This window comes from Allobosea sp. 67-29, from assembly GCF_001898115.1.
In the GTDB taxonomy this organism is placed as follows: Bacteria; Pseudomonadota; Alphaproteobacteria; order Rhizobiales; family Beijerinckiaceae; genus Allobosea.
On the sequence record NZ_MKSQ01000005.1, the window covers coordinates 1 to 55758 of the forward strand.

53 protein-coding genes (1 of these 53 only partly in view) are annotated in these 55758 nt (G+C 68.9%); 38 read left to right on the forward strand and 15 right to left on the reverse strand.

The window, feature by feature from the left end; genetic code table 11:
* A partial coding sequence (locus BGO20_RS00535; protein WP_299856282.1) for a HAMP domain-containing protein occupies nucleotides 1-999 on the reverse strand: 999 nt, incomplete at its 3' end.
* A gap of 359 nt (nucleotides 1000-1358) precedes the next feature.
* Here BGO20_RS00535 and hslV point away from each other — a divergent pair.
* From hslV to trmB, 18 genes are all read left to right on the forward strand, one after another.
* On the forward strand, nucleotides 1359-1928 hold the full coding sequence (hslV, locus tag BGO20_RS00540) for an ATP-dependent protease subunit HslV (protein WP_291662631.1): 570 nt from the start codon (nucleotides 1359-1361) through the stop codon (nucleotides 1926-1928).
* Entirely contained in the window at nucleotides 1925-2458 is a 534-nt protein-coding gene (locus BGO20_RS00545) for a GNAT family N-acetyltransferase (protein ID WP_291662632.1), read from the forward strand. Before hslV ends, BGO20_RS00545 begins: the two co-directional genes overlap by 4 nt.
* Nucleotides 2455-3765, forward strand: a complete 1311-nt coding sequence (gene hslU, locus BGO20_RS00550; protein ID WP_291662634.1) for an ATP-dependent protease ATPase subunit HslU — start codon at nucleotides 2455-2457, stop codon at nucleotides 3763-3765. The genes BGO20_RS00545 and hslU overlap by 4 nt, the downstream gene beginning before the upstream one ends.
* Nucleotides 3765-5339 carry a murein biosynthesis integral membrane protein MurJ gene (gene murJ, locus BGO20_RS00555; protein ID WP_291662636.1) on the forward strand — a complete coding sequence of 525 codons (1575 nt, stop codon included), beginning with the start codon at nucleotides 3765-3767 and terminating at the stop codon, nucleotides 5337-5339. The genes hslU and murJ overlap by 1 nt, the downstream gene beginning before the upstream one ends.
* Nucleotides 5340-5385: 46 nt before the next feature.
* Nucleotides 5386-6432, forward strand: a complete 1047-nt coding sequence (gene trpS / locus BGO20_RS00560) for a tryptophan--tRNA ligase (protein ID WP_291662637.1) — start codon at nucleotides 5386-5388, stop codon at nucleotides 6430-6432.
* Nucleotides 6433-6517: 85 nt separating this feature from the next.
* Nucleotides 6518-7012 carry a universal stress protein gene (locus BGO20_RS00565; protein ID WP_291662640.1) on the forward strand — a complete coding sequence of 165 codons (495 nt, stop codon included), beginning with the start codon at nucleotides 6518-6520 and terminating at the stop codon, nucleotides 7010-7012.
* A gap of 106 nt (nucleotides 7013-7118) precedes the next feature.
* Nucleotides 7119-7679: a NifU family protein gene (locus tag BGO20_RS00570; RefSeq protein WP_291662641.1), complete on the forward strand. Its 561-nt coding sequence runs from the start codon at nucleotides 7119-7121 to the stop codon at nucleotides 7677-7679.
* A gap of 39 nt (nucleotides 7680-7718) precedes the next feature.
* On the forward strand, nucleotides 7719-8402 hold the full coding sequence (tsaB, locus tag BGO20_RS00575) for a tRNA (adenosine(37)-N6)-threonylcarbamoyltransferase complex dimerization subunit type 1 TsaB (protein ID WP_291662643.1): 684 nt from the start codon (nucleotides 7719-7721) through the stop codon (nucleotides 8400-8402).
* Between the two features lie 43 nt (nucleotides 8403-8445).
* Nucleotides 8446-8958: a GNAT family N-acetyltransferase gene (locus tag BGO20_RS00580; protein ID WP_291662645.1), complete on the forward strand. Its 513-nt coding sequence runs from the start codon at nucleotides 8446-8448 to the stop codon at nucleotides 8956-8958.
* 82 nt (nucleotides 8959-9040) lie between these two features.
* The gene (locus BGO20_RS00585; protein ID WP_291662647.1) at nucleotides 9041-9841 is read left to right on the forward strand and encodes a lysophospholipid acyltransferase family protein; all 801 of its coding nucleotides are present in this window, start codon (nucleotides 9041-9043) and stop codon (nucleotides 9839-9841) included.
* Between the two features lie 107 nt (nucleotides 9842-9948).
* On the forward strand, nucleotides 9949-11319 hold the full coding sequence (gene miaB / locus BGO20_RS00590; protein ID WP_291662648.1) for a tRNA (N6-isopentenyl adenosine(37)-C2)-methylthiotransferase MiaB: 1371 nt from the start codon (nucleotides 9949-9951) through the stop codon (nucleotides 11317-11319).
* A 156-nt stretch (nucleotides 11320-11475) separates the two neighbouring features.
* Complete coding sequence (locus tag BGO20_RS00595; RefSeq protein ID WP_291662649.1) at nucleotides 11476-12630, forward strand: PhoH family protein; 1155 nt, start codon at nucleotides 11476-11478, stop codon at nucleotides 12628-12630.
* Nucleotides 12627-13211, forward strand: coding sequence for an rRNA maturation RNase YbeY (ybeY, locus tag BGO20_RS00600; protein WP_291662651.1), 585 nt, complete (start codon nucleotides 12627-12629; stop codon nucleotides 13209-13211). Before BGO20_RS00595 ends, ybeY begins: the two co-directional genes overlap by 4 nt.
* Nucleotides 13208-14200, forward strand: coding sequence for a hemolysin family protein (locus BGO20_RS00605; RefSeq protein ID WP_291662652.1), 993 nt, complete (start codon nucleotides 13208-13210; stop codon nucleotides 14198-14200). The genes ybeY and BGO20_RS00605 overlap by 4 nt, the downstream gene beginning before the upstream one ends.
* The gene (lnt, locus tag BGO20_RS00610) at nucleotides 14200-15792 is read left to right on the forward strand and encodes an apolipoprotein N-acyltransferase (protein WP_291662653.1); all 1593 of its coding nucleotides are present in this window, start codon (nucleotides 14200-14202) and stop codon (nucleotides 15790-15792) included. The genes BGO20_RS00605 and lnt overlap by 1 nt, the downstream gene beginning before the upstream one ends.
* A 126-nt stretch (nucleotides 15793-15918) precedes the next feature.
* Nucleotides 15919-16332 carry a helix-turn-helix domain-containing protein gene (locus BGO20_RS00615; RefSeq protein ID WP_291662655.1) on the forward strand — a complete coding sequence of 138 codons (414 nt, stop codon included), beginning with the start codon at nucleotides 15919-15921 and terminating at the stop codon, nucleotides 16330-16332.
* Between the two features lie 162 nt (nucleotides 16333-16494).
* Nucleotides 16495-17700: a methionine adenosyltransferase gene (gene metK / locus BGO20_RS00620; protein ID WP_440142624.1), complete on the forward strand. Its 1206-nt coding sequence runs from the start codon at nucleotides 16495-16497 to the stop codon at nucleotides 17698-17700.
* A gap of 109 nt (nucleotides 17701-17809) precedes the next feature.
* Nucleotides 17810-18505, forward strand: a complete 696-nt coding sequence (gene trmB / locus BGO20_RS00625) for a tRNA (guanine(46)-N(7))-methyltransferase TrmB (RefSeq protein ID WP_291662659.1) — start codon at nucleotides 17810-17812, stop codon at nucleotides 18503-18505.
* Here trmB and BGO20_RS00630 read toward each other — a convergent pair.
* Complete coding sequence (locus BGO20_RS00630) at nucleotides 18480-19568, reverse strand: DUF2336 domain-containing protein (RefSeq protein ID WP_291662661.1); 1089 nt, start codon at nucleotides 19566-19568, stop codon at nucleotides 18480-18482. The two genes, trmB and BGO20_RS00630, sit on opposite strands and share 26 nt — an antisense overlap.
* 351 nt (nucleotides 19569-19919) lie before the next feature.
* On the opposite strand from BGO20_RS00630, the gene rimP reads away from it, so the two are divergent.
* From rimP to BGO20_RS00665, 7 genes are all read left to right on the forward strand, one after another.
* Nucleotides 19920-20603 carry a ribosome maturation factor RimP gene (gene rimP, locus BGO20_RS00635; RefSeq protein WP_291662663.1) on the forward strand — a complete coding sequence of 228 codons (684 nt, stop codon included), beginning with the start codon at nucleotides 19920-19922 and terminating at the stop codon, nucleotides 20601-20603.
* Between the two features lie 5 nt (nucleotides 20604-20608).
* Entirely contained in the window at nucleotides 20609-22201 is a 1593-nt protein-coding gene (nusA, locus tag BGO20_RS00640; protein ID WP_291662665.1) for a transcription termination factor NusA, read from the forward strand.
* Nucleotides 22202-22215: 14 nt separating this feature from the next.
* Nucleotides 22216-22905, forward strand: coding sequence for an RNA-binding protein (locus BGO20_RS00645; protein WP_291662667.1), 690 nt, complete (start codon nucleotides 22216-22218; stop codon nucleotides 22903-22905).
* The gene (gene infB, locus BGO20_RS00650) at nucleotides 22902-25739 is read left to right on the forward strand and encodes a translation initiation factor IF-2 (RefSeq protein WP_291662669.1); all 2838 of its coding nucleotides are present in this window, start codon (nucleotides 22902-22904) and stop codon (nucleotides 25737-25739) included. The genes BGO20_RS00645 and infB overlap by 4 nt, the downstream gene beginning before the upstream one ends.
* A gap of 152 nt (nucleotides 25740-25891) precedes the next feature.
* Entirely contained in the window at nucleotides 25892-26350 is a 459-nt protein-coding gene (gene rbfA, locus BGO20_RS00655) for a 30S ribosome-binding factor RbfA (RefSeq protein ID WP_291662671.1), read from the forward strand.
* Nucleotides 26337-27287 (forward strand): tRNA pseudouridine(55) synthase TruB, encoded by a 951-nt coding sequence (truB, locus tag BGO20_RS00660; protein WP_291663480.1) that lies wholly within the window; start codon nucleotides 26337-26339, stop codon nucleotides 27285-27287. Before rbfA ends, truB begins: the two co-directional genes overlap by 14 nt.
* A gap of 18 nt (nucleotides 27288-27305) precedes the next feature.
* Complete coding sequence (locus BGO20_RS00665) at nucleotides 27306-27776, forward strand: DUF3592 domain-containing protein (RefSeq protein ID WP_291662673.1); 471 nt, start codon at nucleotides 27306-27308, stop codon at nucleotides 27774-27776.
* Between the two features lie 16 nt (nucleotides 27777-27792).
* Here the strand turns inward: BGO20_RS00665 and hemA are convergent, their stop codons facing one another.
* From hemA to BGO20_RS00685, 4 genes are all read right to left on the reverse strand, one after another.
* Nucleotides 27793-29004, reverse strand: a complete 1212-nt coding sequence (gene hemA / locus BGO20_RS00670) for a 5-aminolevulinate synthase (RefSeq protein WP_291662675.1) — start codon at nucleotides 29002-29004, stop codon at nucleotides 27793-27795.
* A gap of 81 nt (nucleotides 29005-29085) precedes the next feature.
* On the reverse strand, nucleotides 29086-30345 hold the full coding sequence (locus BGO20_RS00675; protein ID WP_291662677.1) for an allantoate amidohydrolase: 1260 nt from the start codon (nucleotides 30343-30345) through the stop codon (nucleotides 29086-29088).
* A gap of 61 nt (nucleotides 30346-30406) precedes the next feature.
* Nucleotides 30407-30922 (reverse strand): invasion associated locus B family protein, encoded by a 516-nt coding sequence (locus BGO20_RS00680; RefSeq protein WP_291662679.1) that lies wholly within the window; start codon nucleotides 30920-30922, stop codon nucleotides 30407-30409.
* A gap of 154 nt (nucleotides 30923-31076) precedes the next feature.
* Complete coding sequence (locus BGO20_RS00685) at nucleotides 31077-31823, reverse strand: SDR family NAD(P)-dependent oxidoreductase (protein ID WP_291662681.1); 747 nt, start codon at nucleotides 31821-31823, stop codon at nucleotides 31077-31079.
* 420 nt (nucleotides 31824-32243) lie between these two features.
* On the opposite strand from BGO20_RS00685, the gene BGO20_RS00690 reads away from it, so the two are divergent.
* Together BGO20_RS00690 and BGO20_RS00695 are read left to right on the forward strand one after the other, a co-directional pair.
* Nucleotides 32244-33041 carry a WecB/TagA/CpsF family glycosyltransferase gene (locus tag BGO20_RS00690; protein WP_291662683.1) on the forward strand — a complete coding sequence of 266 codons (798 nt, stop codon included), beginning with the start codon at nucleotides 32244-32246 and terminating at the stop codon, nucleotides 33039-33041.
* 14 nt (nucleotides 33042-33055) lie between these two features.
* Nucleotides 33056-33979, forward strand: a complete 924-nt coding sequence (locus BGO20_RS00695; RefSeq protein WP_291662684.1) for a DUF6492 family protein — start codon at nucleotides 33056-33058, stop codon at nucleotides 33977-33979.
* On the opposite strand, the gene BGO20_RS00700 is transcribed toward BGO20_RS00695, so the two are convergent.
* Nucleotides 33924-35174, reverse strand: coding sequence for a lipopolysaccharide biosynthesis protein (locus tag BGO20_RS00700; RefSeq protein ID WP_291662686.1), 1251 nt, complete (start codon nucleotides 35172-35174; stop codon nucleotides 33924-33926). The two genes, BGO20_RS00695 and BGO20_RS00700, sit on opposite strands and share 56 nt — an antisense overlap.
* 114 nt (nucleotides 35175-35288) lie before the next feature.
* Between BGO20_RS00700 and BGO20_RS00705 the strand changes: the two genes are divergently transcribed.
* Nucleotides 35289-36371 (forward strand): endo-1,4-beta-xylanase, encoded by a 1083-nt coding sequence (locus tag BGO20_RS00705; protein WP_291662687.1) that lies wholly within the window; start codon nucleotides 35289-35291, stop codon nucleotides 36369-36371.
* A 9-nt stretch (nucleotides 36372-36380) separates the two neighbouring features.
* Nucleotides 36381-38954, forward strand: coding sequence for an exopolysaccharide transport family protein (locus tag BGO20_RS00710; protein WP_291662689.1), 2574 nt, complete (start codon nucleotides 36381-36383; stop codon nucleotides 38952-38954).
* Nucleotides 38955-38972: 18 nt separating this feature from the next.
* On the opposite strand, the gene BGO20_RS00715 is transcribed toward BGO20_RS00710, so the two are convergent.
* Entirely contained in the window at nucleotides 38973-40025 is a 1053-nt protein-coding gene (locus tag BGO20_RS00715) for a glycosyltransferase family 2 protein (protein WP_291662691.1), read from the reverse strand.
* A gap of 157 nt (nucleotides 40026-40182) precedes the next feature.
* Between BGO20_RS00715 and BGO20_RS00720 the strand changes: the two genes are divergently transcribed.
* Both BGO20_RS00720 and BGO20_RS00725 read left to right on the forward strand, forming a co-directional pair.
* On the forward strand, nucleotides 40183-41352 hold the full coding sequence (locus BGO20_RS00720) for a glycosyltransferase (RefSeq protein WP_291662692.1): 1170 nt from the start codon (nucleotides 40183-40185) through the stop codon (nucleotides 41350-41352).
* Between the two features lie 102 nt (nucleotides 41353-41454).
* Nucleotides 41455-42498: a GMP reductase gene (locus tag BGO20_RS00725; RefSeq protein ID WP_291662694.1), complete on the forward strand. Its 1044-nt coding sequence runs from the start codon at nucleotides 41455-41457 to the stop codon at nucleotides 42496-42498.
* An 83-nt stretch (nucleotides 42499-42581) separates the two neighbouring features.
* Here BGO20_RS00725 and BGO20_RS00730 read toward each other — a convergent pair whose 3' ends face one another.
* Nucleotides 42582-43127: a GcrA family cell cycle regulator gene (locus BGO20_RS00730; RefSeq protein ID WP_291662697.1), complete on the reverse strand. Its 546-nt coding sequence runs from the start codon at nucleotides 43125-43127 to the stop codon at nucleotides 42582-42584.
* 557 nt (nucleotides 43128-43684) lie between these two features.
* Between BGO20_RS00730 and BGO20_RS00735 the strand changes: the two genes are divergently transcribed.
* The 3 genes from BGO20_RS00735 to BGO20_RS00745 are packed head-to-tail and all read left to right on the forward strand — an operon-like array spanning nucleotide 43685 to nucleotide 46868.
* Nucleotides 43685-44905, forward strand: coding sequence for an aspartate aminotransferase family protein (locus tag BGO20_RS00735; RefSeq protein ID WP_291662698.1), 1221 nt, complete (start codon nucleotides 43685-43687; stop codon nucleotides 44903-44905).
* A 38-nt stretch (nucleotides 44906-44943) separates the two neighbouring features.
* Complete coding sequence (gene argF / locus BGO20_RS00740; protein WP_291662700.1) at nucleotides 44944-45864, forward strand: ornithine carbamoyltransferase; 921 nt, start codon at nucleotides 44944-44946, stop codon at nucleotides 45862-45864.
* Nucleotides 45864-46868 carry an Hsp33 family molecular chaperone gene (locus BGO20_RS00745; RefSeq protein ID WP_291662701.1) on the forward strand — a complete coding sequence of 335 codons (1005 nt, stop codon included), beginning with the start codon at nucleotides 45864-45866 and terminating at the stop codon, nucleotides 46866-46868. Before argF ends, BGO20_RS00745 begins: the two co-directional genes overlap by 1 nt.
* Before the next feature lie 101 nt (nucleotides 46869-46969).
* Here BGO20_RS00745 and argE read toward each other — a convergent pair whose 3' ends face one another.
* A complete protein-coding gene (argE, locus tag BGO20_RS00750) occupies nucleotides 46970-48148 on the reverse strand; it encodes an acetylornithine deacetylase (RefSeq protein WP_291662703.1) in 1179 nt (392 codons plus the stop codon).
* Nucleotides 48145-48537: a Co2+/Mg2+ efflux protein ApaG gene (gene apaG, locus BGO20_RS00755; RefSeq protein WP_291662704.1), complete on the reverse strand. Its 393-nt coding sequence runs from the start codon at nucleotides 48535-48537 to the stop codon at nucleotides 48145-48147. Before apaG ends, argE begins: the two co-directional genes overlap by 4 nt.
* 174 nt (nucleotides 48538-48711) lie before the next feature.
* On the opposite strand from apaG, the gene BGO20_RS00760 reads away from it, so the two are divergent.
* Both BGO20_RS00760 and BGO20_RS00765 read left to right on the forward strand, forming a co-directional pair.
* Nucleotides 48712-49800 carry a 2'-deoxycytidine 5'-triphosphate deaminase gene (locus BGO20_RS00760; RefSeq protein WP_291662705.1) on the forward strand — a complete coding sequence of 363 codons (1089 nt, stop codon included), beginning with the start codon at nucleotides 48712-48714 and terminating at the stop codon, nucleotides 49798-49800.
* Between the two features lie 157 nt (nucleotides 49801-49957).
* A complete protein-coding gene (locus tag BGO20_RS00765) occupies nucleotides 49958-50677 on the forward strand; it encodes a ribonuclease activity regulator RraA (RefSeq protein ID WP_291662706.1) in 720 nt (239 codons plus the stop codon).
* A gap of 1 nt (nucleotide 50678) precedes the next feature.
* Here BGO20_RS00765 and BGO20_RS00770 read toward each other — a convergent pair whose 3' ends face one another.
* The 4 genes from BGO20_RS00770 to BGO20_RS00785 all read right to left on the reverse strand — a co-directional run bounded on the left by BGO20_RS00770 (nucleotide 50679) and on the right by BGO20_RS00785 (nucleotide 54690).
* Entirely contained in the window at nucleotides 50679-51611 is a 933-nt protein-coding gene (locus BGO20_RS00770; RefSeq protein ID WP_291662707.1) for a glutaminase, read from the reverse strand.
* A gap of 86 nt (nucleotides 51612-51697) precedes the next feature.
* Nucleotides 51698-52888, reverse strand: a complete 1191-nt coding sequence (locus BGO20_RS00775; protein WP_291662708.1) for a GGDEF domain-containing protein — start codon at nucleotides 52886-52888, stop codon at nucleotides 51698-51700.
* Between the two features lie 132 nt (nucleotides 52889-53020).
* Nucleotides 53021-53815: a class I SAM-dependent methyltransferase gene (locus BGO20_RS00780; RefSeq protein WP_362888529.1), complete on the reverse strand. Its 795-nt coding sequence runs from the start codon at nucleotides 53813-53815 to the stop codon at nucleotides 53021-53023.
* Nucleotides 53816-53934: 119 nt separating this feature from the next.
* On the reverse strand, nucleotides 53935-54690 hold the full coding sequence (locus tag BGO20_RS00785; RefSeq protein ID WP_291662709.1) for a Crp/Fnr family transcriptional regulator: 756 nt from the start codon (nucleotides 54688-54690) through the stop codon (nucleotides 53935-53937).
* Nucleotides 54691-54897: 207 nt separating this feature from the next.
* Between BGO20_RS00785 and BGO20_RS00790 the strand changes: the two genes are divergently transcribed.
* Complete coding sequence (locus BGO20_RS00790; protein ID WP_291662710.1) at nucleotides 54898-55170, forward strand: hypothetical protein; 273 nt, start codon at nucleotides 54898-54900, stop codon at nucleotides 55168-55170.
* A 113-nt stretch (nucleotides 55171-55283) separates the two neighbouring features.
* Nucleotides 55284-55758: the 5' portion of a transglutaminase family protein gene (locus tag BGO20_RS00795; protein WP_291662711.1), read on the forward strand. The gene runs 419 nt beyond the window's last position; only the first 475 of its 894 coding nucleotides appear in the window; it begins with the start codon at nucleotides 55284-55286; its stop codon lies beyond the right edge, outside the window.

Genomic DNA, 55758 nt, shown 5'->3' on the forward strand with positions numbered 1-55758 from the left:
AGACAGCGCACCCGCAAACTCCGTCGTCGCCGAGTCCACCACCGCGTTGATCTCGTTGATGCCGGCCACCAGCCGCTGCATCTGCTCGTCGGCATCCTCGATCTGCAGGCGCGCCGAGAAATCGCCGGCTGCCGCCGCGGCGACGACCTCGCCGACATCCGAGACCACCGCCTCCATCGACTGCGCCCGGGCGAGGCGGGCCGCCGCGGCCTCGCGCTCCTGCTCCTGCAGCAAGGCGACCTGTTCCGTGCTCTGCCGCAGCACCGCCACCGCCCGCGCCATGGCGCCGATCTCGTCCGGCCGCCCGGTATGGGGCACGTCGACGCGGATGTCGCCGGCGGTCAGCTTTTCCATGACCTTGCCGAGATCCAGGATCGGGCGGGTGATCGAGCGCTGGGCAAAGACGAGCGCGACGCCGATCGAGATGACCAGGGTCGCCAGCAGCACCAGCGGCATCAGCCACTGCACCTGGCGGGTGAAGGCGGTGGCTTCCTCCCCGACGATCGCGCCGGCCTTTTCGATGCGCTGGCTGAAGCCGATCAGGAGGTCGTTCAGGGCCTTGCGGTTCGCGCGGTTGGCCTCGTTGTTGCCCTGGACGTTGGCGGCCTCGGGCGAAACCTCGCGGCCGAGGCGCGCCGTCTCGCTCCGGAAGGCGATGAAGTCGTCGACGGCCTTGGCGATCCGGCCGACGGTCTCGCGTTCCTCGGCCGGCGTGATCTTCTGGAGCTCGTCGCTGAATTTGCGCAGGGTCGGGAAACGATCTTCCACGCCCTTGACGAAGGGTGCGGCGTCCTTGCTCGTCTTCGACATGTAGATGCCGCGGGAATCCATCACCACGGCCGTGACGAGGCCGTTGATCCGTTGCGTCAGCAGTGCGACCTGGCCCTGGATTTCCGAGCGCGTGTTGAGGTCGTCGGCCCTGTGCAAGCCGTAAAGGCTGATAAAGGCGGAAATAATGGCCCCGCCCGCCAGGATGGCGAGCATGGAGAGAATCTTCATGCGGATGGATTTCATGGTGACGTGCCCCAGACGACCTCCCGAACGGGGAGCTCGTTTCAACGGAACGACCATTCGCGGTTAGTGATAAATATCTGTTTAATGAAACGGAACCGGGCTGACGCAGGATTCAGGGCGGTATCGAATCACATAGCGCAGGATTATGATTTAGAAATACAATCGGTAGTTGTAGAAAAGTCGGTTTAGACTTGAACGATCTACTGCAAGGCCGCCCGCAAGCCGCCGCCCCGCGCCGGGACGCTGCGGGCGAGTCGACCCGCTCGGTGCGGCAGCCCCTTGATACGGTGGCCTCGCCTGAACATGTTGCGTCTTTCGCAGTCCAGCTTCGGTTGCCGTCTCTCATGTCCGACACCAGCAATGTTCCCGTGATGCACGCCACCACCATCCTGATGGTGCGCAAGGGAGGGCGCGTCGTCATCGGCGGCGACGGCCAGGTCTCGCTCGGCCAGACGATCATGAAGGGCAACGCCAGGAAGGTGCGGCGGCTGGCGAAGGGCCAGGTCATCGCCGGCTTCGCCGGCGCCACTGCCGACGCCTTCACTTTGTTCGAGCGGCTGGAGAGCAAGCTGGAGCAGTATCCGACGCAGCTCCTGCGCGCTTGCGTCGAACTCGCCAAGGACTGGCGCACCGACCGCTATCTGCGCCGCCTGGAGGCGATGCTCCTCGTCGCCGACAAGGAGGTTTCCCTGCTCATCTCCGGCACCGGAGACGTGCTCGAGCCCGAGGCGAGCGAGCATGGCGCGGTGATGGCGATCGGCTCCGGCGGCAATTACGCCCTGTCGGCGGCGCGTGCCCTGATCGATGTCGAGCCCGATGCCGAGGCGATCGTGCGCAAGGCGATGAAGATTGCCGGCGACATCTGCGTCTATACCAATCACAGCCTCGTCATCGAGACCCTGGAGGCGGCGTGACGCCGGGCGAGATCGGTTTCCGGCCCGTCGAGCGGGACGATTATGCGCTGTTGGCCGATTGGCTGCAGCGCGCGCATTGGCGCGAATGGTGGGGCGAGCCGGAGACCGAGCTAGGCTATATCCGCGACATGGTCGAAGGGCGCGACCTGACCTGCCGGCCGTTTCTGTTCACCTTGGCCGGCAGCCCTGCCGGCTATATCCAGTTCTGGCACGTCGCGCCGCATCAGCGTCCCGAATGGGCGGATGGCAATCCCTGGCTGATGCAGGTGCCGGCCACGGCGGTCGGAGTGGATCTGTCGCTGGCTGATGGCGAAAGGCTCGGTCGGGGCATCGGCTCGGCCGTGCTGCGTCGCTTCTGCGAGCTGTTGTCCGCTCAGGGCTATCGCTCCATCGTCATCGATCCGGATCCCGGCAACGGACGCGCGGTCGCCGCCTACCGAAAGGCCGGCTTCCGGCCGATGCCGGACGTCACGAGCGGTGCCGACACCGCTCTCATCATGCAGTTTCATTCGGACAAGCCAGCATCATGACCTCTTTTTCCCCCCGCGAGATCGTCTCGGAGCTCGACCGCTTCATCGTCGGCCAGAAGGATGCCAAGCGTGCCGTCGCCATCGCGCTGCGCAATCGCTGGCGCCGCCAGCAGCTCGAAGGACCGCTGCGCGAGGAGGTCTCGCCCAAGAACATCCTGATGATCGGCCCCACCGGCTGCGGCAAGACCGAGATCGCGCGCCGCCTCGCCAAGCTGGCCAACGCGCCCTTCCTCAAGGTCGAGGCGACGAAGTTCACCGAGGTCGGCTATGTCGGCCGCGACGTCGAATCGATCGTGCGCGACCTGCTCGAGGTCGCGATCGCGCTGGTGCGCGAGAGCCGGCGCAAGGACGTCGAGGCCAAGGCCCAGCTCGCCGCCGAGGAACGCGTGCTCGACGCCCTCGTCGGAGCCGGCTCCAGCCAGGCGACCCGCGATTCCTTCCGCCGCAAGCTGCGCGCCAACGAGCTCGACGACAAGGAGATCGAGATCGAGGTGGCGGCCGGTTCCGGCGCCGCCGCGCCGATGTTCGAGGTGCCGGGGATGCCGGGCGCCTCGATCGGCGCGATCAACCTCTCCGACATGTTCGGCAAGGCCTTCGGCCAGAAGGGCAAGCCCCGGCGCATGCTGGTCAGGGACGCGCATGGCCCGCTGCTCGCCGAGGAGAGCGACAAGCTGATCGACCAGGAGGCGATCGTCCAGGCCGCGATCCGCGAGGTCGAGGAGAACGGGATCGTCTTCCTCGACGAGATCGACAAGATCTGCGCCCGCGAGGGCAAGGGCGGCGCCGATGTGTCGCGCGAGGGCGTGCAGCGCGACCTGCTGCCGCTGATCGAGGGCACGACGGTCGCGACCAAGCACGGGGCGGTGAAGAGCGACCACATCCTCTTCATCGCCTCCGGCGCCTTCCACGTCTCGCGGCCCTCCGACCTGCTGCCGGAACTGCAGGGCCGCCTGCCGATCCGTGTCGAGCTCAACCCGCTCGACATCGAGGATTTCAAGCGCATCCTGACGGAGACGGAAGCCAGCTTGATCAAGCAGTCGGTGGCGCTGATGGCGACGGAGGATGTCTCGGTCGACTTCCGGCCGGATGCGATCGACGCGATCGCCCGCATCGCGGTGGAGGTGAATTCGACTGTCGAGAACATCGGCGCCCGCCGGCTCCAGACGGTGATCGAGCGCATTCTCGACGAGGTCTCCTTCACTGCGCCGGACCGGTCCGGCGAGACGGTCACGATCGACGCGGCCTATGTCGAGGCCCGGGTCGGCGACCTGGCGAAGAACGCCGATCTGAGCCGGTTCATCCTCTGATGACCGGCCGGGGGGCGCAGGTCTCGGAACCGCACTCCCGCCTCGCCCGTGATTCGGCCGTGGTCGGCGCCGCGACCATGGCCTCGCGCCTGCTCGGCTTCGCGCGCGACGTCCTGGTCGCGCGGCTTCTGGGAGGAGGGCCGGTAGCCGACGCCTATCTGGCGGCGCTGCGCCTGCCCAATCTGATCCGGCGCGTGCTGGGCGAGGGCGGTCTCAACGCCCCGTTCGTGCCGCTCTATCTTGGCATCACCCGCGAGCGCGGCCCGGAGGAGGCGCGCCGCTTCGCGGCGGAGGCCGCCGGCAATCTTGCCGTCCTCCTCCTGCTCCTCGTCGCGGCGGGCGAACTCTTAGCGCCCTGGCTGGTTCTCGGCCTCGCCGGCGGCTTTGCCGACGAGCCGGCGACGCTGGCCTTCGCGGCCTACTACACGCGGCTGATGCTGCCCTTCCTGCTGCTGACGACGCTGGCGGCGCTGCTGGCCGCGCTGCTCAATGCGGAGCGGCGCTTCGCCGTCGCGGCGCTGGCGCCGGCGCTGATGAATGCGGTCCTGCTCGGGTTGCTGCTGGTCTTGCATCTCCATGGCGCGGCGCCCGAGAAGGCGGCGCAATGGCTCGCGGCCGGCGTCAGCCTCACCGGCCTGGCGCATCTGGCGCTGATCCTGCTGGCGCTCCGCGGTCTCGGGCTGCCGCGCCCGGTGCTGCGCTGGTCGCCCGACATGACGCGCCTTCTGCGTACCGGCGGCGCGACCCTGCTCGCGGCCTCGGCGGGCCAGCTCGTCCTCTTGGTCGCGACGCAGATCGCCTCGACCGAGCCCGGTGCCGTTTCGGCGCTGTACTATGCCGACCGCGTCTTCCAGCTCCCGCTCGGCTTCGTCGGCGTGGCGATGGGGACGGTCGTGCTCTCCGACATGGCGGGTGCCGCCGGGCGGGACGGGCCCGATGCGATGCTGGGACGGTCGCTGGCGCTGGGGCTGGCGCTGGCACTGCCGGCCGGCGCTGCGCTGGTCGCGCTGGCAGACCCGATCGTCTCGGTGCTGTTCGAGCATGGCCGCTTCGAGGCCGCCGACCGCATGCGGACCGCTGGCGCGCTTGCCGCCTTCGGCTACGGCCTGCCGTTCGCCATCGTGGCGAAGGTCTTTGGCCAGGTCTATTTCGCGCGCCGCCTGCCGCGCCTGCCGCTGCTGTCCGGGATCCTCGCGGTGCTCGTCGCTGCGCTAGCCGGGCTTGGGCTGGCGGCCGGCGGCAATGCCGCGCAGATGGCGGCCCTGGCAGCGACCTTCGCCTTCGCGACCCAGGCGGCGGTGCTGGGCGCGATGCTGGTCAGGGACGGCATCTGGCGGCCGAGCATCGGCAATCTGCGGCCGATCGCGGCCAGCCTCGCCGCGAGCATGCTGATGCTGGCGTCGCTGCCCGTTCTGCTGGCGGTCCTGTCCGGCCCGCTCGCTCCCGACCGGCCGTTCCTGCATCGCGCCGCTGCCCTGGCATCGATCTGCACGAGCGGCGTCGTCGTCTACGCTGTCGCGGCTTGGCTTCTGGGTGCCTTCGGCGCTCTCCCCTTGCGCAAGCGGCGGGCTTGAGCCAGAAGCGCCCCTTCCTCCCTCCATCGTGACGACGGAGTGCCCCATGTCGGGTTTTCACCAGCGCGTATTCTCAGGCATGCAGCCGACCTCGACGCTGCATCTCGGCAACTATCTGGGCGCGCTGACCAATTGGGTGGCGATGCAGGACACGCACGAGTGCATCTATTGCGTCGTCGACATGCATGCGATCACGATGTGGCAGGACCCCGCCGACCTGAAGCGCGCCATCCGCGAGGTCACGGCGGCCTACATCGCGGCCGGCGTCGATCCCGCCAAGAGCATCATCTTTAACCAGAGCCAGGTCTCCGGCCATGCCGAGCTTGCCTGGATCTGCAACTGCATCGCGCGGCTGGGCTGGATGAACCGCATGACCCAGTTCAAGGAGAAGGCCGGCAAGGACCGCGAGAACGCCTCGCTTGGCCTTTACGCCTATCCGAGCCTGATGGCGGCTGACATCCTGCTCTACAAGGCGACGCATGTGCCGGTGGGCGAGGACCAGAAGCAGCATCTGGAGCTGACCCGCGACATCGCCCAGAAGTTCAACAACGACTTCGCGCCGCAGATCGCCGAGCGCGGCCTCGGCACCGGCGAGCTCGGCTTCTTCCCGTTGCCCGAGCCGATGATCATGGGGCCGGCCCAGCGCGTCATGAGCCTGCGCGACGGCACCAAGAAGATGTCGAAGTCCGACGCGTCGGATTATTCGCGCATCAACCTGACCGACGATGCGGAGGCGATCGCCCAGAAGATCCGCAAGGCCAAGACCGATCCCGAGGCGCTGCCCTCCGAGGAGAAGGGGCTGGAGGGTCGTCCGGAGGCGGAGAATCTCGTCGGCATCTATGCCGGCCTCTCCGGCCTGGCGAAGGGCGAGGTGCTGCGGGAATTCGGCGGCAGCCAGTTCTCCGGCTTCAAGGCGGCGCTGGTCGATCTCGCCGTCGAAAAGCTCGCTCCCATCGCCGGTGAGATGCGCCGCCTGCTCGCCGATCCCAAGCATATCGACGCGATCCTCGGCGAGGGTGCGCAGCGGGCCGACGCCATCGCCGCGCCAATCCTGCGCGACGTCAAGGACATCGTCGGCTTCGTCCGCAGCTGAGGCGCGGGCCTCGCCCCGGGGGCTTGCGCCGGGTCGCCGGCGCAGGCCACCATGCCGCTTCCTGAAGCGGCGGCAGGATTGATCCATGGTCAAGAGACGACGGTCCTACGAGACGGGCCATCGCCCGAAATTCCTCGCGGTGGTCGATGACAGCGAGGAATGCGCCAAGGCCCTGCGCTTCGCGGCGCGCCGCTGCGCCCGTGTCGGCGCGGCCATCGTGCTGCTCGGCGTCGCCATGCCGCCGGAGCACGAGACCTGGCTCGGCGTCGGCGAGGTGATGCGGGCGGAAGCGGAGGCCGAGGCCGAGAAGCGTCTCGATGCCGCCGCCGCCGTCGTTCGCGCGCTCGCCGGCCTCGAGCCGGAGAAGGTCGTGCGCACCGGCAACAGGGCCGCCGAGCTGGTGAAGCTGATCGAGGAGGACGAGGACATCTCGCTGCTGGTGCTCGCCGCGGGCACCGGCCGCGAAGGCCCTGGCCCGCTCGTCAGCGCGCTCGCCGGCAAGTCCTCCGCGAACTTCCCGATTCCCGTCGCCATCGTGCCCGGGCATCTGGAGGACGAGGAGATCGACGCGCTGGCCTGAGGCCCGGCGGGGCGGCCAGCCACCCTTCCGGCTGGAATGATTCCATCCGCCGGCCTATATCGGAGCCAGGAACGGCGACCTTGAACCGCCGGTACCGGAGGTATCCATGTTCATCCAGACAGAAGCGACGCCGAATCCGGCGACCCTGAAGTTCCTGCCCGGGCGCATCGTCATGGGCAGCGGCACACTCGACATGCGCGAGCCTGCCGAAGCCGAGCGCTCGCCACTGGCGCAGCGCCTGTTCGGCGTCTCCGGCGTGTCCGGGGTGTTCCTCGGCTCCGATTTCATCACGGTCACCAAGTCGGACGGCGAGTGGCCGCATCTGAAGCCGGCGATCCTCGGCGCCATCATGGAGCATTTCATGTCGGGTGCGCCGGTGCTTGCCGAGGGCTCGGCCGCCGACGCGACCGAGGATGGGGAGTTCTTCGCGGAGGAGGACGCCCAGACCGTCGAGACCATCAAGGACCTTCTCGAGACCCGCATCCGCCCGGCGGTGGCGGGCGACGGCGGCGACATCACCTTCCGCGGCTATCGCGACGGCACGGTCTACCTCGTCATGAAGGGCGCCTGCTCGGGCTGCCCCTCCTCGACGGCGACGCTGAAACACGGCATCCAGAACCTGCTGCATCACTTCCTGCCGGAAGTGCGCGAGGTCGAGGCGGTCTGACCGTCTCTTGCCGCAAGATGGAAGGTTGAGCCTGCCCCGATGCGCATTCTCGCGATCGACACCGCGCTCGGTGCCTGCTCGGCCTGCGTGCTCGAAGCGGGCGAGGCCGAACCGCTCGCCCGCGAGCAGCTCGCCATGGACCGCGGCCACGCCGAGGCGCTGATGCCGCTGGTCGAGCGCGTGATGGACGGGCTCGAGGGGGGATTCGCCTCGCTCGGCCGCGTCGCCGTCACGGTCGGCCCGGGCAGCTATACGGGCCTGCGCGTCGGGGTCAGCGCCGCGCGTGCGATCGCCTTCGCCGCCGGCATCCCGGCCGTCGGGGTCACCACGGTGGCGGCTTGTGCCGCCCCGCTGATCGGCCGCGAGCCGGGGCGCGTCATCGCGGCCGCCCTCGACGCGAAGCATGGCCAGGTCTGGTTCCAGGCGCTGAGCTCCGAGGGCAAGCCGCTCGTCCCGCTCCGTCAGGTCAGCTATCGCGACGCGGCGCGCGCTATCGGCGCCGGGCCCGTCAGCCTGGTCGGTTCCGCGGCCCTGGCGGTGGCCAATGAAGCCTGGGCGATCGGCCTCGACGCGGTCGTGGTCGATGGTGCCACGGCGCCCGACATCGCCTGGGTCGCGCGTCTGGGCCTGATCGCCGATCCGCAGAGCGCGCCGCCGCGCCCGCTCTATCTCAAGGCACCGGAAACGACGCCCCAGGACAAGGCGAGGCTGCCGCGCCGATGAAAGCGCCCCCGGAGCCGGACAGCGGTTGACCTTGCGACAGGCCATGTCAACAAGCGTCATGGATTGGTTGCGCAAGCTCCTTCACCCCGATTCGGCGCCGGCACGGACCGCGCGGCTCGACGCCGCCCATGCACGGCGGGTCGCGGCATTGCATCATCAGGGCGGTTTCGCCCGCGGCTGGGAGCCGTCGGAATGCGCGGCGCTGATGGCCGACTCCGCCGTCGTGACGGACGGCGTCTTCAGCGGTGCCGGCCACAGCCCGGACGGCTTCGTCATCTCGCGCAAGGCGGCCGACGAGGCCGAGATCCTCAGCATCGTCGTGGCGCCGTCGCGACGCCGGGACGGACTTGGCCGCGCGCTCCTCGCCGCCCATCTCGCCCGCCTGGCCGGGGAAGGCGTCTTACAGGTCTTCCTCGAGGTCGAGGAGGGCAATCAGCCGGCGGAGCGACTCTACCGCCATTTCGGCTTCCGCGAGGTCGGGCGCCGCAAGGGCTATTATCCCAAGCCCGACGGCACGCGCGCGAGCGCAATCGCGATGCGGCTCGATCTCGCGTGACATCCTGCGACGATCGCGCGATGACGGGGCGGTTTCAACAGTTTTCGGACGGCCAGCCACCGATGCCCGGACCCGCTCGCGCATGAACGGATTTTCCGCTGGCGCCGCCTTTCGCCTGGCGCTTCTCGGCCTTGGCACGCTGGCCCTGCTGCCGTTGCAGATGCTGGTCGTTCGCGCCCTGCCGAAGCGGGCCGGCGTACTGCCGCGCTCGTTCCATCGGCTCGCCTGCGTCTGCCTCGGCGTGCGCTGCCGCGTCAGGGGCACCCCGCCCCCGCCGGGCTCGGGTGCGCTGATCGTGGCGAACCATGTGTCCTGGCTCGATATCTGCGTGCTCGGCGCGGCGCGCCAGCTTGCCTTCGTCGCCAAGAGCGAGGTGGCCGGCTGGCCGGTGATCGGGCTCTTCGCCAGGCTGCAGCACACCGTCTTCATCGACCGCCAGCGCCGCAGCGCCACCGCCGGCGTGGCCGCCGCGATGGGCGCCCGCATCGCGGCTGGCGAGGATATCGTCCTGTTCGCGGAGGGTACGACCGGCGACGGCACGCGGGTCCTGCCGTTCCGGTCCTCGCTGCTGGGGGCGGCCCACCAGGCGATGGGTGAGGGGGATGGCGATGTGACCGTCTATCCGCTCGCCATCACCTACACCGGCTGGCAGGGGCTGCCGGGCGGACGGATCGGGCGCAGCGCGCTCGCCTGGTATGGCGACACCGAGCTGGTGCCCCATCTCAAGCATGTGCTCGCCTGCGGCACCGTCGATGTCGAGCTGGTCTGGGGGGCGCCGATCGCGATGGGCCGCGCGACCTCCCGCAAGGAGGCGACGCGGCTCGTCGAAGCCAGCGTGCGCGCCGCCCGCCGGCAGGCCGTGACGGGCCGCCCGGCGGTTTGACGACTGCGCTGGCGCGGCGCTTGCTTTCCCTCCGCTGTGGCAGGCCGATCATTTTCAAGCGGCGCGAACCGGAGTAAGGAGACGGTTTGGAGATCCCGACCGCGACGATGAAGAAAGTCCACATCAAGTCCTTCGGCTGCCAGATGAACGTCTATGACGGGCAGCGCATGGCCGACATCCTGGGCGAGCAGGGCTATGAGGAGACGGCGACGCCGGAAGGCGCGGATCTGATCCTGCTGAACACCTGCCATATCCGCGACCGCGCCGTGCAGAAGGTCTACACCGAGCTCGGCAAGCTGCGCGACATCAAGGCCGCCCAGAAGGCCGAGGGGCAAGAGACGAAGATCGTCGTCGCCGGCTGCGTCGCCCAGGCCGAGGGCGGCGAGATCCAGCGCCGCCAGCCGGCGGTCGACCTCGTCGTGGGCCCGCAGGCCTATCACCGCCTGCCGGAATTGCTGGCCGAAGCCTCAGTGAAGCGTGTCGTCGACACCGACCTGCCGATCGAGGACAAGTTCGGCTTCCTGCCGGCGCCGAAGCCGCAGGTCATCCGCGCACGCGGCGTCTCGGCCTTCGTCACGGTTCAGGAAGGCTGCGACAAGTTCTGCGCTTTCTGCGTCGTGCCCTATACGCGCGGCGCCGAGTTCTCGCGCCCGGTCGCGCAGGTCGTGGCCGAGGTCGAGCGGCTGGCCGAGGCCGGCGTGCGCGACGTCACCCTGATCGGCCAGAACGTCAACGCCTATCACGGCGAGGGGCCGGACGGCGTCGTCTGGGGGCTCGCGCGCTTGATGCATCGCGTCGCCGAGGTGCCGGGCATCGCCCGCATCCGCTACACCACCAGCCACCCGCGCGACATGGACGACGACCTGATCGCCGCCCATCGCGATCTGCCCCAGGTGATGCCCTTCCTGCATCTGCCGGTGCAGGCGGGCTCGGACCGCATCCTCGCGGCAATGAACCGCAAGCATACCGGCGACGAATATCGCCGCCTGATCGCGCGCATCCGCGCGGCCCGGCCCGACATCGCCCTCTCCTCCGACTTCATCGTCGGCTTCCCCGGCGAGACCGATGCCGATTTCGAGGACACGATCCGTCTCGTCGACGAGATCGGCTTCGCCTCGAGCTATTCGTTCAAGTACTCGCCGCGCCCCGGTACACCGGCTGCCGATCTCGACGGCCAGATTCCACGCGAGTTGATGGACGAGCGGCTCTATCGCCTGCAGGAGCGGATCGAGCACCACCGCCAGGCCTTCAACGCGGCGATGATCGGGCGGACGGTCGACGTGCTGCTGGAACGCGCCGGGCGCCATCCGGGCCAGCTTGCCGGCAAGTCGCCCTATCTGCAGGCTGTCCAGATCGACAGCGACACGAATCGGATCGGCGACATCGTGCGGGTGAGGATCGAGGAGAAGAGCACCAACTCGCTCTTCGGCCGCAAGCTCGATGCCGAAGGCGATGAACGGAAGGAAATGGCCGCTTGAGCGCGGCGCGACCCGTTCCCATCTGGGTGCGGCGGGCGCCCTGTCATCAGGCTGAGATCGTTGCGTTCGGTTATGCTGCAGGACGACCCGGCCGGGCGCTTCCGTCCGCCGGGATCAGACGCCAGGGAGACGACTCATTTGGCACAGGCTGATTCGATGACGCCGAAACCCGACCGGACCCCGCGGCGTGAGATCGCCCCGCCCAGGGGGGACAACCTGGCCCGCGAGGGCTTGCCGGCGACCGAGGTGACGCTGACCTTCGAAGACAACCGCCTCGCCAGCCTCGTCTTCGGCCAGTACGACCAGAACCTCGCCCATCTCGAGCGGCGGCTCGGCGTCGTCGTCAATCCCAACGGCAACCATGTCACGGTGAAGGGCCCGCGCGAGACCGCCGAGCAGGCGAGCCGCGTGCTGAAGACGCTTTATGCCCGCGCCAAGGCCGGCGCGGCGGTGACGCTCGGCGATGTCGACGGGGCGATCGAGGAGAGCAACGTCCAGCGCTCGCTGTTTCCGACGGCCGATTCCGGCAAGACCTCTTTCGACGCCATCGTGACCCGCAAGCGCGGGCCCGTCAGGGCGCGCAACGCGGCGCAGGACGCCTATCTGCGCCAGCTCAAGCGCCATGAGCTCGTGCTCGCGGAGGGCCCGGCCGGCACCGGCAAGACCTGGCTCGCGGTCGGCCACGCCGTCTCGCTGATCGAGCAGGGCGTCGTCGAGCGCATGATCCTGTCGCGCCCGGCCGTCGAGGCGGGTGAGCGCCTCGGCTTCCTGCCCGGCGACATGCGCGAGAAGGTCGATCCCTATCTGCGCCCGATCTACGACGCGCTGAACGATTTCATGGAGGCGCGCCATGTCGAGCGCGGCCTGCAGACCGGGATGATCGAGATCGCGCCGCTCGCCTTCATGCGGGGCCGCACCCTCTCGAATGCGGTCGTGCTGCTCGACGAGGCACAGAACGCCACCTCGATGCAGATGAAGATGTTCCTCACCCGCCTGGGCGAGGGCTCCCGCATGATCATCACGGGCGACCCCTCCCAGATCGACCTGCCGCCGGGCCAGCGTTCCGGCCTCGTCGAGGCGGTGAAGCTGCTCAAGGATGTCGAGGGCGTCGGCTATGCCCGCTTCGAGGAAGGCGACGTCGTCCGCCATGAACTGGTGCGACGCATCGTCATGGCCTATGAGACGGCCTCACGCCGTGAGCGCGAGGAACGCGAGGCGGCGATGCGCAATCCCGGCGCAGCCTCCGAGGCCGAGCGCGAGGGCGACAGCGAGGGGCTGAAACGCATGTTGGCGCGGGAGCGGCCGCGATGACCGATCGACCTCGCGCGCGGCGTTCGGCGCCGCCCGCGAAGACCATTCCGAAGCTGTCGCTCGACATCCGGGCGGAGTCGCGCCGCTGGCGCGAGCTGGGCCACCTCGCCGCGCTGCGCGACATTGCCGGCGAGGCGCTTCGCGCCGGGCTTGCCGTGGCGCCGCGCCAGCCGCTCGATGGTGCCGAGCTCAGCCTGCTGCTGACCGACGACCGCCGGATTCGCATCGTCAACCGCGACTGGCGCGGCTTCGACAAGGCCACCAACGTGCTCTCCTTCCCGGCCGCACCACCCGCGCGCATCGCGGCGAGCCCGCTGCTCGGCGACATCGTCGTGGCCTATGAAACGGTGGCGCGCGAGGCCGAGGCCGAGGGCAAGAGCCTCGCCGACCATTTCCGTCACCTCGTCATTCACGGGCTGCTGCACCTGCTCGGCGAGGATCACGAGACCGAGGCCGAGGCGCGCCGCATGGAGGCGCTCGAGGTCGAGGCGCTCGCCAGCCTCGGCATTGCCGATCCCTACGCCGACTCAGAGCTCGTCAAGCAGGCGGCATCGGCGTCCGCAGAACTTTCGCGATCATGAGTGACGACAGCCGACAATCCCCCAACGAAACCAACGGCCGCGGCCTCGGACACTGGCTCGGCCAGTTCCTCGACCGGCTCGGCCTGCGCGGCGGCGGCACCGCCCGCGAGGAGATCGTCGAGGCGCTGGCGGAGGAGAACGGCGAGCTCGCCGATTTGTCCGCGCAGGAGCGGGCGATGCTCACCAACGTCCTCAGCCTGCGCGAGCGCCGGGTCGGGGACGTCATGGTGCCGCGCGCCGATATCGCGGCCGTCCCCTCCGACGTGACGCTGGACCAGCTGCTGGCGGAGTTCCGCACCGCCGGTCATTCGCGCCTGCCGGTCTTCGACGATTCGCTCGACGATCCCCGCGGCATGGTCCATATCCGCGACTTCCTCGAATACATCGCCGAGAAGGCCCACCCGGCCGCGAGCCCCGCCGACACCGGGGCCGAAGAAGCGCAGGCCGCCCCGCACGATCTGGCGGCGGTCGACCTCGCCACGCCGCTATCGGCGACCAAGCTGCTGCGGCCGGTCCTCTATGTCCCGCCTTCGATGCCGGCCGTGGATCTGCTCGTCCGCATGCAGGCGACCCGGACCCACATCGCCCTGGTGATCGACGAATATGGCGGCACGGACGGGCTGGTCTCGATCGAGGACCTGATCGAGATCGTCGTCGGCGACATCGAGGACGAGCACGACACCGAGGAGGCCGCGATCGTCCCGAGCGGCGAAGGCTGCTTTGCCGCCGATGCCCGCGCCACGCTCGAAGAGCTCAAGGAAGCGACCGGGGTCGATCTTTCCGGCAACGAGGTCGCCGACGACATCGACACGCTGGGCGGGCTGATCGTGACGCTCGCGGGCCGCGTGCCCGCCCAGGGCGAGACCATCGACGGCCCGGAAGGGCTCTCCTTCGAGGTCCTCGATTCCGACCAGCGTCGCGTCAAGCGCCTGACCATCCACCGCCGTGACCAGACGGCGTCCGAAGAAGCGGCGATGGAGCAGGGCTGATGCGCATCGCCCGCGTCGCGGAGGCCGTCATCCTGGCCTGGGGATGGCGCCGCCGCCTGATCGCCTTTGCCGCTGGCGCCAGCGGCGCGCTGGCCTTGCCGCCGCTCGATCTGTGGCCGCTGGTCGTGGTGCCGATGACGCTGGCCGTCTGGCTCATGGACGGCGCCGTCGGGACGACCCGCCGGCAGCGCTTCCGCTCGGCCTTCGCCGCCGGCTGGTGGTGGGGCTTCGGCTTCTTCGTCGCGGGCCTCTGGTGGCTTGGGGCGGCCTTCCTCGTCGAGGCCGACAAATTCGCCTGGGCGCTGCCGCTCGGCGTGGTCGCGCTGCCGGCCTTCCTCGCAGTCTTTCCCGCCTTCGCCTTCGGCGCCGCGCGTCTGTTCTGGCCAAAAGGGGCGGGGCGGATCCTGGTGCTGGCGGCACTGCTCGGCACCAGCGAATGGCTGCGCGGCCATGTGCTCACCGGCTTTCCCTGGAACGTCTATGGCATGATGCTGACCGGCGAGGTCCATCTCGAGCAGGTGGCCTCGCTCTTCGGGCTCTACGGGCTCACCCTCTTCGCGGTCGCGATCGGCGCAGCACCGGCGACCCTCGGCACCGGCATGGGCCGGTCCGGCCGCTGGGCCCCCACCTGCCTGGCTGTCGCAAGCCTCGCCGCCTTCTTTGCCTATGGCTTCTGGCGGGTGCCGTCGGCGCCTTCGCCGCTTGTCGCCGGCGTCAAGCTGCGGCTGATGCAGCCCAACCTGCCGCAGGATGCCAAGTTCAACGGCAACAACGGCGCGGCGATCCTCGAGCACTATCTGGAGCTGAGCGACCGGGCGACGAGCCCGCAGACGCCCGGGCTGCAGGCCGTGACCCACCTGATCTGGCCCGAATCGGCGTTCCCCTTCCTGCTCGGGCGCACCCCCCAGGCCTTGTCGCGCATCGCCGCCGCGCTGCCACCCGATGTCACGCTGATCACCGGCGCGGCCCGGGCCGGGGAGATCCTGCCCGGCGAAGGCCGCCCGCCGATCTACAATTCGATCCAGGTGGTCAACGACGAAGGCGTCATCGTCGCCAGCTATGACAAGACCCATCTGGTACCCTTCGGCGAGTATCTGCCGCCGATCCTCGGCACGCTGATTCGGGCCGTCGGCCTGTCGCAATTCGTCTCGATCCCCGGCGGATTCTCCTCGGGCAACGCCCATCTGCCACTGGCGATCAAGGGGTTGCCGAACGCGGCGCCCTTGATCTGCTACGAGGCGGTCTTTCCCGGCGCGGTCGTGCCGCGCGGAGCGCGCCCGGCGTTCTTCCTGAACGTCACCAATGACGGCTGGTTCGGACAGACGAGCGGTCCCTACCAGCATTTCGCCCAGGCGCGGTTGCGCAGCGTCGAGGAGGGTCTGCCGCTGGTCCGCGTCGCCAACACCGGCATCTCCGGCGTGGTCGATGCCTATGGCAGGGTCGTCGCCAGCCTGCCGCTCGGCAGCGAGGGCGTGCTCGACGTCGGCCTGCCCCGCCCGGGGCCACTGACCGTCTATGCCCGGCTCGGCGACCTTGTTTTCGCCGGAATGCTGGTTCTGTTCTTGCTCCTGGCGTGGATTCGAAGGGGCTGATCCCACGCTTTCGAACTTCTGAGCGAGAACAGTGGACCCCGTCGTTTCCTTGTAATACATCACAGATTCTGCGCCGACCAGGATTGCGGCTCCTGGCCACGACCGTGACTCTAGGGCAGGCGAAAAATGATCAAGAAGGTTCCCAATCCAATCGACCGCCATGTCGGCAGTCGCGTTCGTATGCGCCGCATGCTCGCGGGGATCAGCCAGGAAAAACTGGGCGAAGCGCTGGGGCTGACATTCCAGCAGGTTCAGAAATACGAGAAGGGCTCGAATCGCATCAGCGCGAGCCGGCTGCAGCAGATCGCCAAGATGCTCGATGTGCCGGTCGCCTTCTTCTTCGATGGTGCCCCGACCGACGACATGCCGGCTGGCGGCTTCGCGGATTCGACCGCGACGACTTACATCTCCGACTTCCTGGCGACCAGCGAGGGCGTCCAGCTGACGAAGGCCTTCACCCGGATCAAGGACAGCCGGGTTCGCCGGCGCATCATCGATCTGGTCGAGGCGCTTGCCGGCGAAACGGTCGAAAAGCCGTAGATTCGCTGCCTCTTCGTTCGGATTGGCGAACGCGCTTCCCGATTAAAGAATTATTGCGCTTGACGGCGAACGCGTCCGGCTGCAATGACGGTGCGCTTTTCGTGCCGGTGCGGTCGCACCGGCCGCTCTCACGATATCCTTGATTCAAGGGAAGCCGCGACCGTGTCACGCCAGAATTACCTGTTCACCAGCGAGTCGGTCTCGGAAGGCCATCCCGACAAGGTCTGCGACCGCATCTCGGACGAGATCGTCGACCTGTTCTTCAAGGAGGCGATCAAGGCCGGCTACGAGCCGTCCAAGGTCCGCGTTGCGGCCGAGACGCTGGCGACGACGAACCGCGTCGTCATCGCCGGCGAGGTCCGCACCCATCTCGACGAGAAGCAGATCAAGTCGAAGGTCAAGTCGGCGGCGCGCAAGGCGATCCGCAACATCGGCTACGAGCAGGACGGCTTCCACTGGAAGAAGTGCAAGATCGACGTGCTGCTGCATCCGCAGTCGGCCGACATCGCCATGGGTGTCGACGAGTCCGGAAACAAGGATGTCGGCGCCGGCGACCAGGGCATCATGTTCGGCTATGCCAGCCGCGAGACGCCGGAGCTGCTGCCGGCGCCGATCTACTATGCCCACAAGATCCTTGAGACGCTGACGCTCGCCCGCAAGAAGGGCGAGGGCGACGCCGCCAAGCTCGGCCCCGACGCCAAGAGCCAGGTCACCGTCAAGTACGAGAACGGCAAGCCGGTCGGCGTGACGCAGATCGTGCTCTCGACGCAGCATCTCGACGAGAGCCTGTCCTCGGCCGACGTCCGCAAGATCGTCGAGCCCTATATTCGCGCGGCGCTGCCGGAAGGCTGGATCTCGAAGGACACGGTCTGGCACATCAATCCGACCGGCAAGTTCGTCATCGGCGGCCCGGACGGCGATGCCGGCCTGACCGGCCGCAAGATCATCGTCGACACCTATGGCGGTGCGGCTCCCCATGGCGGCGGCGCCTTCTCGGGCAAGGACCCGACCAAGGTCGACCGTTCGGCGGCTTACGCGGCGCGCTATCTCGCCAAGAACGTCGTCGCGGCGAAGCTCGCCGACCGCGCCACGATCCAGCTCTCCTATGCGATCGGCGTGGCCAAGCCGCTGTCGATCTATGTCGACCTGCACGGCACCGGCAAGGTCGACGAAGCCAAGCTCGAGGACGTGCTCGGCAAGATCGTCGACCTCTCGCCGAACGGCATCCGCACCCATCTCGGCCTCAACAAGCCGATCTACGCCAAGACCTCGGCTTACGGCCATTTCGGCCGCAAGGCCGGCCGCGACGGTTCCTTCTCCTGGGAGAAGACCGATCTGGTCGACGCGCTGAAGAAGGCCGTCGCCTGAGCCGGCGATTCGGCTTCAATCGACGAGGCCGGAGCCGATCGCTCCGGCCTTTTCGTTGTGCTGGAGACCCGCTCGAAGCGCTGATGGGCGGACCGGAGACCGATCCGACATGACGAACGACGTCGATCACGACGACCGGGCCTTTTTCGGCCGCCGCAAGGGTAAGGCGCTGCGCGACGGGCAGAGCCATCTGATCGAGCATGTCTTGCCGCGCCTGCGGCTGCCGGAGGGTGCGATCGCCGATCTGCAGGCGCTGTTTCCGCAGGCTGTCGAGGCGGTCCGGCTGGAAATCGGCTTCGGCGGCGGCGAGCATCTCTTGATGCGCATGCGCGAGAGCCCGCAGATCGGCTTCATCGGCGTCGAGCCCTTCATCAACGGCATGGCCAAGTTTCTGGCCGTCGCCGAGCGCGAGGGGCTGACCAACATCCGCGTCTGGGACGGCGACGCCGCGCTGATGCTGCCGCGCCTGCCGGCCGGAAGCCTCGACGCCATCGATCTGCTGTATCCCGATCCCTGGCCCAAGCGCCGCCAGCGCAAGCGCCGCTTCGTCTCCGAGCGCACGCTCGGCCTTTTCGCCAGGGCATTGAGACCTGGAGGGCGCTTCCGCTTCGCCAGCGATATCGATGATTACGTCGGCTGGACGCTGTCACGCCTGCTCGCGTCGCCGGATTTCGACTGGGCCGACGAACGGCCCGGCGACTGGCGCACGCCCTATCCCGGCTGGATCCGCACCCGCTACGAGGCGAAGGCTGTGCGGGAAGGCCGGATCTCGAGCTATCTCACGGCCTTGCGTCGCGCATCCTGAGGAAGCCGAGGACGCGCTGGGCGGTGCCCTGCGCGAGATTGCGGAAGCTCTCGCGGGCGCGATCGATCGCAGCCGGCGACTTTCCCAGATCCTTGCGCAGCGAGATCAGCGCCGCTGTGGTTTCCCAGGACCAGCCGAGGCCGCGGCCGACCAGCAGGACGGCTTCGCGGTCGGCTCCGAGGATGATCTGCTCGGCGGCGGGCAGGCTGAGCTGGGCCAGCACGGCAAGCGCACAGATCGCATGCTCCGTCGCGCCCTGCTCCGCGAAGCCGCGCACCTTGGCTTCGTCGAGAGCTCCGGCCTCGTTGAGCTCGCGGATTTCGGCAAGGGCTGCGCTGATCGGGCCGAGCTCGCCCGGCATCTGGCCTTCGGCGGCGAGCGCCTCGGCGCCGCGTTCCACGGCATCCTCGATCTCCCCGACCAGGGCGGGGGCGAGGCTGTCGTTGAGGCGCTTGCGGGCCGAATTCTTGGCCGCCCGCATCAGCTGCTCGGCGAGCTCGGCGGGAATGTCCCGGCGCAGGCCGAGCGTGGCCTGCAGCGCGTCGTCCTGCACCGCCCGCATCACCAGCACGCCCATGCCGTGACGCGAAAAGCGTGCCGTCTGGTTGGCCGCGACGGCATGCGTCACGACGCGGCCGCCACGCAGGATCAGGAAATCGGTCACCGGCTCCCCCAGATTCGGCCGCTCGGTGATCGCGAGCATATGGTCGCGGCCCTTCGCGGCCGAGATCGCGACGAGGTCCTGGTCGCTCAGCCTGGGCGAATGGATGAGGACGGGGCGAGCCACGGCGATTTCGTCGAGGGCGAGCTGGTGCACCACGCCGTTCGGCGCATTCGGAACCGGGGCGAGCCGCTCGGCCAGTTCGATGCGGGCGCGCAGCTCGATCGCCCGCGACAGGCGTCCGATCACGGCGTCGAAGACCCCGACCTGCTCCTCGCCCATGTCCACGGCCGTGGCCAGGAACAGGTCGGTCAGCCGGGCGAGGATGTCCGAGCGCTGGGGCCCGGAGCCGCGCAGCATCGTGGTTTCCAGGTCCCGCAGCAGTGTGGCGACCGCACTCATTCCTCGTCCTCGCCTCATTGCGCGTCCGACGGGACGCGGCAACGATGATCTGCCCTATTGCCGTCGCATCGAGGGGTTCCGAGAGGGCCCCACCTTCCGGTCCGACGCCGCGGCGTTTCGCCGGAAGGTGACAGGCAAGGATGACCAACGCGTTAGCGTGATCGGCAAAAAGCGGGCTCCGCCGGCCGCGGCTGCGCCGATGCTTGCATCTCGATGCGGTCCGGACTACATAGCGACCAACAGCTCTGGTATCGGTCAAGGCCGATGATCAAGAGCGGGCCTGCCGGCCCGCTCTTTTTTATTGGCCGCGACCCCGGAGGCACAGGGACGGTCCGGGCCGCGAATCCACTGATGAACGAACCGACAAGCGAAGCGACCGAGGCGCGCATCGTCGTTGAAAGCGGCGTTGCGGCGCGCGTCGCGGTGATCGTGGAGCCCGCGATCCTCGATCTCGGCTACCGCTTGGTCCGCGTGCGCGTCACCGGGCAGAACGGCTGCACCGTGCAGATCATGGCCGAGCGGCCGGACGGCTCGATGACCGTCGAGGGCTGCGAGGAGATCAGCCAGGCCGTTTCGCCCGTCCTCGACGTCGACGATCCGATCCAGGCGGCCTATTATCTCGAGGTGTCTTCGCCGGGTATCGACCGGCCGCTGGTGCGTGCGAGTGATTTCGAGCGCTGGGCCGGGCACCTCGCCAAGTTCGAGATGAGCGAGCCGGTTGGCGGGCGCAAGCGTTTCCGCGGCATCCTGCGCGGCGTTGCCGGCAAGGACGCGCTGCTGGCGCGCGACGACGCCAAGGGCGACGAGGAGCGCGACGTCGCGATCCCGATGGCGCTGATCGCCGAGGCCCGCCTCGTGCTGACCGACGCGCTGGTGACGGAATCGCTGCGCCGCGGCAAATCGGGCCTGCCGCCCGAGATGCCGGCGGCGGACGAGATTGCGGCCCCGAAAAAGGGCCGCGGAAAATCGCTGGGGCCGCGCCCGGGCAAGACAAGCGGACCGGCTCCGCGCGAAACTGATACGGAAGAGGAGTGAGCGTCATGGTGGTCGCCGCCAACAGGCTCGAATGGCTGCAGATCGCGGATGCCGTCGCCCGCGAGAAATCGATCGACCGGCAGATCGTGCTCGACGCGATGGAGGACGCGATCGCGCGTGCCGCCCGCTCGCGCTACGGCGCCGAGACCGACGTGCATGCCGAGATCAACACCAAGACCGGCGAACTGCGCCTCGCCCGCCATCTCCAGGTCGTCGAGACCGTCGAGAACCCGGCAATCGAGATCACCGTCGACGAGGCCAAGCGGCATAACCCGGCCGCCCAGGTCGGCGACGTCATCGCCGATCCGCTGCCGCCCTTCGATTTCGGCCGCATCGCCGCCCAGTCGGCCAAGCAGGTTATCGTGCAGAAGGTGCGCGAGGCCGAGCGCGACCGCCAGTACGACGAGTACAAGGATCGCATCGGCGAGATCGTCAACGGCGCGGTCAAGCGCGTCGAATACGGCAACGTCTTCGTCGATCTCGGCCGCGGCGAAGCCATCATCCGCCGCGACGAGATGATCCCGCGCGAGACCTTCAAGGTCGGCGACCGCGCCCGCGCCTATGTCTACGACGTGCGCCGCGAGCCGCGCGGCCCGCAGATCTTCCTGTCGCGTACCCATCCGCAGTTCATGGCCAAGCTCTTCGGCCAGGAAGTGCCGGAAATCTATGACGGCATCGTCGAGGTGAAGGCCGTCGCCCGTGATCCGGGCTCGCGCGCCAAGATCGCCGTCATCAGCCGCGATTCTTCGATCGACCCCGTCGGCGCCTGCGTCGGCATGCGCGGTTCGCGCGTGCAGGCCGTCGTCGGCGAGCTGCAGGGCGAGAAGATCGACATCATCCCGTGGTCGCCGGACGTCGCGACCTTCGTCGTCAACGCGCTGCAGCCGGCGGAAGTCGCCAAGGTCGTGCTCGACGAGGAAGCCGACAAGATCGAGGTCGTGGTGCCGGACGAGCAGCTCTCGCTCGCCATCGGCCGTCGCGGCCAGAACGTCCGCCTCGCCTCGCAGCTCACCGGCTGGGACATCGACATCCTCACCGAGCAGGAGGAATCGGAGCGCCGCCAGAAGGAGTTCGTGCAGCGCACCGACCTGTTCATGAACGCGCTGAACGTCGACGAGACGGTCGGCCAGCTGCTCGCCTCGGAAGGCTTCCGCAATGTCGAGGAGGTCGCCTATGTCGACCTCTCCGAGCTGGCCTCGATCGAGGGTTTCGACGAGGACACGGCGACCGAGATCCAGAACCGCGCGCAGGAATACCTGGCCGCGGTCGAGGCCGAGCTCGACGAGAAGCGCCGGGCGCTCGGCGTCGAGGACGCCTTGCGCGAGGTCGAGGGCGTCACCACCTCCATGATGGTCGCGCTGGGCGAGAACGACGTGAAGAGCGTCGAGGACCTCGCCGGCTGCGCCACCGACGACCTGATCGGCTGGACCGAGCGCAAGGACGGCGAGGCCACCCGCCACGCCGGCTACCTCGACGGCTTCGATCTCTCGCGCCAGGATGCCGAGGCCCTGATCATGTCGGCCCGTATCCATGCGGGCTGGATCGAGGCGCCGGCCGAGGAGCCTGAGGCGGAGGCCGGCGAGGAGGCCGAGGCCTGAGCGGAGCACCGGCTGTGAAGGCAGCGCGGCAGGACGGGCCGGAACGCAGTTGCGTCGTCACCCGCACGGTGAAGGCGCCCGACGATCTGATCCGCTTCGTCGCCGGCCCGGACGGCACGCTGGTGCCGGACCTGCGCCGGAAGCTGCCGGGAAGGGGCGTCTGGGCGAGCCTCAGCCGCAAGACGGTGGCCGAGGCGATCCGGCGCAAGGCCTTCGAGCGCTCGCTCAAGGCGAAGGTTGCGGTTCCGCCGGACCTTCCCGAGGTGATCGATGCGCTGATGCTGCGCGATGCGCTGCAGGCGCTCTCGATGGCGAACAAGGCCGGTCTCGTGACCGCCGGCTTCGCCAAGGTCGAGGCCTTGATCGAGTCCGGGCGCTGTCGTGCCGTCATCGCGGCGAGCGACGGCGCCGAGGACGGCAGGCGCAAGATCGGCCAGGCCATCAGGCGGATCGGCGTGGCGCGTGAAGCCGAAGGGCTCAAGGCCCGCGAACTGCCCGTCGTCGCTATTTTCACGGCGGCGGATTTGGAATTGGCGTTGGGGCGGGCACATGTGATACATGCCGCGCTTGCTCCGGGACCGGCGGCTGAGGGTGTGCTCTCCCGCTGGCGTCGGCTCGTCCGTTACCGGACGGACGATACCGCCGCATCCGACCAGAACGAACCCGAAGACACGACCGAACCGGCAGGACCGAACGCGGAATGACCGATACCAAGACCCCGGGCGACAAGACTCTGACCGTCAACCCGCCCAAGACCCTGTCGCTGAAGCGGCCTGTCGAGCAGAGCACTGTTCGCCAGAGCTTCTCGCATGGGCGCTCGAAGCAGGTGGTCGTGGAGGTCAAGCGCCGCGTCCCCGGACATGACGTCAAGGAGCCGGTCGCGCCGCGCGCGCCGCAGGCCCCGTCCCAGCCGGCGCCCCGGCCCGCCCCGCAGGCGGCCCCGCCGCAGCGCCCGGCCGGCGGCATGCTGCTGCGCACCCTCTCCGATGAGGAGAAGGACGCCCGTCAGCGCGCCCTCGCCGAGGCTCGCAGCACCGAGGCCGAGGCGCGTCGCGCCGCGGAGGACGAGGCTCGCCAGCGTGCGCTGGCGGCCGAACGTGAACGCCAGGAGCGTGAGGCCGCCGCGGCCCGCCAGCGCCAGGAGGAAGAGCGTCGCCGTCAGGAGGACGATCAGAAGCGCCGTGCCGAAAGCGCGCTCCGCCAGCGCGAGGAGCAGGCCGTGCGCCCGGCCGCGCCCGCACCGGCTCAGCCGCGCGAGACCGCCCCGCCGCCGGCCCAGGCGCCTGCGCCGCAGCCCACCCAGTATTATGGCCGCCCGGCGCCGTCCGGCCCGCGTGAGTACGCGTCCCGTGGTCCGGGCGCCGGCCGCGATCCCGGCTCGCGTCCGCCGCGCCTGGATTCCCGTCCGCCGCGCTCGGATTCGCCGCGTCCGCCCCGCATGGATGCCTCGGCCCCGGCCGAGCCCGCCATCGCACGCCCGACCCGCCAGGCGCCGCCGTCTTCCGGCGCGCCGCGCAGCCGTTCCGACGGTGACGTCGATGTCCGGGCGGCCTTCCGCCGCGCCGGCGTGGGTGCCGGCGCCGGCCGGGGGCCTGCTCCGGCGGCGCCCAAGACGCCGAAGAGCACCAATGACCGCCCGCGCGGCCGCCTGACGCTCGCCACCGCCACCGGCGGCGACGACGAGCGGACACGCTCGGTCGCCTCGTTCCGCCGGCGCGTGCAGCGCATGACCGGCCACCGCGCCTCGGACGCTCAGAAGGAGCGCGTGATGCGCGAGGTGATCATCCCCGAGACGATCACCATCCAGGAACTCGCGAACCGCATGACGGAGCGCGGCGTCGACGTCATCCGCCTGCTGATGAAGCAGGGCGCGATGCACAAGATCACCGACGTGATCGACGCCGACACCGCCCAGCTCATCGCCGAGGAAATGGGCCACACCGTCAAGCGCGTCGCCGAATCCGACGTCGAGGAAGGCCTGTTCGACACGCCGGACACCGACGAGACCCTGGAGGCGCGGCCGTCGGTCGTGACCATCATGGGCCATGTCGACCACGGCAAGACCTCGCTGCTCGACGCGATCCGCAAGACCAAGGTCGTCACCGGCGAGGCCGGCGGCATCACCCAGCATATCGGCGCCTATCAGGTGACGACGCCGCTGGGCTCGAAGGTGACCTTCATCGATACGCCCGGCCACGCCGCCTTCACGGCGATGCGCGCCCGCGGTGCCAAGGTGACGGATATCGTCGTGCTGGTCGTGGCGGCCGATGACGGCGTCATGCCGCAGACCGCCGAGGCCATCAACCACGCCAAGGCGGCCGGCGTGCCGCTGATCGTCGCGATCAACAAGGTCGACAAGGCCGACGCCAACCCCGACCGTGTCCGCGCCGAACTGCTCCAGTACGAGATCCAGGTCGAGACCCTGGGCGGCGAGACGCTCGAGGTCGAAGTCTCCGCCAAGACCGGCCACAACCTCGACAAGCTGCTCGAGGCGATCTCGCTGCAGGCCGAGCTGCTCGACCTCAAGGCCAACCCGCATCGCCCGGCCGAAGGCACGGTCATCGAGGCCAAGCTCGATCGCGGCCGTGGCCCGGTCGCCACCGTCCTCGTCCAGCGCGGCACGCTGCGCACCGGTGACATCATCGTGGCGGGCGCCGAATGGGGCCGCGTCCGCGCCCTGATCGCCGATACCGGCGCGCAGGTGAAGGAGGCTCCGCCCTCCATGCCGGTCGAGGTTCTCGGCTTCAACGGCACGCCCGAGGCCGGCGATCGCGTCGCGGTGGTCGAGTCCGAGGCCCGCGCCCGCGAGATCACCGATTACCGCGAGCGTCAGCGCCGCGACCGCCTCGCCGCCCGCGGCGCGGCCTCGGGCGCCGGCCGCTCGCTGGCCGAGATGATGCGCGAGCTCAAGGAAGGTGCCGGCCGCAAGGAATTCCCGCTCGTCGTCAAGGGCGACGTGCAGGGCTCGGTCGAGGCCATCGTCGGCGCGCTTGAAAAAGTCGGCAACGACGAGGTGCGGGCCCGCGTCCTCTCCTCGGGCGTTGGCGCGATCACCGAATCGGATATCACGCTCGCCCAGGCTTCGGGCGCGGTCGTGGTCGGCTTCAACGTCCGCGCGCACAAGGAAGCGCGCGAGGCGGCTGAGCGGGCTGGCGTCGAGATCCGCTACTACAACATCATCTACAACCTCATGGATGACGTTAAGGACGCGATGTCGGGCCTGCTGGCGCCGACCCTGCGCGAAACCATGCTCGGCAATGCGACGATCCTCGAGATCTTCAACGTCTCGAAGGTCGGCAAGATCGCCGGCTGCCGCGTCACCGACGGCACGATCGAGCGCGGCGCCCATGTCCGCCTGATCCGCGACAACGTCGTGGTCCACGAGGGCAAGCTCGGCCAGCTCAAGCGCTTCAAGGACGACGCCAAGGAAGTCGTCGCCGGCCAGGAATGCGGCATGGCGTTCGAGAGCTACCAGGACATGCGCGTCGGCGACGTGATCGAGTGCTATCGCGTCGAGGAGATCAAGCGCAGCCTCTGAGCGGCTGCGCTTTCCAACCAGCACGTCATGGCCGGGCCTGCCCGGCCATCTCGGCCAAGAAGAGCGCGTCCGGCGCCTCGTGCTTGAAGAGATGGACGGGCTCGTCCCGACCATGACGTTTGATCCGGTCCGATCCCGGAGAAACGAGAGATATGGCCAAGCCTGCGAAACCTTCCGGCCCGTCCCAGCGGCAGTTGCGCGTCGGCGAGCTCATCCGGCACGCGCTCGCCGAGATGCTGGCGCGCGGGGACATCCATGACGATGTGCTGGCCAAGCATGTCGTGACCGTGCCGGAGGTGCGCCTTTCGCCGGATCTCAAGCTCGCGACCGCCTACATCATGCCGCTCGGCGGGCAGGACATCGCGCCGGTCCTCAAGGCCCTTGAGGCCAACAAGCGCTACATCCGCGGCGAGATCGCCCATCGCGTGAACCTGAAATACGCGCCGGACATCCGCTTCCGTGCCGATGAGAGCTTCGCCGAGGCCGAGCGCATCGACGCGTTGCTCGACACCGAGGCGGTGCGCCGCGACACCCAGGTCCAGCGCCTGAAGATCGACCAGGACCACGAAGGCCAGCCGGCTGAAGACGACGACCGTGATGATGACCGCTGAGAACCCGTCCCAAACCGTCCGTGACCAGGACGCCGCGCCGACACCGCGTCCGAAGAAGCGCGACGTCCACGGCTGGGTCGTGCTCGACAAGCCGATCGGCATGACCTCGACGCACGCGGTCAGCGTCGTCAAGCGGGCCTTCTCGGCGAAAAAGGCCGGCCATGCCGGCACGCTCGACCCGCTGGCGTCGGGCCTGCTGCCGATCGCGCTCGGCGAAGCGACGAAGACCGTCCCCTTCGTCATGGACGGCCGCAAGGCCTATCAGTTCACCGTCGCCTGGGGCACGCAGACCGATACGGACGATACCGAGGGTCGCATCATCGCGACCTCCGACAAGCGCCCGGACGAGGCCGCCATCTCGGCCCTGCTGCCGCGCTTCACCGGCACCATCCTGCAGACGCCGCCGAAATTCTCGGCGATCAAGATCGCCGGCGAACGCGCCTACGACCTCGCCCGCGACGGCGAGGAGGTCGCGCTCGAAGCGCGGCCGGTCGAGATCGACGCGCTTTCCATCGTCAGCCATGACGGCGCCACCACCACTTTCGAAGCCGAATGCGGCAAGGGTACCTATGTCCGGGCCATCGCCCGCGATCTCGGCCTCGCGCTCGGCTGCCTCGGCCATGTCGCGCATCTGCGCCGCACCCGCGTCGGTCCCTTCGCGGTGACGGAGGCTGCGAGCGTCGAGACCCTGCGCGAGAGCCCGGAGAGTGCGCTGACGGCCCTGCAGCCGGTGAAGGCGGCATTGATCCTCATTCCCGAGGTCGTGATCCATCGCGACGCGGCGAACCGTCTCAAGCGCGGCCAGAGTGCGCTGCTGCGCGGCGCGGGAGCCCCGATCGAACTGGCGGCCGCCTATGCGACCTGCGCCGGCACGCTGATCGCCACCGGCTCGGTCGAGAACGGCGAGTTCGTCCCGCACCGCGTCTTCAATCTCTGAGGGCGGCGTCGCGGCGGAATGGGCGAAGGCCGCAGGAGAGCCGAGCCCTGGAGGCTGAGGGTCGAGCGAGCCCGGCAGGGCAGGCTCCTCTTCTGGCGGGTCGGCTGCATCTTCGGCATCGTCGCGGTCGTCCTCGCGACGGCCTGCTTCTTCAGCTATCGACAGAACCGCAAGCTGCAGGCCCGCGCGGATCACGCGGCGGGCACCGTCGTCGAGTTGCGGCGCGGTGGTGATTCGACCTACCGCCCGGTCATGAGCTTCCGCACCGCCCAGGGCCAGTCCGTCACCTTCGCTACGTCCTGGGCCACGAATCCGCCCGCCTACCGCGTCGGCGACCCCGTGAGCGTGATCTACGACGCCGCGGCGCCCGATCAGGCCCGGATAGACGGCTTCCTTGCGTTCTGGGCGGGGACCCTGATCCTGGGCTTCGTCGCCGGCGTCTTCGGTCTCTTATGCGCGATCCTGATGATCGTCGCGAAGAGAGGGTGAGCGGGCGCGAGCGGCATCAGGCCGCCCGCTTCAAGCCGTCCCGCGCCCAGATCTGGCCGAGCGCCGCGACCAGCCGGTCGATATCGGCGTCCGAATGGAAGGGCGAGGGCGTGATCCTCAGCCGCTCGGTGCCGCGCGGCACGGTCGGGTAGTTGATCGGCTGGACGTAGATGTCGAAGCGATCGAGCAATTCGTCGCTGATCGCCTTGCAGGCCTTCGCCTCGCCGACCATCACCGGCACGATATGACTGGGGTTGGGCAGATGTGGGATGCCGGCCGCGTCGAGCTTGCGCCGCAGCGCCTGCACCCGGTCCTGCTGGCGCTCCCGCTCGGCGGAGCTCTCCTTGAGATGCCGGATCGCCGCGATGGCGCCCGCCGCGACGGCCGGTGGCAGCGAACTCGAGAAGATGAAGCCGGAGGCGAAGCTGCGGACGAAGTCGCACAGCGCCGCGGAGCCCGCGATATAGCCGCCGATCACGCCGTAGGACTTCGCCAGCGTGCCCTGGATCAGCGTCAGCCGGTGGCTCAGCCCATCGCGTTCCGACACGCCCCCGCCGCGGGGCCCGTAGAGCCCGACCGCATGGACCTCGTCGCAATAGGTCATCGCGCCGAATTCCTCGGCAATGTCGCAGAACTCGGCGATGGGCGCGATGTCGCCATCCATCGAATAGACGGATTCGAAGGCGACCAGCTTCGGCCTGCCCGGAGCGAGCGCGGCGAGCTTGCGGCGCAGATCGGCCGGGTCGTTATGGGCGAAAATGTGCTTCTCGACGCGCGAATGCCGGATGCCCTCGATCATCGAGGCGTGGTTGAGCGCGTCGGTGAGGATGACGCAGCCCGGGATGCGCGCGGCAAGCGTGGAGAGCGAGGCCCAGTTCGCCATATAGCCGGAGTTGAAGATCAGTGCCGCTTCCTTGCCGTGCAGATCGGCAAGCTCGCGCTCCAGCAGGACATGGTAGTGGTTGGTGCCGCCGATATTGCGCGTGCCGCCCGCCCCTGCCCCCGAACCGTCGAGCGCCTGATGCATCGCCGCGAGCACCTTGGGATGCTGGCCCATGCCGAGATAGTCGTTCGAGCACCAGACGGTGACGTCGCGCGGGCCGCCCTCGCCGTGATAGGTGGCGGTCGGAAAGCGGCCGACCTGACGCTCCAGATCGGCAAAGACCCGGTAGCGGCCCTCACGGCGCAAGCCGTCCAGCTCGTCACGGAAGAAAGTCTCGAAATCCATCGCCAGCCTCCTGCGGCCCGCATCTCCTAGCCCTTCCGGGGCTCTTGCGGAATGGTGCGCGGTGTCGCGGCTGGAATCGTTCTACTGTGTGCGCTCCGCCAGTGCCAAGAGCGTTTCCAGCAGGACCTTGATGGCGATGCCGGCATCGGCCTCGGTCATGGCCTCGAGCGGGGAATGACTGATGCCCTTCTCGTTGCGGACGAACAGCATGGCGGCCGGGGCGATCGCCGCGACGGCCATCGCGTCGTGCCCGGCGCCGGAGGGCAGCCGCCGGGCGGAGAGGTTGCTGCCGGTGCGGGCCATGCCGGCTGCGAAAGCATCCTGCAGCCGCGGATCCATCGGAACCGCAGCCGCCTTGGCATAAGGCACGATCTCCAACCCGACGCCGCGCCGCGCCGCGATCGCGGCGAAGCGCTCGCGGATCGCCGCCTCCATCGCGTCCAGCGTTTCGTTCTGCGGAGCGCGGAAATCGATGGTGAATTCGGCCGCACCGGGTACGACATTGGTCGCCCCGGGTTCAGGCCTGAGCACGCCGACCGTGCCGACAGCGAGCTCATGCGCCGCCGCGATCTCCTCCAGCGCCAGCGCCATCTCGGCGGCGGCGGTCAGCGCGTCCTTGCGCAGCGCCATCGGCACCGTGCCGGCATGGCCGGCCTCGCCGGTGACCCGCACCCGGGCCCGGCTCTGCGCATTGATGGCGGTGACGATGCCGACCGGCTCGTTCTCGGCCTCCAGCACCGGGCCCTGCTCGATATGCACCTCGAGATAGGCCTGGATCGAGCCCGGCTTGCGGGCGAGCGTCGCGATGCCCGCGGGATTGCCGCCGAAGGCGACGAGCGCGTCGGACAGCTTCGTGCCATCACTGTCGCGTGCCTCGAGCCATGACGGGTCATAGTGGCCGGCCAGCGCCTCGGACGTCGACAGATGCGTCGGGAAGCGGACGTTCTCCTCGTCGCCGAAGGCGACGACCTCGAGCGGGAAGGGCAGGCTGATCCCGGCATCGCGCAGCGCCTGCGCCGCGAGGATGCCGGCGACGACGCCGAGATTGCCGTCGAAGCGCCCGCCATCCTTCACCGTGTCGATATGCGAGCCGATCAGCACGGCCGGGGCACCCGGCACCGTGCCTTCCCGCCGGCCCTGGACCGAGCCCGCCGCATCGATGAAGGCGCTGAGCCCCGCCACCTCCATCGCGCCCTTGACCCATTCCGCCGCCTGCTTGTGGGCCGGCGAGAGGTAGAGCCGCGTCAGCTTGCCGGGCTCGTCCGAGAAGCGGTTGAGGCCGGCGAGCGCGGCGAAGGCACGGGCACCGAGCACGGCGGCGGAGGGAAGCGTCTGCGTCATGCCGAAGACGTTAGTGCAGGACGGAAAAAAGCGGGACTCCGCTTTTTGCAAATGTCCTGTTCTAGCTCTGTGCGGCGTTTGGATCGCAGCGCTGCATCACCCGCGAGGCGGCCGTCACGCCGGACAGCGAGAAGGTGTAGCTCGTCGCGTTGCCGCGCGCGGAGCGTGCTTCCAGCACCATGTTGCTGCCGGCGCGCATGGCCGCGAGCAGCGCGGGTTCGCGCTCCAGCCTTTCCAGCCAGGCGTTGTTGCCCTCCGTCAGCATGCGGAAGCTGTCGTCGCCGATGGTGACGGTCACGACGGAGTTCTTGGCGAAGTCGTAGCCGGTCTGGAAGCTCGACTCCGTATTGCTGTCGCTGCCGCCATTTTGGACGAAGAAGAACACGTCGCCATGGCGCAGGCTGGAAGGTTCCTCGGCTGAGGGTTTCCCCATGATGAAGCAACGCTGTGCACTGCCCTGTTCATAGGTGGCGGCACTCCAATCGCTGAACTGTCCCAGCGATTTGGCCGTCACGGCCTGAGCTGCCGAAGCGGTGAGCAGGACAAGGGTGGTCGCCGAGAGCGCCATCTTGATCATCGTTCATCTCCTTTCGAGCGTTCAGGGTGGAAAGAAGAGCCTTACCGGGGCGTAAACATGATCAAGAAAACCGTGCGTCGATCTGGCGCAGGCGCGCATCCTGCGCCGGATCGGGGGTTTCCCCTCGGGCGGAGGCGGCCGCTGCGGCACCACCCTAATATGTGGCCCGTCCGCCCGACAGGTCGAAGACGCCGGCCGTGGTGAAGCTGTTTTCGGCTGAGGCGAGGAAGGCGACCATCGAGGCGACCTCTTCCGGCAGCAGGAAGCGTCCGCGCGGGATCTTCGCCAGCATGTAGCCGATATGTTCCTCGCTCATCTGGTCGAAGATGCGGGTGCGCGCGGCCGCCGGCGTGATGCAGTTGACGGCGATGTCCTTGTCGGCGAGCTCCTTGCCGAGCGATTTGGTCAGCGCGATCACCGCCGCCTTCGAGGCGGAATAGGCCGAGGCGTTCGGGTTGCCTTCCTTGCCGGCGATCGAGGCCACCAGCACGATGCGCCCGTAGTTGCGCTTGACCATGCCGGGGATCACCGAGCGGCAGCAATGCAGGGTGCCGTCGACGTTGAGCCGCATCACCCGGGCCCAGTCCTCCAGCGGATACTCCCAGGTCTTGTGGTTCGGGCCCGCGATGCCCGCGCTGGTAACGAGGATGTCGATGCTGCCGTGCCGAGCCTCGATCCTGTCGCTGGCTGCCTGAACCGCGGCGGCATCGGTGACGTCGATGGCGACGCCGGTCGCTCCGTGGCCGATCTCGGCCGCGGCCTTCTCCGCGAGGCCGCCATCGACATCCCAGATCGCGACGGTCGCGCCGCTCTTCGCGAAGCGCTCGGCCACCGCCCGGCCGATCCCCTGGGCACCGCCCGTGACGATGGCGACACGCTTGCTTAAATCGATTTGGTTCATTCCGGCAGCCTCCCAGCGGTGATGTGCCGAAGCCTAGCGAGGAGCGGCGCCGGCGGCCAGAGGCGAAGAGCCCGTCCCGCGGCAGGCGCAGGCCGGCCATGCCGAAGTCTGGGCCTCCCCTTTCTTCAGCCGCGGACGTTCGCGGGCGGGCGATTGTTCCGAAACGATGCGAAAGAGGTGTGTTCGTGCTGTTTTGTGACAGTTCGGTTATCGTTGTCGGGATCTGAGTGAAGTGCAGTCGAGCGTCACGTTTCGGATTGAAACAAGAGCGGGATTAGTCTCGATCGCGATGGTTAATGACGACGCAACTGGCGATCGGGATCGCGTTTATCTTTAACTTGACTTTGGATTGACGCCGACGTTGGTTCGATGAAGACATGTCGTCTGAGTTTGGCTCTGCTATCCGGATCGGACACGCTCGTGCCCGCAGCACTTTCCCTCGCCCTTGCGAATGACGCGGAACGCAACTGGCGCCGGGGTTATGCCCGGCGCGACATCGGCGGCATCGGCGTCGCCGTGGTCGACCAGGCGGCGGCGTTTGCGGAGCTACGCGAAGCGATCGTGGAAGGCGGGCATGTCAAGCTCGCCTTCTGCAATGCCAATCTCGTCAACGTGGCGAGCGGCGATGCCGGCCTGCGGCGCAGCCTGGCGACCTTCCTCGTCCTGGCGGATGGGATCGGCGTCGACCTCGGCAGCTGGCTGCTGCACGGTACGCTGTTTCCGGCGAATCTGAACGGCACGGACTTCTTCCCCGCCTTTTTCGCCGCCGAGGCGCGGCCGCTGAGCGTCGGCCTGCTCGGCGGCCGGCCGGGCGTGGCGGATCGCGCGGTCGAGCAATTGGCCCGGCGCTATCCGCGGCATCGCTTCAGGGTGGTCGGGCACGGCTATCATGCTCCGGACGAAGAAGGCCGGCTGCTCGACGGGCTGAAGGCGGACCGGCCGGATCTCCTGCTTGTCGCGATGGGCAACCCCGTGCAGGAGCGTTTCATCGCCTGGAAGCTCAATGCGCAGCATTGCGCGGTCGCGGCCGGCGTCGGGGCGCTGTTCGATTTCTTCGCGGGCGAGGTGCCGCGTGCGCCGGAACGGATGCGCAAGGCCCGTCTCGAGTGGATCTATCGGCTCTGGCTGGAGCCGCGCCGGCTCTGGCGGCGCTATGTGCTCGGCAATCCGGCCTTCCTCGCCCGGATGACCCGGCAATATCTCGCCGGCGGCCGGTAGGCGGGCGCCGCGCCGTGGATTTCAGCTATGCCCTGGCGACGCCGAGCTACAGCGGCGACATCGAGCGTTGCCGCCTGCTCTGCACCAGCATCGACCGCTTCGTCAGCGGGCATGCCATGCACTACCTCCTGGTCGAGGATCGCGATGTTCCGTTGTTCCGCGATCTCGAAGGGCCGCGGCGGCGCATCCTGCGGGAATCGCAGCTGCTGCCGGGCTGGCTGAAATCTCTTCCCGATCCGCTGAGCCTGGGGAAGCGCCGGATCTGGACCGGCATCGGCGCGCTGGCACGCGGGCTTCCGCCGCTGCGTGGCTGGCATGCCCAGCAGCTCCGCAAATTTGCCCTCGCCGAGATCGCTGCCGAGGACGTCCTTCTCTTTGCCGATTCGGACATGCTGTTCGTCCGGCCGTTCGACGTCGCGAGGCTCGAGCGGGACGGAGCCGTCAGGCTCTATCGCAAGCCCGGAGCGATCACCGCCGACATGCCGCGCCACCTTCCCTGGTGCGAGAACGCCGCTGCGCTGCTCGGGCTCGGTTCCGCGTCCTGGCCGGGGCCGGACTACATCAACAACCTGGTGAGCTGGCGCCGTGAGCACGTTCTCGGGCTGCTCGCCCATGTCGAACGGCTGAGCGGCCGCGACTGGGTCTCCGCCATCGCGAGCGACCGGCAGTTCTCCGAATATCTGCTCTATGGCTCCTATGTCGAACGCGTCGTGGGGCTGGATGCGGCCGGCCACTGGGCCGATCCGAGCGAACTCTGCAAGGTCTACTGGTTCTCCGAGGACATGGCCGGCTTCGAGCGGCTGGAGAGCTTCGAGGAGGTGCTGGAGCCCTGGCAGGTCGCCGTCGGCGTGCAGTCCTTCATCGGACAGCCGCTCGACCGGGTCAGGGCCCTGTTCGAAGGGCAGGCGTCGGCCGGAGCGCCAGAAGCCGGTAGGTGAAGCCGGCCGAGGCCAGATAGACCAGCCCGAAGACCAGGTTCATCCAGCTCGCCCAGCCTTCATCCGCGCCGAACCGCGTCATCACCAGCGAGATCAGCCCCGCCTTCAGCGCCGTCAGCAGGCACAGCAGCACGATGCGGGAGCCGGTCCGTTCGCGCGCATAGAGCAATTCGGCATGGTATTCGACGAGGTTGCGGAAGGCCGGCACCAGCAGCATCGGCGCGAAGAGATAGGCCGCCGCCGAGACGTTGTGCCCAAGCAGACCGGGGAAGGGTTTCAGCGCGACGATGACCGCGACGAGCCCCGCGATCGAAACCAGCGCGATGCCGGCTTCGTAGGCGGCGAGGCGCTTTCCGCCGCCGATGCCGCGATCCTGCATGATCTTCTGCACCAGCATCTGGTTGAAGCTGCGCACCGGCATGGCGGTGAGGTCGATCACCCTGAGCGCGATCGCATAGAGGCCCGCCGTCCGCTCGCCGGCGAGGCCGAGCACCAGGAGCTTGTCGAGCTCCGACTGGACGTAGAAGACGATGTCGGCGGCTCCGGCGAAGACGGCATCGGCCATGCGTCGCGGGTAGAGCGCCCGCACGAAGCGCCAGCGGGCCAGCGGCAGGAAGGCGACGAGCGCGACCGCGAGGCTGATGGAGGTCGCGGCGAGGTAGGCTGCCGCCCAGGTCCCCAGGCTGCGATCGCCGAGAGCGAGAAAGAGCAGCGCCGCTCCGGTCCGCAGCGACGAGCCGATGATGACGAGCAGCGCCGCCTGCCGGAAGCGGCGAAGCCCGTTGTTGACGATGGCGACGACCTCGACCGGCCGCCAGCACACCACTTCCGCCACGATGATCAGCGCAAAAGGCCATGCCGCCAGCCGGTCGGCGAAGAGGAGTTCGTAGGCCGCGCCGGCGACGATGGCGATCAGCGGCAGGGAAACCAGGCTCAGAACCGCGAATCCGGCGAGATAGGCACCAAGGAGCCGCGGCTTCACGGTCGCCACCCGATAGAGCGGCGAGACGAAGCCGAAGGCGAGCAGGCGCGAGAGGATGAGCCCTGTCGAGGAGGCGGTGGCAAAAAGCCCGAACTCGCCGAGGGTCAACGTATTCGCAACGATGAGGAAGTAGACAAGGGAGATGACGAGCCGGCCGGCCGAGCCGCTCAGGATCGTGAGGTAGGAGAGGATGGCTGCGCGGCTGGGCAACATCGACCGGTACTCGCGGAGGCTGGCCCGGCTCATGCCTGCTAGCGTGCGGATATGAGAGCTGTTTAGCGCGAGAGGCGTTGAGCGACCCTAAACGAAACGGAATCAGATCGGGTGATGCAGCAGGCGGGAGCTGATCGGGAGCGGAGACCGACGCGGCGTAGCGCGCTCGCGGGAGCGGGCGCGGCTGCGCTGGCCGCCGGCATCGCTCCGGCGCGGGCGGCCCGACGCCCGATCCCGGTCGGCTCTGCGGCCGAGATCGGCGCCTTCCGCGGCGATGCGCGCTATCGCACGGCGCTGAAGCGCTACTGCGACGTCGTGGTGCCGATGAACGACCTGAAGTGGCAGGCGCTGCGGCATGAGCGCGCCCGCTTCGATTTCAGCGGCGCCGACGAGATCGTGGCCTTCGCGGAAGCCAATGGCCAGGCTTTGCGCGGCCATACCCTGCTCTGGGGCGAGGCGCTGCCGCCCTGGGTCAAGGAGATGAAGACCAGGGCCGAGGCCGAGCGCGAGCTGGTCAACCACATCGAGGTCGTGGTCGATCGCTACAAGGGTCGCATCGCCACCTGGGACGTGGTCAACGAGGTGATCAGATACGACCCGACCGAGGGCGGGCCCTGGCGCGACACGATCTGGCAGCGCCTGCTCGGGCCCGAGCATGTCGAGATCGCCTTCCGCACCGCCGCGCGGACGGACCCGAAGGCGCGCCTCGTGCTCAACGACTTTCATTTCGAGGAACCCGAGCCCGGAGCCGTCGCGCGCCGCAAGGTCGCGCTCGATATCTGCCGGCGGCTCAAGGACAAGGGCATCCCGGTCCATGGCCTCGGCATGCAGGCGCATCTCTACGCCGAGAAGGCGATCGACGTCGACGGGCTGCAGCGCTTCATGCGCGACCTCGACGGGCTCGGCCTCGACGTCGAGATCACCGAGCTCGACGTGATCGACTGGAAGATGCCGGCCGATGCCGCTTTGCGCGACAGGCACGCCGCCGCGCGGGTTTCGACGTTCCTCGACGCGATCGTCGCCGCCAAGCGGCCGAGGGCGATCGTCACCTGGGGCCTGAGCGACCGCTATTCCTGGGTCGGCGAGACCTTTCCGCGCAAGGACGATGCCAAGGCGCGGCCCTTGCCGCTCGATGCGGATTATCGACCCAAGCCGATGCTGGCGGTGCTCGAACGCTATCGGCGCGGTACGGGGTGAGTCCGGAAAGTGAAGCGTAGCGTCATGTTCACCACCGAGCCGGCCGACCAGGAGCAGGGGACGAGCCCCGATCACGCGCCCCCACAGGGCTCGGCGCGCGCGGTCGACCTCGGCCGCCTCGCCGATCCGGCCTGGCTCGCCGCGGCGCTGTGGCGCCGTCGTGGCCTGATCCTGCTCTGCATCGCCGCCGGCTTCGCCGTCGCCGTGCTGGCCAGCCTGCTGATCGCGCCGAAATACACCTCGACGGCGCAGCTCTTCATCGATCCCCGCGATCTGCGCGTGCTTCAGAACGACGTCTCGCCGAACACCGTCGGCAGCGACCCGACCTCGATCGCCAGCTATCTCGAAAGCCAGGCACGCGTCATCGCCTCCGACAGCATCAAGACGCGGGTGATCGGGAAGCTCGGCCTCGACAAGGACCCGGACTATGGCGGCCCGGCCCGCGGCGGCTTCCTCTCCGGCCTGCTCGGCACCGACAAGGTCACGACCGACCGCAACGCCCTGCTCTACGCCCTGGCGGCGCTCGACCGGACCGTGGCGGTGCATCGCGGCGAACGCACCTTCGTCATCGACATCGCCGCCACGGCGAGGGACGCCGAGGAGGCGGCGCGGATCGCCAACGCCCTGGCCGAGGCCTATCTCGAGGACCAGGCCGCCGTCCGCGCCGAGGCGGCGCAGCGCGCCACCGCGGCCCTGACCGGCCGTCTGGAAGAGCTGCGCGGCCGGCTGCGTGCCGCCGAGGACAAGGCCGAGAAATACAAGGAAGCGCACAACATCGTCGGGCTCGGCGGCAACAGGTCGTTGAGCGAGGAGCAGCTTTCGCTCAACGCCGGGCAGCTCGCCGCCGCCCGCCAGCGCACGATCGAGGCCAAGGCGAAATACGATCAGATCGCCGCGACCAGAGCCTCGAGCGTCGAATCCGGCGCGATTCCGGAGGCCGTCGCTTCGAACACCATGACCGCCCTGCGCGCGCAGCTGGGCGCTGCGCTGAGCAGGGAAGCCGACCTCGTCGCCTCGCTCGGCGCGCGCCATCCCGCCCTCACCTCCGCGCGCTCGCAGGTCGCCGATGCGCGTCGCCAGATCGCCGACGAACTCGCCCGCATCGCCCGCGCGGCGAAGGCGGAATACGACCGGGCGGCCGAGGCGGAGCGCCAGCTCTCCCGCCGGGCGGAACAGCTCACCAGCGCGCAATACGCCGCCGGTCGCGCCTCGGTCGAACTGCGCGAGCTCGAACGCGAGGTCGAATCCTCCCGCGCCGTCTACGACGCCTTCCTCAAGCGTGCCCGCGAAACCGGCGAGCTCGGCGGCATCGACACCACCAACGCCCGGATCATCAGTCCTGCCATGCCGCCGTTGGAGAAAAGCGGGGTGAGTCGCCGCACCATCGCGCTGCTCGGTCTCGTCGGTGGCGCGGTGGTCGGCGCGCTCCTGGCGCTGGCTCTCGCCGTTTTCGCCGTGCCGCGCCCGGCCGGGAGCGAAGCTGCCCCTCGCGCCGTCAGCCGATCGCTGTGGCGCCGCAAGCCCCGCCCGGTCGAGCCCGAGTCCGAAACCTTTCCGCCGTCTCCGCCTGCCTCGCCGCCCGCCCCGCCGCCGTCCGGAGGCCGCATACCCGTCACCCTGCCGCCACCGCTGCCGGCCTCCGAGCCGGCCGCGGTCGTCGCTCCGCCCGTCGCGGCCGCAGCCGCTGCAAAGGCGTCGGAGCCCGCCACCAGCGACAGGGTCGCAGGCTGGCGCCGCCTGGTCGCCTTTCCAGGCGGCCGGGCCGAGGCAGCCGCCGTCGAGAGTCCCGCCGGGGCATCGGAGGCGAGGGCTTCCGGCCGGCATGGCGGCGTCCCGCGCCTCGATGAAATCCGGAAGAGCGTTCCTCCTCCGCCGCCGCCGTCGCCGCCCTTGGTCCTGCCGCTGCTCGGCCGGGTCCCGACGGTGCGCAACCGCCGCTGGCGTCGCGAGATCGCGGCACCCCGCTCGGTCTTTCAGGCGAGGGCTCATCTGGTCGATGTCATCGACAAGCCGCAAGCCGGTTTCGCGGCGGCCGTCGCCGCGCTTCGCGCCGCGCTGAGCCACGGCGCGGGCGGCAACCCGCGGCGGCGCATCCTGGTGCTGGGACTACAGCCGCAATCCGGCGCCACCACGGTCGCGCTGAATCTCGCACTCGATGCGGCCCTGGCCGGGGAACCGGCGCTGCTGGTCGATGCGGCCGACGGGCCGCTCGCCCTGACGCAGGTTTTCGCGGCGGATTCGCAGGTCGGACTCGAGGAGGTGATCGGCGGCAGCCGGACCCTGGCACGCGCCATCCTCAAGGACGAGGGCAGCGATCTCGCCTTCCTGCCGCGCTCGAAGCGGCCGGACCCCGCGGCGGCAGGGTCGCTGGAGACGCTGTTCGGCGCGACGCAGCGGTTCGGGCCGGTGGTGGTGGACGCCACGGCGGGCAGCGCGGTCGCCCGGCGTTTCGCCGAAGCGGTGGACGACATCGTGATCGTGTCGCGGCAGGGCAGCTTGTCCGAGGCGGAGACCGAGCGGCTCAGGGCCCAGCTCGGCGCCCATGGAGCCAAGCTTCGCGGCATCGTCGTCAACGAGTGCTGAGCGGCCGCGCGGGGCCGCTCAGTTCTTTTCCGGCTTCCGGTACTGCTCGTTGGCGATGCCGAATTCCGACATCAGCCGGCCGAGCGCGACCTGCGCATGATAGAGGCCGATGGTTCCGGAGCCCGTCCGCAGGCCGAGCGCGACGCCGCGCGGCACGCAGGCTGCCAGCAGCGCAGCCGATTTCGCCAGGACCCGCAGCCGGCCGATCACGCCGGGATGCTGCCGCCGTTCGATCGCGGCCGAGATCGCGCCGTTGCGCAGGGCGCGCGCGGCGATCCAGCCGAATTCGCTGCGTCGCGCCGGCATGGTCTCGCGCTGCGCCGCCTCCTGGACCCACCAGAAGCGGAAGCCGGCGGCCTTCGCCCGGGTGAAGAAGTCGGTGTCGCCGCCGCCGGTGAAGTCGAAGCGCTCGTCGAGGAAGGGGAAGCCGAGTCGTTCCAGCACGCCGCGCCGGATCAGGTAGTTCGCGCTCGAATAGAGCATCGGCACGGGCCCGGAGCGGCTGTAGTGCGAGCGGAAGACCGGATGGGCCGCAAGCCAGGCGCGTGTCCGATCCGCGAAGACCGGCTTGACCGAGCCGCCGAACAGCTCCGCCGGCGCTTCTGCTGCGGCCGCGAGGTAGGCGTCGAGCCAGCCCGGCTCGGCCTCTTCGTCGTCGTCGATTCCGAGCACCTGCTGCAGCGCCGGGAAGCGCGTCAATGCGCAGCGCCAGGCGGCGTTGTAGGCCTTGCAGTTGCCCTGTCGCGGCTCGACGATGACGAAGCCCTTGAACAGCCCGGCCTCCAGCAGGGCCTTGGCCCGCGCGGCACCAGCGCGTTCGCTGCCCTCGTTCTCCACGACGACGACCGCGAAATCGTGCCCGCCGGCCTGCGCCGACAGCGAGCGCAGCGTCGCTTCCAGCATGTCGGGCCGCCTGAAGGTCGGCACGCAGACGACACTGCTCACGCCCGTCAACCACTCCGGGTGCGATCGGGCGACGATGTCGAAGCTTTCGGGCGTCGTGAAACGCAGCGGCGACGTTTCGCCCTGCGGCTCCGCATCGGCCGGTTTCGTCGGTTCGCTGGCGGTCATGACGGCAGGTCTAGACCGTGCCGGTTTAAGGTTCGGTGAGCGGCGCGGTGCTTTTGCGGGGTTATGCCGGCAAAGCCTTGTTGAGCATCGCGAAACGGCTCGCTTGACCCGTCGCTGCAATGGGAAGACTAAGGCGCTCTCGCCGCGGACCCGTCCCTTGCGCCTCGCCTTCCTCACCTCGCTCATCCCGGTCGCCCGGCCCGATACCGGCTTCGAGATCGCCAATGCCGCGATCCTGTCGGCGCTGCGCGCTGCCGGCCATCAGGTCACGGCGATCGGCTTCACGCGCCAAGGCGAAGTGCCGGCCGATCCGGCCGGAGCAGTCGTCGTCGCCGGGATCGACATCGAGAACGCTGCGGTCTCTAAGCTGCGGCAATGGCAATGGCTGGTCTCGGCGCTCCGTTGGAGGCTGCCGGTGGCCTGCGCGAAGCTTCGGCTCGCCGGCGCCGGGCGGCTGGTCGAGGCGGTGCGGGCGCACGGCCCGTTCGATGCGCTCGTGCTGAACTCGGTGATGCTGCCCGGCGCGTTTCCCGAGCTGCTCGAAATCGCGCCCTGCCTGCTGGTCGAGCACAATATCGAGCATGTCTCGGCGCGGCAGAACGCCCGCAATACCGGAAACCCTTTGCTGCGCCTGCTGTTTGCGCGCGAGGCGCGTCTGCTGCGGGGGGTCGAGCAGCGGCTCTGGCGACAGGCCGGTTTCGTCTGGACCCTGGCGGAGGAGGATCGCCACGCCCTGGGGCCGGATGTCCGGGACAGGTCGGCGGTTTTGCCTCTCGTCTCCGGCGGCGGCGCCGCCCCCGGGGAGCCCGCGGGTGACGAGCCGCCCATCTTCGACGTCGGCCTGGTCGGAACCTGGACGTGGGTGCCCAACCGGGTCGGGCTGGAATGGTTTCTGCGCGAGGTCTGTCCGCTGCTGCCCCGGGAGATGCGGGTTGCGGTCGCCGGGCGCGTGCCGCCGGATCTGCTCGCGCCGCCCAATGTCACGCTGGTCGGCCGGGTGCCGTCCGCGGACCGCTTCCTGCGCTCCTGCCGTGTCGTCGCGCTGTCGAGCCGGGCCGGCACGGGTGTGCAGCTCAAGACCGTCGAGACGATTCAGCTCGGCCTGCCCGCGGTGGCGACGCCGCTCTCCTGCCGCGGCTTCACCGAGCTGCCGGCCAATTTCACGCTCGCCGACAGCGCGGCCGACTTCGCCCGCGCCCTGGCGGAGCGTGTCGCAGAGGTTGCGGCAGGCGCGCCGCAGCGGCTCGACGGAACGGCCTTTCTGGAGCGCCAGCGCGCGGCGCTTGCCACCGCGATCGCACGGGGCCTCGCAGCGGCGCGCGCGTGAGCGGCCGGCCCGGATTTGCCTCGCCGCGCGCTCCGGCGCTATGAATCGGCGCACGCCGACCCGTGCGTGCGCCGATTCATCGCCCAGCCTCGAGGCGGCCGCATGCGCATCGAAAACGATCCCAAGCTCGATTTTCGCGATGTCCTGATCCGCCCCAAGCGCTCGACGCTGGGCAGCCGGGCCCATGTCGGCGTCGAGCGTAGCTTCCGCTTTCTGCATACCGGGCGGGAATGGACCGGATTCCCGCTGATCGCGGCGAATATGGATGTCGTCGGCACGATGGCGATGGCGCGCGCGCTGCTGACGCATGGTGCCATGGTCGCCCTGCACAAGCACTATGACGCGGAAGCCCTGATCGCCTTTTTCCGCGAGCCGGGCGCGGCCAACGCCTTCTATTCACTGGGCACCACCGAGGCTGATCACGACAAGCTCAAGGCGGTTCACGCGCAGTCGCCGATATCCAAGATCTGCCTCGACGTCGCCAACGGCTATACCGAGAAGTTCGTCGACACGGTCAAGGCGACGCGCGCCGCCTTTTCCGAGGCGGCGATCATGGCCGGCAACGTCGTCACCGGCGACATGACCGAGGCACTGCTGCTGGCGGGCGCCGACATCGTCAAGGTCGGCATCGGGCCGGGCTCGGTCTGCACGACCCGCAAGATGACCGGCGTCGGCTACCCGCAGCTTTCGGCGATCATCGAATGCGCCGACGCGGCGCATGGTCTGAAGGGGTTGGTCTGCGGCGATGGCGGGCTGACGGTGCCCGGTGACGTCGCCAAGGCCTATGGTGGCGGCGCCGATTTCGTGATGATGGGTGGCATGCTCGCCGGCCATGACGAATGCGAGGGCGAGATCCGCTACGAGGAGCGCGACGGAGAGGCGGTTCCGGTCGCCATGACCTTCTACGGCATGTCCTCCGACACGGCGATGAACAAATATGCCGGCGGCGTCGCCACCTATCGCGCATCGGAAGGCAAGACCGTGGAGGTGCCCTATCGCGGCCCGGTCGCAGGCACGATGCAGGAGATCATGGGCGGCGTGCGCTCGGCGATGACCTATATCGGCGCCGTCCATCTCAAGGAGGTCTCGAAGCGCACGACCTTCATCAGGGTCGGCACCCAGCTCAACACCGTGTTCGGCAACTGAGCGTCGCCGCTCGTCGCGATAACGCGCGACAAGAAAAAACCGGCCGAAGGGGCCGGTTCTTCAGCTCTCGCCGCTGTTCTCGCTCAGGCTCGTGCCTTGCTCCGGTCCCGCCGGCGATCGGCGGCGGGCTGGTAGGCGATGCGGGAATGGTAGCTGCAATAGGGCAGGCCGGTCTGCGAGCGCGCTCCGCAGAAGCGGAAATCCGGGCTCGTCGGGTCACCCATCGGCCAGCGGCACATATATTCGCGCAACTCCATGATGGTGACGCGTTCGGAGAACGGGATCACCACGTCCTCCGACGGCATGGGAGCCTGCTCGGCCTCCGGCTCGGCCTCGGTCACGAACTGCGGCGCGAGCGCATGCGCGCCGCGCGTTCCGCCGGCGGGACCGCTCATCGGATGGCTCGGCGCGCGTGCCGGGGCCTTGCGCGGGGCGGCGTTGCGCGGCGCGGCCGGGGCAGCGGCGCTCTTGGCCCGGCCGGAGAGGCCGAGCCGGTGCACCTTGCCGATCACCGCATTGCGCGTGACGTTGCCGAGTTCGGCCGCGATCTGGCTGGCGCTGAGGCCGTCGCTCCAGAGCTTCTTGAGCAGTTCGACGCGCTCGTCCGTCCATGCTCCGGCTTCGTTCATCCGCATCACCTGTCTGGTCCGGCCGGTTCCTTGCGGCGCCGGCCTTAAGGGTGCTTCGTGGCGGAATCCGGAGCCGTCGGCTTTTGTCGCTGAGACAAAACCGTTGCTGCCGCAACAGACCGGACTGGGGACGCCGCACGAAATGTCGTATCTGACGAAAAGGACCATACAAGGGGCGGTGACTCGCGGACAAGAGTCGCCGAATCTGAAAACAGCTTTTCCCCAGGCGATTCGCGATTGACGGGTCAAGCGAATCTTTTCGGCAACACTGTCGCTGCGGCAAGAAAAGCCGGCGTGGAATTGACAGGCTCGGCTGCCTTAAGCATATTTATCCACAAGGTGACGCCGCCCCTTTCGGGCGGCGCTTATGTTTTCGCGGATCAAGGCCCGAACGATGCGGATGACGGCGCGACGAGAGGTCAGGAACTGGGTGCGACGATAACGTCGTCACCGGGTCGCAGCTTGCCTGCATGATGCAGCATCAACCCGGATCGCGTTCTCGACCCCAGCGCCAATCCGGTCTCATTCGTCTCCCCTTTCGCGAGGATATCCCTGTTATGGCCCCCGCCCCCGTTTCCGCCAGCCAGTCCGTGCTCGTCCCGACCTATGCCCGCGCCCCCGTCGCCTTCGAGCGCGGTGAGGGTCCCTGGGCGATCACCGCCGACGGCACGCGCTATCTCGATTTCGGCGCCGGCATCGCCGTCAACGCCCTCGGTCATGCCCACCCGCATCTGGTGAAGACGCTGACCGAGCAGGCCGGCAAGATCTGGCATACCTCGAACCTCTATGGCGCGCCGGACGGCGAGCGGCTGGCCCGCCGCCTTTGCGAGGCGACCTTCGCCGAGCGGGTGTTCTTCACCAATTCGGGCGCCGAGGCGAACGAGTGCGCCATCAAGATGGCGCGGAAGTATCACGCCGCGAAGGGACATCCCGAGCGCTTCCGCATCGTCACATTCGAAGGCGCCTTCCACGGCCGCACGCTGGCGACCATCGCCGCCGGCGGTCAGCAGAAATACATCGACGGCTTCGGCCCGAAGGTCGACGGCTTCGACCAGGTGCCCTTCGACGACGAGAAGGCGCTGCGCGCCGCGATCACGCCCGAGACGGCCGCCTTGATGATCGAGCCGATCCAGGGCGAAGGCGGGCTGCGCTCGGTGCCGGGCCGCTTCCTCAAGCTGCTGCGTCAGATCTGCGACGAGAACGGCCTGCTGCTGATCTTCGACGAGATCCAGACCGGCGTCGGCCGCACCGGCAAGTTCTTCGCCCATGAGCATTACGGCGTGACGCCGGACATCATGTCGATCGCCAAGGGCATCGGCGGCGGCTTCCCTATGGGCGCCTGCCTGGCGACCGAAGAGGCGGCCTCGGGCATGACGCTGGGCACGCACGGCACCACCTTCGGCGGCAATCCGCTCGCGATGGCGGTCGGCAACGCCGTGCTCGACGTCGTTCTGGCGCCGGGCTTCATCGAGAATGTCGGGCGGATCGCGCTGCGGCTGAAGCAGTCGCTGGCGGAGCTCAAGGACAGGCATCCCGGCGTGATCGAGGAGATCCGCGGCGAGGGCCTGATGCTCGGCCTCAAGCTGCACACGCCGAACACGGATTTCGTCAACGAGGCACGGGCCCAGGGCCTGCTGGTCGTCGGCGCCGGCGACAATGTCGTGCGCCTGCTGCCGCCGCTGATCGTCACCGAGGCTGATGTCGCCGAGGCGGTCTCACGCCTCGACAAGACGGCGGGCGCCATCGAGGCCTCGCTCAAGCGCCCGGCTGCCGAGTAAGCTCAACCCTCCCACCCCGCGAAGCGAAGGAAGCGCCCGTGACGCGCCATTTCCTCGACCTTTCCGATTTCTCCGGCAACGAACTGCGCGCCATCCTGCGCGCGGGCGAGGAGATGAAGGCGCGACGTCGTACGCCGGCCGCCGCGGGGGACCGCCTGCTCGAGGGCAAGGTCATCGCCATGATCTTCGAGCAGCCCTCCTTGCGCACGCGCGTCTCCTTCGATGTCGGCATCCGCGAGCTCGGCGGCTCGCCGATGATGGTGACCGGCCGCGAGATCGAGCTCGGCGAGCGCGAGACCATCGCGGACACGGCCCGCGTACTCTCGCGCTATGTCGATGCGATCATGATCCGCATGCTCGACCACGATGCCGTGGTCGAGATGGCGAAATACGCTTCCGTCCCGGTGATCAACGGCCTGACCAAGCGCCAGCATCCCTGCCAGGTCATGGCCGACGTCATGACCTTCGAGGAGCGTCGCGGGCCGATCGAGGGCAAGCGCATCGCCTGGACGGGGGACACCAACAACGTGCTGACCTCCTGGGTCCACGCCGCCGGTCGGCTCGACTTCGAATTGTCGATCGCGACCCCGGAGGAGCTGGCGCCCCCGCCGGCGCTGATCGCCTGGGCGAAAAAGCAGGGCGCCAAGCTCAAGCTGACGACGCGGCCCGAGGAGGCGGTCGAGGGCGCCGATTGCGTCATCACCGACTGCTGGGTCTCGATGGGCGACGAGGAAGGCACCCGTCATAACCTGCTGCGCCCTTACCAGGTCGATGATCGGCTGATGGAGCGCGCCGAGAAGGAGGCGATCTTCATGCATTGCCTGCCGGCTTCGCGTGGCGAGGAGGTCACGGACAAGATCATGGACGGCCCGCAATCGGCGGTCTTCGACGAGGCCGAGAACCGTCTGCACGCGCAGAAGGGCATCCTGGCCTGGTGCTTCGGCGGGGTGGCGGCCTGATGGCCGCCGCGGAAGCCGGCGTGACGGCCGGGCTCGACGACGCCGTCCTGCCCTTCGCCGTTCCCGATCTCGACGTGCGCGGCCGGGTCGTTCGGCTCGGCGGTTCGATCGACGCGATCCTCGAGCGCCACGATTATCCCGTGGCCGTCTCGCGCGTGCTCGGCGAGGCCTGCGCTCTCACCGTCCTGCTCGGCACGGCGCTGAAGTTCGAGGGCCGCTTCCAGCTTCAGACCAAGAGCGACGGCGCCATCGCGATGATGGTGGTCGACTTCACCGCGCCCGATACCTATCGCGCCGTCGTGCAGATCAACCAGGCCAAGCTCGTCGAAGCGATGGCGCTCGACAAGCTGTCGACCGGCGCGCTGCTCGGCGAGGGGCACCTCGCGATGACCATCGACCAGGGCTCGACGACGACGCGCTATCAGGGCATCGTGCCGCTCTCCGGGCAGAGCCTGGAGGAAGCGGCGCACCAGTATTTCCGTCAGTCGGAGCAGATCCCCACCCGCGTCCGTCTTGCCGTCGGCACGGTCACCGCCGGCGGGCGGGCCCATTGGCGCGCCGGCGGCATTCTCGTTCAGTTCATGCCGCATTCGCCCGAGCGCCTGCGCGCTGCCGACATCCATCCCGGCGACGTGCCGGAAGGCCACGAGATCCTCGCGAGCACCGATCCCGACGGCATCGAGGACGATGCCTGGACGGAGGCGCGCTCGCTGGTCGAGACGGTCGAGGATCATGAACTGCTCGACCCGACGCTGGAGAGCGAGCGCCTGCTCTATCGGCTCTTCCACGAGCGTGGTGCCCGCGTCTTCGAGGCGGTCGCGGTGCAGGAGGCCTGCCGTTGCTCGCGCGAGCGGGTGCTGGCGATGCTGCGCGGCTTCTCGCCCGAGGATCGCCGCGCCATGGTCGCCGATGACGGCAAGCTCGGCGTCACCTGCGAGTTCTGCTCGCGGCGCTATTCCTTCGACCAGGCCGAGGTCGAGGACGGGCAGGCGGCCGGACAATAGGCCGGCTCGTCATCGCTGGACGCCCGAAGCGGTACCCGGGGATCTCCCGCTGAAAAGCGCGAAAAGCTCGCTGCCCGCGACAGGCCAGAGCAGGGCGTGCGCTATGCCGCCCGGCACTCCGCCATCAACCTGCGCATGAAGGTCTCGCCGGCCTGCAGCTGTTCCAGCGTGATGTATTCGTCCGGCTGGTGCGCCTGGTCGATCGAGCCCGGCCCGCAGACCACGGTCGGCAGGCCGGCGCGCTGGAAATGCCCGGCTTCGGTCGCATAGGCCACGGCGATGGTCTGGTTGCGGCCGGACAGGCGCATGGCGAGCCGTTCCGCCGTCGAGCCCGGATCGGGCGAGAGGCCGGGAACGTCGGACGTCATCACCGTCTCGATGGCGGAGGATGGCGCGGTTTTCTGCATGCGGAACAGCACCGTCTTCGCCAGGGAGGCGAAGCGCGCCGGCCCGGAATAGGGATCGGAATCCGGCAGCGTCCGGATCTCCCAGGAGAGCTCGGCGCGATCGGCCAGGATGTTGCGCGCGATGCCGCCATGGAACTTGCCGAGATGGATGGTGTCGTAGGGCGGGTCAAAGCGCCCGCTGCGATCCGGACGGTCCTTGGCCTCCTCCTGCATGCGGTCGAGCTCGGCCGCGAGCAGCGCGCCGGCATGCACCGCGCTGGCGCCAAGCTGCGGCTTGGAGGAATGCGCCGCGAAGCCGGTGATCCGCGTCAGGAAGGTGCGGATGCCCTTGTGGGCATCGGCGATGTCGAGAGAGGTCGGCTCGCCGACGATGACGGCGGTGGGGCGCGGCAGGGTCCGGCCCATCGCCGCGATGCCGTCGACCACGCCGAGGCAGGTGACCTCCTCGTCATAGGAGAGGAAGAGATGGATCGGCGTCGTCAGCCCCGCGCTGAGGAAGTCCGGTACCAGCGCCAAGGCCAGCGCGACGAAGCCCTTCATGTCGACGGCGCCTCGACCATAGGCCCGCCCGTCCGCGACATGCAGCGTGAAGGGATCCCGGCTCCAGGCCTGCCCCTCGACCGGCACGACATCGGTGTGGCCGGACAGCACGATGCCGCCGCGGTCCTGCGGGCCGATGGTGGCGAACAACGCCGCCTTGTCGCCCGCCTCGTTGGGGAAGCGGGTCGAGGAGATGCCCCAGCCGGCGAGATAGTCCTCGACGAAGTCGATCAGCGCCAGGTTGGATTTGTGGCTCACCGTGTCGAAGGCGACCAAGCGGGCGAGCATCTCGAGCGGCGTGTGGCGCTGCCCGGCGGGCGAGGTGGCGGTCAATGCAGAACCTTCTTCACATAGGGCGAATCGAGCGGAAACAGCGGGACTTCGACGTCGAACACCTCGCCGTTTTCGCCGAGCATGGCGTAGAAGCCCCGCATGGCGCCGTCCGGCGTCGTCAGCGGGCAGCCCGAGGTGTAGCTGAAGCTCTCGCCCGGCCGCAACACCGGCTGCTTGCCGACGACGCCCTCCCCGCGCACCTCGTGGGTTTCGCCATTGCCGTCGGTGATGAACCAGTGGCGCGTCACCAGCTGCACGGTTTGGGTCGAGAGATTCACGATCTCGATGGAATAGGCCCAGAAATAGCGGCCCTGTGACGGCGAGGATTCCGCTTCGAGGAATTTCGGCGCCGCGGTCACGCGCACGCCCTGCGTCTGTGCCTGATACATCGCCAGACCTCCACGCTGTCGAAGACCTCTTTGCCTTGATAGGGACCGGCGATGTCGAGCGTCAATGCCGGCCGGCATCATGCAGGCGTGGACAACCGGGCGAAAACCGCGCATGCGGCTTGGCCGAGGAGCGACACTTCGCTAGCGCTAACCGATTGTCTCCGCGGAACTCGCATGCTGCCCTTCAAGCCCGGCATCCAGCCCGACAGCTTCATCCGCGCCTTCATCGAAAAGGGCGTCGTCCGGCTCGCGCATCCCCCGGCCGAGGGGCAGATCCAGCCGGCGAGCCTCGATCTGCGGCTCGGCGAGCGGGCCTACCGCGTGCGTGCGAGCTTCCTGCCCGGCCCCGAGCGCACGGTGCGAAGCCGCATCGAGGATCTGTCGCTGCACGAGATCGACCTGACGCGCGGCGCCGTGCTCGAAACCGGCTGCGTCTACATCGCCGAGCTGATGGAAGGGCTGGCGCTGCCCAAGGGCCTGCGCGCCGCGGCCAATCCCAAGAGCTCGACCGGCCGGCTCGACGTCTTCACCCGCGTCATCACCGACCGGGCCCGCGAGTTCGATCTGGTCGAGGACGGCTATGACGGGCCGCTCTTCATCGAGATTTCCCCGCGCACCTTCCCGGTGCTGGTGCGCTCGGGCTCGCGTCTGTCGCAGATCCGCTTCCGCGCCGGCGAGACCAGGCTCGACGATCGGGCGCTGGGCGAGGTCCATGCGCGCGAGACGCTGGTCAGCGCGGCGGAGCCGTCCTTCCAGGGTGGCGTTGCGGTCAGCGTCGATCTTTCGGGTTTCGACGGCCTGCTCGGCTACCGCGGCAAGCACCACACGGCGCTGATCGACGTCGACCGCGTCGGCGCCTATCGTGCCGCCGATTTCTGGGAGCCGATCCCCGACGACCGTTCCGGCGCCATGATTCTCGACCCCGGCCAGTTCTATATCCTGGCCTCGAAGGAAGCGGTGCATGTCCCGCCGGCCTATGCCGCCGAGATGACGCCTTTCGATGCCCTCGTCGGCGAGTTCCGCGTGCACTATGCCGGCTTCTTCGACCCCGGTTTCGGGCACGGTGCCGCCGGCGGCCAGGGCGCGCGGGCGGTTCTCGAGGTGCGCTCCCGCGACGTGCCCTTCATCATCGAGGACGGGCAGATCGTCGGCCGCCTCGTCTACGAGGCCATGGCGGCGCGCCCGCAGGCCCTTTATGGCGCCGGGCTGAAGTCGAACTACCAGGGTCAGGCGCTCAAGCTGTCGAAGCACTTCAAGGGCTGATCGGCGCCTGCGGTCAAGGCATGAGCCGTCTTCGCGGCAGCGGCTGGCGTCCCCGGCCGAAATGTCGAGGATGATGGCGGGGCGTCCGTGCGGCCGCCTCTTCCGACGCCGCCCCTGAGCGACGAACCCCTGCTGGTGCCTTTCCGGGAGTGAACCGATGTCGAAGCTGAAGCCCGAAACCCGCGCCAGGCTGCGCGGCGTCTCCGTCGCGACGGTCTGCACCGCCTTGTTCAAGCGCGGCTTGCGCAACCAGTTCATCCAGGATGTGCGCCCGCTGAACCCCGAGGCCGGCACCATGGTCGGGGAGGCCTTCACCCTGCGCTACATCCCGGCGCGCGAGGACCTGAACCCGCTCTCCGTCTTCCAGAACCGGGCGCACCCCCAGCGGAAGGCGGTCGAGGATTGCCCGCCGGATGCGGTCATGGTGATCGACAGCCGCAAGGACGCGCGCGCCGCCTCGGCCGGCGGCATCCTCGTCTCGCGCCTGATGAAGCGCGGCGTCGCCGGCGTCGTCACCGATGGCGGCTTCCGCGACTCGCCCGAGATCGCAAGGCTGCCGTTCCCGGCCTATCACAACCGGCCCTCCGCCCCGACGAATCTCACGCTGCATCAGGCGATCGACATCAACGTGCCGATCGGCTGTGGCGATGTGCCGGTCTGGCCCGGAGACGTCGTGCTGGGCGATGGCGAGGGCGTCGTGGTCATCCCCGCCGATCTCGCCGACGAGATCGCCGAGGAAGCCGTCGAGATGACGGCCTTCGAGGACTTCGTCACCGAGGAGGTGTTGAAGGGCCGTTCCATCCTCGGCCTTTATCCCGCGACCGACGAGCAGACCAAAGTCGACTTCGCCGCATGGCGCCAGGCGAACGGGCGCTGATTCAGCCGGGGTTGAAGACGGACCAGCCCGTCGCCTCGGCCAGCCGTTCGAGGGCGAGCGTTCCCAGCATCGAGTTGCCGTTGGCATTGAGGCCCGGCGACCATACCGCGATCGCGGCCTGGCCGGGCGCGATCGCGAGAATGCCGCCGCCGACTCCCGATTTGCCGGGCAGGCCGACCCTGAAGGCGAAATCGCCCGATGCGTCGTAATGGCCGCAGGTCAGCATCAGCGCGTTGATGCGCCGGGCGCGCTGGGCCGAGACCACGCGCGCGCCGCCCGGCTCGTGCAGCCCCCCATGCATCAGGAACCGGCCGGCGAGGGCGAGCTGGCGGCAGCTCATGGCGATGGCGCATTGATGGAAATAGACGCCGAGCGTCAGCTCCGGCGCATGGTGGATGTTGCCGAAGGCCTTCATGTAGTTGGCGAGCGCGATGTTGCGGAAGCCGGTCGCCTGCTCGGCCCGGGCCACCGTCTCGTCGATGATGATGCCGTCGTCGTCGGCGAGGTAGCGTATGAAGCGGAGCAGCTCGCCGATGGCGACGCGGGGCTCGTGCCCGGCCAGGTTGATGTCGGCAACGACGAGCGCGCCCGCGTTGATGAACGGATTGCGCGGAATTCCCTGCTCGCGCTCGAGCTGCACGATCGAGTTGAACGGCGTCCCCGAGGGCTCCCGCCCGACCCGGCGCCACAGCGTGTCTCCCACCTTGCCGAGCGCCTGCGTCAGCGCGAAGACCTTGGAGACGCTCTGGATCGAGAACGGCTCCTCGCTGTCGCCGGCGGCGTGGAGGCGGCCATCGGCCGTGACCACGCAGAGCCCGAACTGGCGCGGATCGACCCGGGCGAGTGGCGGAATATACTGCGCGACCTCGCCGCGCTCGCTCGCATCGCGCATCTCGGCCGCGATGTCCTGCACGAGGGTCCCCAGATCCGCCAAGCTTTCCCCCTCCGCCGCTCCCGGTCGGATCAGGCAAGCCCGAGCGCGGCGGCCAGGTCAAGCCGGCAGCCGGGCGCGCCTTCCCGTCAATGCAGCAGGCGCGGACCGGTGGAGGCCTGGCCATCGATGACGGCGCGCTGCGCGGCAATGACGCAGAGCGACTTGCCCCGCGACTTCGCCTGGTAGAGCGCGGCATCGGCCGCCGCCATCACGGCGTTCATGTCGGTGCCGTGCTCGGGGGCCAGCGCGATGCCGACCGAGGCACCGATATGCAGGCGGTGGCCGCTGTCGAGCTCGTAGGGTTCGGAGATATCCTTGACGAGGCGCTCTCCGATCCGCTGCAGCTGCACCCGCTCGGTCTGTTCCGAGAGCACGACGAATTCGTCGCCGCCGATGCGCGCCGCGATGTCGGAGCTCCGCACCAGCGCTCGCAGCCGCTCGGCCACGAGCTGCAGCAGCGCATCGCCTGCCGGATGGCCGTAGGTGTCGTTCACGGCCTTGAAACCGTCGAGATCGAGATAGATCAGCGCCAGACCCTGGGGGGCCGCGTCGCTGCCGAAGCGGGTCGCGAAGGCGCGCGTCAGCCCGGCCCGGTTCGAAAGGCCGGTCAGCATGTCGTGGCGCGCATGGAAGGCGTTCTCGCGCTCGGCCCGCATGGTCGAGATCAGCATCGCGTTCAGCTTGTAGGCGGCGAGCGTCATGCTGAAGAGGTAGAGCGGGATCTGCATGAAGGTGACGAACATGATCGGCTCACCGGCGAAGAGCGCCCCGAAGCAGCAGGGCCCGAGCGTCAGTGCGATCATGACCCCGGCCATGCGCGGCGCCCCGAAATTCCGGAAGCAGATGCCGCCGACCATGGCGGCCGCGGAAAGGCAGGCCAGCGTCGCCGCCACCCAATCGCCGCTGATCAGGCTCAGGAAGGTGCCGGCGCCGACGCCGGCCGCCCAGGCCACGCCGAGCAGGAGATAGCCGTCGGTCCAGGTCGGCTCGCCGCGCGCGGCCTTCCGGCGCGCGTCGACGAGCACGTAGAGCCTGATCAGGCAGCACAGCACCTCGAAGGCGCACCAGAGCTGGAACGGCAGGGTCGGGATGCGCCAGGCGATCAGGAAGGAGACGGCGAGCGAGTTGATGACGCCGCCCGCGAAGATCGGCAGCGTGCCGAACAGGCTGGCGACCAGCGCGGTCCTGATCTCGGCGGGTACGTCGGGACCTGCGTCGGCGAGCCAGCGCGTCAGGCGCCAGCGCGGCAAGCTGTAACGCAGGGCTGCACCACTCATAGGCCGGTCGAGCTCCTCGCTGCGAGCAGAACGGGGCCCTGCCAGCGAAGCGCGGCATAGTCTGAACTGGTTACGATTCCGTGTGGCGAACCTGCCGGTTTCGCATGGCCGGCCTGTTGTTGGCGCCGCGGCTCAGCTGGCCTCGCGATAGACCCAGACGCGCGCCGGCGGGATGTTGCGCAGTACCCAGTCGGAGACGAAGGCCTTGAGGCCCGAGCCCTTGCGCGGGATCGGCGAGATCACCGAATAGGTGAACTGGATGAACGGAGCGCCGTCCGCCAGCAGCGGAAAGGCTTCCTTGGCGAGCGCCGAGCGGGCCGGTGGCGGCCGGTTGAACAGTGGCAGGCTCGAAACCAGGGCGATCGCCTTTTCGCCGAGGTGCCCGGCCAACGTCGTCGAGAGGGCGTAGGCATCGCCCTGGACGACGGTCGCCCGCGGAAAGCGCCGGCGCAGCAGCTCGCAGAACTCCGGGCTGTATTCGACCAGGATCAGCCGCCCCTCGTCGATACCGCGCTCGATCAGCGCCTCGGTGACCGGGCCGGTGCCGGGTCCGATCTCGATCACGGGGCCGGGCTGCTCCGGGTCGACATAGGAGGCCATGCGCCGCGCCAGGGCCGGGCTCGACGGCGTCACCGATCCCGTCCGCAGCGGATCGTCGATCCAGGACTTGATGAAGCGCGCTTCGTCTCCGAGCTTCGACCTGGCCTCGCTGACGCGGTTCTTCAGCTTTTCCGCCTTGTTGCGGACCTCGCCTTCGACCTTGTAGCGGACCGCGGCGACCTTGAGCTTGGCCTCCGCGACGCAGTCGACCAGATCTGCCGCCGTGACGCGGACTTCGCCTTCGAGCCGGTTGGCGACGCGCGACTGGCCGAGCCGTGCCGCGATCGAGCCCGCCCGCGGCGGACGATGTCGAGTCGTCGAAGACATGATACCCCTTGTACGCTGCAAAGCGGCTCGTTTTCCAGCGTCGCGGAACGTTACCCGCCCGCCATATGCGGTCAAGAGCGAGCGCTCGGCAAGCCTCTTCGCAGCCCTTTGCTGCAGGATCAGATGAGCGGCCGCGGCGCCCTGCCGCTCTCGTAGACGGAGGCCATGCGGGCGGTCAGCCGCGGATTGAGCAGGGTCAGGCGGCCGCCCGAGATCGCGAACAGCCCGGCCTTGCGCAGTTTCGACCATGTCTTGCTCGTATGGACGAGCGAAAGGCCGAGCGCGTCGGCGATCTGCTGTTGCGACAGCGGAAAGGCGAAGCTGCCCTCGCTCACCAGGCCGAGCGCGTCGGCGCGGCGATAGAGGGTGATGACCAGGGCGGCGATGCGCTCGCTGGCCGTGCGCTGGCCGACCGACGTCAGGTTGTCGTCGACGATCGCCTCCTCGCGCGAGCCGAGCCATGCCAGTTCGTAGGCGAGGTTCGGCATCCGCACGAACAGGTCCCAGATCCGCTTGCGCGGGAAGACGCAAAGCTCGACATCCGTCAGAGCCTCGACGCCATGCTCGGCGGCTGCCAGCAGCGAGGCCTGCAGGCCGACCGGGTCCCCCGGCAACAGGAAGTTGAGGATCTGGCGGCGGCCGTCCGGCAGGGACTTGTAGCGGAAGGCCCAGCCCGAATAGAGCGTATAGAGCTCGGCGTCCTCTTGGCCGGGATGGATGATGTCGCTGCCGGCCGCCAGTGTCCGATGGTCGGTCTTCATCGCCTGGATGAAGCGGATCTCGTCATCGGTCTTGTCCTCGAAGGCCGGTTTCAGGCGCAGCGGACAGGCGAGGCAAGCCGGTCCGAGCCGCCCCGTTCTGGTCTTGAGGTGCATCACTGGATTCGTCCCCCCTGGCGGCGCCTCGCAGCGCCGGTGAGCGATCAACGCAGGCGGTCGGTTTCGCGTTCCCGCAGCCTCGTCGCCGGTGCAGCGGCGTGCGCGGCGTGGCGGAACCACGGGCCTTGGAACCGTAGGTCTCATGGGCGCGTTGGTTGCGCAATGGCCGGCTCTTTCGGGCCGGCGCGGCGATGGGAGACGAAGATGCTGAACGACAGCCTGGCCCCCGCCAAGCGGGCTTTGATCTTCTTCGGTTGCATGGGGGCGCTCGTCGCCGGCCTGACCTATGGCGCGGGCCTTCAGATCCCGTCCGACCGGAGTTCCGCCACCGTGGCCCAGATGCGTGGCGCGCCGGCGGAGACGCAGTTCGCAGCCGTCGACCGCGCCGACCGCGGCGAAACGGTCGTGCGGCGCGCCATTCCCGCTCCCTCGAAGCAGGCGATGGTCGAAGGCGAGCCGCGGATCGTCCTGCGATAGCCGTACGGAACCAGGCGGCGCCTCGCGCGTTCATCGCGTGGCGCTCCTCGCGCTGCACTTCGAGCCGCCCCTGGGCGGCTTGTTTTTTGGCCGGCGCGCCTGCGCACGGGGGAATGATGTATCTGCGCATCCGCCACGCGACGACTTATCGCTACGCCGTGCCTGTCAGTTTCGGCCCGCATCGGCTCATGCTGCGGCCGCGCGACAGCTTCGACCTGCGGCTGGTAGACACCGCCCTGACGGTGTCTCCCGACGCGAACCTGCGCTGGATGCACGATGCCTATGGCAACCCGGTGGCACTGGCCGATTTCGCGCAGCCTGCCGAGACGCTGGAGATCGTCAGCGAGCTCGTGATCGAGCGTTTCGGCTCGGCCCTCCCGCGCAGCCGGCTCGAGCCGCGCACCGCCTTGACCGGCGTGGTCTACAGCGACGGCGAACGGACGGTGCTGCAGCCCTATCTCGCGCGCGCCGCCGCCGATCCCGACGGCATCCTGGAGCGCTGGCTCGCCGATTTCCGCGCCCGGCTCGGCCAGGGCTCCGGGCATCTCCTTCGCGATCTCGCCCATGCGATCTATACCGGGCTGACCT

What these genes read in the sequence shown, in the direction of transcription:
- hslV (WP_291662631.1), top strand. Translation starts at nt 1,359, where the DNA reads ATGTCCGACACCAGCAATGTTCCCGTGATGCACGCCACCACCATCCTG.
- hslU (WP_291662634.1), top strand. Translation starts at nt 2,455, where the DNA reads ATGACCTCTTTTTCCCCCCGCGAGATCGTCTCGGAGCTCGACCGCTTC.
- murJ (WP_291662636.1), top strand. Translation starts at nt 3,765, where the DNA reads ATGACCGGCCGGGGGGCGCAGGTCTCGGAACCGCACTCCCGCCTCGCC.
- trpS (WP_291662637.1), top strand. Translation starts at nt 5,386, where the DNA reads ATGTCGGGTTTTCACCAGCGCGTATTCTCAGGCATGCAGCCGACCTCG.
- BGO20_RS00565 (WP_291662640.1), top strand. Translation starts at nt 6,518, where the DNA reads ATGGTCAAGAGACGACGGTCCTACGAGACGGGCCATCGCCCGAAATTC.
- BGO20_RS00570 (WP_291662641.1), top strand. Translation starts at nt 7,119, where the DNA reads ATGTTCATCCAGACAGAAGCGACGCCGAATCCGGCGACCCTGAAGTTC.
- tsaB (WP_291662643.1), top strand. Translation starts at nt 7,719, where the DNA reads ATGCGCATTCTCGCGATCGACACCGCGCTCGGTGCCTGCTCGGCCTGC.
- BGO20_RS00580 (WP_291662645.1), top strand. Translation starts at nt 8,446, where the DNA reads ATGTCAACAAGCGTCATGGATTGGTTGCGCAAGCTCCTTCACCCCGAT.
- BGO20_RS00585 (WP_291662647.1), top strand. Translation starts at nt 9,041, where the DNA reads ATGAACGGATTTTCCGCTGGCGCCGCCTTTCGCCTGGCGCTTCTCGGC.
- miaB (WP_291662648.1), top strand. Translation starts at nt 9,949, where the DNA reads ATGAAGAAAGTCCACATCAAGTCCTTCGGCTGCCAGATGAACGTCTAT.
- BGO20_RS00595 (WP_291662649.1), top strand. Translation starts at nt 11,476, where the DNA reads ATGACGCCGAAACCCGACCGGACCCCGCGGCGTGAGATCGCCCCGCCC.
- ybeY (WP_291662651.1), top strand. Translation starts at nt 12,627, where the DNA reads ATGACCGATCGACCTCGCGCGCGGCGTTCGGCGCCGCCCGCGAAGACC.
- BGO20_RS00605 (WP_291662652.1), top strand. Translation starts at nt 13,208, where the DNA reads ATGAGTGACGACAGCCGACAATCCCCCAACGAAACCAACGGCCGCGGC.
- lnt (WP_291662653.1), top strand. Translation starts at nt 14,200, where the DNA reads ATGCGCATCGCCCGCGTCGCGGAGGCCGTCATCCTGGCCTGGGGATGG.
- BGO20_RS00615 (WP_291662655.1), top strand. Translation starts at nt 15,919, where the DNA reads ATGATCAAGAAGGTTCCCAATCCAATCGACCGCCATGTCGGCAGTCGC.
- trmB (WP_291662659.1), top strand. Translation starts at nt 17,810, where the DNA reads ATGACGAACGACGTCGATCACGACGACCGGGCCTTTTTCGGCCGCCGC.
- BGO20_RS00630 (WP_291662661.1), bottom strand. Translation starts at nt 19,568, where the DNA reads ATGAGTGCGGTCGCCACACTGCTGCGGGACCTGGAAACCACGATGCTG.
- rimP (WP_291662663.1), top strand. Translation starts at nt 19,920, where the DNA reads ATGAACGAACCGACAAGCGAAGCGACCGAGGCGCGCATCGTCGTTGAA.
- nusA (WP_291662665.1), top strand. Translation starts at nt 20,609, where the DNA reads ATGGTGGTCGCCGCCAACAGGCTCGAATGGCTGCAGATCGCGGATGCC.
- infB (WP_291662669.1), top strand. Translation starts at nt 22,902, where the DNA reads ATGACCGATACCAAGACCCCGGGCGACAAGACTCTGACCGTCAACCCG.
- rbfA (WP_291662671.1), top strand. Translation starts at nt 25,892, where the DNA reads ATGGCCAAGCCTGCGAAACCTTCCGGCCCGTCCCAGCGGCAGTTGCGC.
- truB (WP_291663480.1), top strand. Translation starts at nt 26,337, where the DNA reads ATGATGACCGCTGAGAACCCGTCCCAAACCGTCCGTGACCAGGACGCC.
- BGO20_RS00665 (WP_291662673.1), top strand. Translation starts at nt 27,306, where the DNA reads ATGGGCGAAGGCCGCAGGAGAGCCGAGCCCTGGAGGCTGAGGGTCGAG.
- hemA (WP_291662675.1), bottom strand. Translation starts at nt 29,004, where the DNA reads ATGGATTTCGAGACTTTCTTCCGTGACGAGCTGGACGGCTTGCGCCGT.
- BGO20_RS00675 (WP_291662677.1), bottom strand. Translation starts at nt 30,345, where the DNA reads ATGACGCAGACGCTTCCCTCCGCCGCCGTGCTCGGTGCCCGTGCCTTC.
- BGO20_RS00680 (WP_291662679.1), bottom strand. Translation starts at nt 30,922, where the DNA reads ATGATCAAGATGGCGCTCTCGGCGACCACCCTTGTCCTGCTCACCGCT.
- BGO20_RS00685 (WP_291662681.1), bottom strand. Translation starts at nt 31,823, where the DNA reads ATGAACCAAATCGATTTAAGCAAGCGTGTCGCCATCGTCACGGGCGGT.
- BGO20_RS00700 (WP_291662686.1), bottom strand. Translation starts at nt 35,174, where the DNA reads ATGTTGCCCAGCCGCGCAGCCATCCTCTCCTACCTCACGATCCTGAGC.
- BGO20_RS00705 (WP_291662687.1), top strand. Translation starts at nt 35,289, where the DNA reads ATGCAGCAGGCGGGAGCTGATCGGGAGCGGAGACCGACGCGGCGTAGC.
- BGO20_RS00715 (WP_291662691.1), bottom strand. Translation starts at nt 40,025, where the DNA reads ATGACCGCCAGCGAACCGACGAAACCGGCCGATGCGGAGCCGCAGGGC.
- BGO20_RS00725 (WP_291662694.1), top strand. Translation starts at nt 41,455, where the DNA reads ATGCGCATCGAAAACGATCCCAAGCTCGATTTTCGCGATGTCCTGATC.
- BGO20_RS00730 (WP_291662697.1), bottom strand. Translation starts at nt 43,127, where the DNA reads ATGAACGAAGCCGGAGCATGGACGGACGAGCGCGTCGAACTGCTCAAG.
- BGO20_RS00735 (WP_291662698.1), top strand. Translation starts at nt 43,685, where the DNA reads ATGGCCCCCGCCCCCGTTTCCGCCAGCCAGTCCGTGCTCGTCCCGACC.
- BGO20_RS00745 (WP_291662701.1), top strand. Translation starts at nt 45,864, where the DNA reads ATGGCCGCCGCGGAAGCCGGCGTGACGGCCGGGCTCGACGACGCCGTC.
- apaG (WP_291662704.1), bottom strand. Translation starts at nt 48,537, where the DNA reads ATGTATCAGGCACAGACGCAGGGCGTGCGCGTGACCGCGGCGCCGAAA.
- BGO20_RS00760 (WP_291662705.1), top strand. Translation starts at nt 48,712, where the DNA reads ATGCTGCCCTTCAAGCCCGGCATCCAGCCCGACAGCTTCATCCGCGCC.
- BGO20_RS00765 (WP_291662706.1), top strand. Translation starts at nt 49,958, where the DNA reads ATGTCGAAGCTGAAGCCCGAAACCCGCGCCAGGCTGCGCGGCGTCTCC.
- BGO20_RS00775 (WP_291662708.1), bottom strand. Translation starts at nt 52,888, where the DNA reads ATGAGTGGTGCAGCCCTGCGTTACAGCTTGCCGCGCTGGCGCCTGACG.
- BGO20_RS00780 (WP_362888529.1), bottom strand. Translation starts at nt 53,815, where the DNA reads ATGTCTTCGACGACTCGACATCGTCCGCCGCGGGCGGGCTCGATCGCG.
- BGO20_RS00785 (WP_291662709.1), bottom strand. Translation starts at nt 54,690, where the DNA reads ATGCACCTCAAGACCAGAACGGGGCGGCTCGGACCGGCTTGCCTCGCC.
- BGO20_RS00790 (WP_291662710.1), top strand. Translation starts at nt 54,898, where the DNA reads ATGCTGAACGACAGCCTGGCCCCCGCCAAGCGGGCTTTGATCTTCTTC.